This window comes from Megasphaera jansseni, from assembly GCF_047974155.1.
GTDB lineage: Bacteria > Bacillota > Negativicutes > Veillonellales > Megasphaeraceae > Megasphaera.
Window position 1 is genome coordinate 1 of record NZ_JBHYRR010000011.1, and the last position, 57,671, is coordinate 57,671.

At 48.9% G+C, this 57,671-nt stretch carries 55 protein-coding genes and 2 tRNA genes (1 of these 57 running past the window's edge); 34 read left to right on the top strand and 23 right to left on the bottom strand.

Features of this window, described 5'->3' with window-relative positions:
• Window positions 1–166: 166 nt before the first annotated feature.
• The 9 genes from ACE418_RS05660 to guaA all read left to right on the top strand — a co-directional run bounded on the left by ACE418_RS05660 (window position 167) and on the right by guaA (window position 8,152).
• Entirely contained in the window at window positions 167–1,345 is a 1,179-nt protein-coding gene (locus ACE418_RS05660; protein ID WP_416449694.1) for an MFS transporter, read from the top strand.
• A gap of 74 nt (window positions 1,346–1,419) precedes the next feature.
• Window positions 1,420–1,495 (top strand) — tRNA-Asn (locus ACE418_RS05665).
• Between the two features lies 1 nt (window position 1,496).
• A tRNA-Glu gene (locus tag ACE418_RS05670) sits at window positions 1,497–1,572 on the top strand.
• Window positions 1,573–2,150: 578 nt separating this feature from the next.
• A complete protein-coding gene (ilvA, locus tag ACE418_RS05675) occupies window positions 2,151–3,371 on the top strand; it encodes a threonine ammonia-lyase (protein WP_416449695.1) in 1,221 nt (406 codons plus the stop codon).
• A 13-nt stretch (window positions 3,372–3,384) separates the two neighbouring features.
• A complete protein-coding gene (locus ACE418_RS05680; protein ID WP_416449696.1) occupies window positions 3,385–4,818 on the top strand; it encodes an amino acid permease in 1,434 nt (477 codons plus the stop codon).
• Between the two features lie 82 nt (window positions 4,819–4,900).
• Window positions 4,901–5,287: a RidA family protein gene (locus tag ACE418_RS05685; RefSeq protein WP_416449697.1), complete on the top strand. Its 387-nt coding sequence runs from the start codon at window positions 4,901–4,903 to the stop codon at window positions 5,285–5,287.
• A gap of 215 nt (window positions 5,288–5,502) precedes the next feature.
• Window positions 5,503–5,973, top strand: coding sequence for a CBS domain-containing protein (locus tag ACE418_RS05690; protein ID WP_416449698.1), 471 nt, complete (start codon window positions 5,503–5,505; stop codon window positions 5,971–5,973).
• Window positions 5,974–5,992: 19 nt separating this feature from the next.
• Window positions 5,993–6,511 carry a CBS domain-containing protein gene (locus tag ACE418_RS05695; RefSeq protein ID WP_416449699.1) on the top strand — a complete coding sequence of 173 codons (519 nt, stop codon included), beginning with the start codon at window positions 5,993–5,995 and terminating at the stop codon, window positions 6,509–6,511.
• Window positions 6,512–6,616: 105 nt separating this feature from the next.
• Window positions 6,617–8,152: a glutamine-hydrolyzing GMP synthase gene (gene guaA / locus ACE418_RS05700; RefSeq protein ID WP_292262566.1), complete on the top strand. Its 1,536-nt coding sequence runs from the start codon at window positions 6,617–6,619 to the stop codon at window positions 8,150–8,152.
• Window positions 8,153–8,519: 367 nt separating this feature from the next.
• Here the strand turns inward: guaA and ACE418_RS05705 are convergent, their stop codons facing one another.
• The 5 genes from ACE418_RS05705 to ACE418_RS05725 all read right to left on the bottom strand — a co-directional run bounded on the left by ACE418_RS05705 (window position 8,520) and on the right by ACE418_RS05725 (window position 11,365).
• A complete protein-coding gene (locus tag ACE418_RS05705; protein ID WP_416449700.1) occupies window positions 8,520–9,647 on the bottom strand; it encodes a site-specific integrase in 1,128 nt (375 codons plus the stop codon).
• Between the two features lie 14 nt (window positions 9,648–9,661).
• Window positions 9,662–10,102 carry a hypothetical protein gene (locus ACE418_RS05710; RefSeq protein WP_416449701.1) on the bottom strand — a complete coding sequence of 147 codons (441 nt, stop codon included), beginning with the start codon at window positions 10,100–10,102 and terminating at the stop codon, window positions 9,662–9,664.
• A 1-nt stretch (window position 10,103) separates the two neighbouring features.
• A complete protein-coding gene (locus tag ACE418_RS05715) occupies window positions 10,104–10,421 on the bottom strand; it encodes a hypothetical protein (RefSeq protein WP_416449702.1) in 318 nt (105 codons plus the stop codon).
• Window positions 10,422–10,461: 40 nt separating this feature from the next.
• Window positions 10,462–11,040 carry a phage replisome organizer N-terminal domain-containing protein gene (locus ACE418_RS05720; RefSeq protein WP_416449703.1) on the bottom strand — a complete coding sequence of 193 codons (579 nt, stop codon included), beginning with the start codon at window positions 11,038–11,040 and terminating at the stop codon, window positions 10,462–10,464.
• Window positions 11,041–11,185: 145 nt separating this feature from the next.
• On the bottom strand, window positions 11,186–11,365 hold the full coding sequence (locus tag ACE418_RS05725) for a DNA-binding protein (protein ID WP_298676648.1): 180 nt from the start codon (window positions 11,363–11,365) through the stop codon (window positions 11,186–11,188).
• A 93-nt stretch (window positions 11,366–11,458) separates the two neighbouring features.
• On the opposite strand from ACE418_RS05725, the gene ACE418_RS05730 reads away from it, so the two are divergent.
• The 6 genes from ACE418_RS05730 (at window position 11,459) to pglZ (ending at window position 23,469) form a co-directional block, all read left to right on the top strand.
• Complete coding sequence (locus tag ACE418_RS05730; protein ID WP_416449704.1) at window positions 11,459–12,145, top strand: helix-turn-helix domain-containing protein; 687 nt, start codon at window positions 11,459–11,461, stop codon at window positions 12,143–12,145.
• Between the two features lie 161 nt (window positions 12,146–12,306).
• The gene (locus ACE418_RS05735; RefSeq protein ID WP_416449705.1) at window positions 12,307–12,924 is read left to right on the top strand and encodes a DUF1819 family protein; all 618 of its coding nucleotides are present in this window, start codon (window positions 12,307–12,309) and stop codon (window positions 12,922–12,924) included.
• 1 nt (window position 12,925) lies between these two features.
• On the top strand, window positions 12,926–13,522 hold the full coding sequence (locus ACE418_RS05740) for a DUF1788 domain-containing protein (protein ID WP_416449706.1): 597 nt from the start codon (window positions 12,926–12,928) through the stop codon (window positions 13,520–13,522).
• A gap of 16 nt (window positions 13,523–13,538) precedes the next feature.
• Window positions 13,539–17,207: a BREX system P-loop protein BrxC gene (gene brxC / locus ACE418_RS05745; RefSeq protein WP_416449707.1), complete on the top strand. Its 3,669-nt coding sequence runs from the start codon at window positions 13,539–13,541 to the stop codon at window positions 17,205–17,207.
• A 10-nt stretch (window positions 17,208–17,217) separates the two neighbouring features.
• On the top strand, window positions 17,218–20,871 hold the full coding sequence (gene pglX, locus ACE418_RS05750; protein ID WP_416449708.1) for a BREX-1 system adenine-specific DNA-methyltransferase PglX: 3,654 nt from the start codon (window positions 17,218–17,220) through the stop codon (window positions 20,869–20,871).
• Window positions 20,872–20,889: 18 nt separating this feature from the next.
• A complete protein-coding gene (pglZ, locus tag ACE418_RS05755) occupies window positions 20,890–23,469 on the top strand; it encodes a BREX-1 system phosphatase PglZ type A (protein WP_416449709.1) in 2,580 nt (859 codons plus the stop codon).
• Here pglZ and ACE418_RS05760 read toward each other — a convergent pair.
• The 6 genes from ACE418_RS05760 to ACE418_RS05785 all read right to left on the bottom strand — a co-directional run bounded on the left by ACE418_RS05760 (window position 23,464) and on the right by ACE418_RS05785 (window position 29,056).
• On the bottom strand, window positions 23,464–25,545 hold the full coding sequence (locus ACE418_RS05760) for a MobA/MobL family protein (protein ID WP_416449710.1): 2,082 nt from the start codon (window positions 25,543–25,545) through the stop codon (window positions 23,464–23,466). The two genes, pglZ and ACE418_RS05760, sit on opposite strands and share 6 nt — an antisense overlap.
• A gap of 364 nt (window positions 25,546–25,909) precedes the next feature.
• Window positions 25,910–26,716: a recombinase family protein gene (locus tag ACE418_RS05765; RefSeq protein ID WP_416449711.1), complete on the bottom strand. Its 807-nt coding sequence runs from the start codon at window positions 26,714–26,716 to the stop codon at window positions 25,910–25,912.
• Between the two features lie 171 nt (window positions 26,717–26,887).
• Complete coding sequence (locus tag ACE418_RS05770) at window positions 26,888–27,973, bottom strand: zinc ribbon domain-containing protein (protein WP_416449712.1); 1,086 nt, start codon at window positions 27,971–27,973, stop codon at window positions 26,888–26,890.
• Window positions 27,974–28,223: 250 nt separating this feature from the next.
• On the bottom strand, window positions 28,224–28,430 hold the full coding sequence (locus ACE418_RS05775; protein ID WP_416449713.1) for a hypothetical protein: 207 nt from the start codon (window positions 28,428–28,430) through the stop codon (window positions 28,224–28,226).
• Window positions 28,431–28,458: 28 nt separating this feature from the next.
• Entirely contained in the window at window positions 28,459–28,677 is a 219-nt protein-coding gene (locus ACE418_RS05780) for a hypothetical protein (RefSeq protein ID WP_416449714.1), read from the bottom strand.
• Window positions 28,678–28,837: 160 nt separating this feature from the next.
• Entirely contained in the window at window positions 28,838–29,056 is a 219-nt protein-coding gene (locus ACE418_RS05785) for a FliH/SctL family protein (RefSeq protein WP_416449715.1), read from the bottom strand.
• A gap of 371 nt (window positions 29,057–29,427) precedes the next feature.
• Between ACE418_RS05785 and ACE418_RS05790 the strand changes: the two genes are divergently transcribed.
• Window positions 29,428–29,601: a hypothetical protein gene (locus ACE418_RS05790; protein ID WP_416449716.1), complete on the top strand. Its 174-nt coding sequence runs from the start codon at window positions 29,428–29,430 to the stop codon at window positions 29,599–29,601.
• A 27-nt stretch (window positions 29,602–29,628) separates the two neighbouring features.
• A complete protein-coding gene (locus ACE418_RS05795; RefSeq protein WP_416449717.1) occupies window positions 29,629–29,907 on the top strand; it encodes a type II toxin-antitoxin system HicB family antitoxin in 279 nt (92 codons plus the stop codon).
• A 79-nt stretch (window positions 29,908–29,986) separates the two neighbouring features.
• On the opposite strand, the gene ACE418_RS05800 is transcribed toward ACE418_RS05795, so the two are convergent.
• Window positions 29,987–30,952, bottom strand: a complete 966-nt coding sequence (locus ACE418_RS05800; protein ID WP_416449718.1) for a DUF6557 family protein — start codon at window positions 30,950–30,952, stop codon at window positions 29,987–29,989.
• Window positions 30,953–30,972: 20 nt separating this feature from the next.
• Window positions 30,973–31,674: a metallophosphoesterase family protein gene (locus ACE418_RS05805; protein ID WP_416449719.1), complete on the bottom strand. Its 702-nt coding sequence runs from the start codon at window positions 31,672–31,674 to the stop codon at window positions 30,973–30,975.
• A gap of 337 nt (window positions 31,675–32,011) precedes the next feature.
• On the opposite strand from ACE418_RS05805, the gene ACE418_RS05810 reads away from it, so the two are divergent.
• The 8 genes from ACE418_RS05810 to ACE418_RS05845 all read left to right on the top strand — a co-directional run bounded on the left by ACE418_RS05810 (window position 32,012) and on the right by ACE418_RS05845 (window position 40,048).
• Complete coding sequence (locus ACE418_RS05810) at window positions 32,012–32,227, top strand: DUF3791 domain-containing protein (protein ID WP_353803453.1); 216 nt, start codon at window positions 32,012–32,014, stop codon at window positions 32,225–32,227.
• Window positions 32,224–32,703: a DUF3990 domain-containing protein gene (locus ACE418_RS05815; RefSeq protein WP_416449720.1), complete on the top strand. Its 480-nt coding sequence runs from the start codon at window positions 32,224–32,226 to the stop codon at window positions 32,701–32,703. Before ACE418_RS05810 ends, ACE418_RS05815 begins: the two co-directional genes overlap by 4 nt.
• A 2-nt stretch (window positions 32,704–32,705) precedes the next feature.
• The gene (locus ACE418_RS05820; RefSeq protein WP_416449721.1) at window positions 32,706–32,936 is read left to right on the top strand and encodes a hypothetical protein; all 231 of its coding nucleotides are present in this window, start codon (window positions 32,706–32,708) and stop codon (window positions 32,934–32,936) included.
• A 326-nt stretch (window positions 32,937–33,262) separates the two neighbouring features.
• Complete coding sequence (locus tag ACE418_RS05825) at window positions 33,263–34,282, top strand: AAA family ATPase (RefSeq protein WP_416449722.1); 1,020 nt, start codon at window positions 33,263–33,265, stop codon at window positions 34,280–34,282.
• Window positions 34,283–34,284: 2 nt separating this feature from the next.
• Window positions 34,285–34,803 (top strand): hypothetical protein, encoded by a 519-nt coding sequence (locus ACE418_RS05830; protein WP_416449723.1) that lies wholly within the window; start codon window positions 34,285–34,287, stop codon window positions 34,801–34,803.
• Window positions 34,804–35,594: 791 nt separating this feature from the next.
• Window positions 35,595–36,932 (top strand): ATP-binding protein, encoded by a 1,338-nt coding sequence (locus ACE418_RS05835; protein ID WP_416449724.1) that lies wholly within the window; start codon window positions 35,595–35,597, stop codon window positions 36,930–36,932.
• Window positions 36,932–37,198 carry a hypothetical protein gene (locus ACE418_RS05840; protein ID WP_416449772.1) on the top strand — a complete coding sequence of 89 codons (267 nt, stop codon included), beginning with the start codon at window positions 36,932–36,934 and terminating at the stop codon, window positions 37,196–37,198. The genes ACE418_RS05835 and ACE418_RS05840 overlap by 1 nt, the downstream gene beginning before the upstream one ends.
• A 2,400-nt stretch (window positions 37,199–39,598) precedes the next feature.
• Window positions 39,599–40,048 carry a PPC domain-containing DNA-binding protein gene (locus ACE418_RS05845; protein ID WP_416449725.1) on the top strand — a complete coding sequence of 150 codons (450 nt, stop codon included), beginning with the start codon at window positions 39,599–39,601 and terminating at the stop codon, window positions 40,046–40,048.
• 72 nt (window positions 40,049–40,120) lie between these two features.
• Here the strand turns inward: ACE418_RS05845 and ACE418_RS05850 are convergent, their stop codons facing one another.
• Window positions 40,121–40,474 (bottom strand): helix-turn-helix domain-containing protein, encoded by a 354-nt coding sequence (locus ACE418_RS05850; RefSeq protein WP_416449726.1) that lies wholly within the window; start codon window positions 40,472–40,474, stop codon window positions 40,121–40,123.
• Window positions 40,475–40,620: 146 nt separating this feature from the next.
• Between ACE418_RS05850 and ACE418_RS05855 the strand changes: the two genes are divergently transcribed.
• The 3 genes from ACE418_RS05855 to ACE418_RS05865 are packed head-to-tail and all read left to right on the top strand — an operon-like array spanning window position 40,621 to window position 42,080.
• On the top strand, window positions 40,621–40,833 hold the full coding sequence (locus ACE418_RS05855; RefSeq protein ID WP_416449727.1) for a DUF739 family protein: 213 nt from the start codon (window positions 40,621–40,623) through the stop codon (window positions 40,831–40,833).
• A 31-nt stretch (window positions 40,834–40,864) separates the two neighbouring features.
• Window positions 40,865–41,593 (top strand): hypothetical protein, encoded by a 729-nt coding sequence (locus ACE418_RS05860; RefSeq protein ID WP_416449728.1) that lies wholly within the window; start codon window positions 40,865–40,867, stop codon window positions 41,591–41,593.
• Window positions 41,594–41,612: 19 nt separating this feature from the next.
• Complete coding sequence (locus ACE418_RS05865) at window positions 41,613–42,080, top strand: hypothetical protein (RefSeq protein WP_416449729.1); 468 nt, start codon at window positions 41,613–41,615, stop codon at window positions 42,078–42,080.
• Window positions 42,081–42,121: 41 nt separating this feature from the next.
• On the opposite strand, the gene ACE418_RS05870 is transcribed toward ACE418_RS05865, so the two are convergent.
• Together ACE418_RS05870 and ACE418_RS05875 are read right to left on the bottom strand one after the other, a co-directional pair.
• Window positions 42,122–42,361 carry a DUF739 family protein gene (locus ACE418_RS05870; protein WP_416449730.1) on the bottom strand — a complete coding sequence of 80 codons (240 nt, stop codon included), beginning with the start codon at window positions 42,359–42,361 and terminating at the stop codon, window positions 42,122–42,124.
• A gap of 506 nt (window positions 42,362–42,867) precedes the next feature.
• Window positions 42,868–44,334 (bottom strand): HAD family hydrolase, encoded by a 1,467-nt coding sequence (locus ACE418_RS05875; protein ID WP_416449731.1) that lies wholly within the window; start codon window positions 44,332–44,334, stop codon window positions 42,868–42,870.
• A 198-nt stretch (window positions 44,335–44,532) separates the two neighbouring features.
• Here ACE418_RS05875 and ACE418_RS05880 point away from each other — a divergent pair, with 198 nt between their 5' ends.
• Window positions 44,533–45,486, top strand: coding sequence for a lactate/malate family dehydrogenase (locus ACE418_RS05880; protein ID WP_416449732.1), 954 nt, complete (start codon window positions 44,533–44,535; stop codon window positions 45,484–45,486).
• 187 nt (window positions 45,487–45,673) lie between these two features.
• Here ACE418_RS05880 and ACE418_RS05885 read toward each other — a convergent pair whose 3' ends face one another.
• Window positions 45,674–46,321 (bottom strand): class I SAM-dependent methyltransferase, encoded by a 648-nt coding sequence (locus tag ACE418_RS05885; protein ID WP_416449733.1) that lies wholly within the window; start codon window positions 46,319–46,321, stop codon window positions 45,674–45,676.
• A gap of 161 nt (window positions 46,322–46,482) precedes the next feature.
• Between ACE418_RS05885 and ACE418_RS05890 the strand changes: the two genes are divergently transcribed.
• Window positions 46,483–47,298, top strand: coding sequence for a carbon-nitrogen hydrolase family protein (locus ACE418_RS05890; RefSeq protein ID WP_416449734.1), 816 nt, complete (start codon window positions 46,483–46,485; stop codon window positions 47,296–47,298).
• Between the two features lie 27 nt (window positions 47,299–47,325).
• Here ACE418_RS05890 and ACE418_RS05895 read toward each other — a convergent pair whose 3' ends face one another.
• From ACE418_RS05895 to ACE418_RS05905, 3 genes are read right to left on the bottom strand one after another with little or no spacing between them, the layout of a single operon-like run.
• The gene (locus ACE418_RS05895) at window positions 47,326–48,549 is read right to left on the bottom strand and encodes an MFS transporter (RefSeq protein ID WP_416449735.1); all 1,224 of its coding nucleotides are present in this window, start codon (window positions 48,547–48,549) and stop codon (window positions 47,326–47,328) included.
• Window positions 48,546–49,061, bottom strand: a complete 516-nt coding sequence (locus ACE418_RS05900) for a GNAT family N-acetyltransferase (protein WP_416449736.1) — start codon at window positions 49,059–49,061, stop codon at window positions 48,546–48,548. Before ACE418_RS05900 ends, ACE418_RS05895 begins: the two co-directional genes overlap by 4 nt.
• Before the next feature lie 21 nt (window positions 49,062–49,082).
• The gene (locus ACE418_RS05905; protein ID WP_416449737.1) at window positions 49,083–49,526 is read right to left on the bottom strand and encodes a MarR family winged helix-turn-helix transcriptional regulator; all 444 of its coding nucleotides are present in this window, start codon (window positions 49,524–49,526) and stop codon (window positions 49,083–49,085) included.
• A gap of 157 nt (window positions 49,527–49,683) precedes the next feature.
• On the opposite strand from ACE418_RS05905, the gene ACE418_RS05910 reads away from it, so the two are divergent.
• The 3 genes from ACE418_RS05910 (at window position 49,684) to ACE418_RS05920 (ending at window position 52,799) form a co-directional block, all read left to right on the top strand.
• Window positions 49,684–50,256: a flavodoxin family protein gene (locus ACE418_RS05910; RefSeq protein ID WP_416449738.1), complete on the top strand. Its 573-nt coding sequence runs from the start codon at window positions 49,684–49,686 to the stop codon at window positions 50,254–50,256.
• Window positions 50,257–50,433: 177 nt separating this feature from the next.
• The gene (locus ACE418_RS05915; RefSeq protein ID WP_416449739.1) at window positions 50,434–52,533 is read left to right on the top strand and encodes a transporter substrate-binding domain-containing diguanylate cyclase; all 2,100 of its coding nucleotides are present in this window, start codon (window positions 50,434–50,436) and stop codon (window positions 52,531–52,533) included.
• Window positions 52,530–52,799, top strand: a complete 270-nt coding sequence (locus ACE418_RS05920; RefSeq protein WP_416449774.1) for an arsenate reductase/protein-tyrosine-phosphatase family protein — start codon at window positions 52,530–52,532, stop codon at window positions 52,797–52,799. The genes ACE418_RS05915 and ACE418_RS05920 overlap by 4 nt, the downstream gene beginning before the upstream one ends.
• Before the next feature lie 47 nt (window positions 52,800–52,846).
• Here the strand turns inward: ACE418_RS05920 and ACE418_RS05925 are convergent, their stop codons facing one another.
• The 3 genes from ACE418_RS05925 to ACE418_RS05935 all read right to left on the bottom strand — a co-directional run bounded on the left by ACE418_RS05925 (window position 52,847) and on the right by ACE418_RS05935 (window position 56,397).
• A complete protein-coding gene (locus tag ACE418_RS05925; RefSeq protein WP_416449740.1) occupies window positions 52,847–53,509 on the bottom strand; it encodes a DNA-3-methyladenine glycosylase family protein in 663 nt (220 codons plus the stop codon).
• Window positions 53,506–54,579 carry a bifunctional transcriptional activator/DNA repair enzyme AdaA gene (locus ACE418_RS05930; RefSeq protein ID WP_416449741.1) on the bottom strand — a complete coding sequence of 358 codons (1,074 nt, stop codon included), beginning with the start codon at window positions 54,577–54,579 and terminating at the stop codon, window positions 53,506–53,508. The genes ACE418_RS05925 and ACE418_RS05930 overlap by 4 nt, the downstream gene beginning before the upstream one ends.
• Before the next feature lie 645 nt (window positions 54,580–55,224).
• Entirely contained in the window at window positions 55,225–56,397 is a 1,173-nt protein-coding gene (locus tag ACE418_RS05935) for an iron-containing alcohol dehydrogenase (RefSeq protein ID WP_416449742.1), read from the bottom strand.
• A 200-nt stretch (window positions 56,398–56,597) separates the two neighbouring features.
• Between ACE418_RS05935 and ACE418_RS05940 the strand changes: the two genes are divergently transcribed.
• Window positions 56,598–57,671: the 5' portion of an Ada metal-binding domain-containing protein gene (locus ACE418_RS05940; RefSeq protein WP_416449743.1), read on the top strand. It continues 171 nt past the right edge of the window; the window shows 1,074 of its 1,245 coding nt (coding positions 1–1,074); it begins with the start codon at window positions 56,598–56,600; its stop codon lies off the right edge, out of view.

Sequence of the window (57,671 nt, forward strand, 5' to 3'; positions counted from 1 at the left end):
ATCCCATACGACAAACGATGAACGACCTACGATCAACGTAAAAAGAGGCTGTCTTAATGCGACAGCCTCTTTTTTTGCCCTCTTGACTTTTCGCCAGTGACAGCGTACCATGAAATCATTCTAAATTTATGCAAAGGAAGAATGAATCATGTTCCACTCTATTCCCTTGAAATATGTATTGCCCCTCCTGGGCTTGACCGTGTCGGCATTCATCTTCAACACGTCGGAATTCATGCCCATTGGCCTGCTCATGGATATTTCTCAGTCCTTTGGTATGACGGAAGCGCAGACAGGCATCATGATTACCGTTTACGCCTGGGTCGTGGCCTTACTGTCCCTGCCGCTCATGCTCCTCGTCTGCCGGATGGAGATGCGGCGCCTGCTGCTGGGTACGATGGGGCTCTTCTGTCTGGGACAGCTCTTATCGGGGCTGGCTTTGAACTTTCCCATGCTGATGGCAGCCCGTATCGGCGTGGCCTGTGCCCATTCTATTTTCTGGTCTATTGCGGCGCCGATGGCGACGCGCCTGGTTACGCGGACCCATCGGCCCCTGGCCCTGAGCATGATCGTCACGGGATCGGCTGTTGCCATGATATTCGGTCTGCCCCTGGGGCGGGTCATCGGCTTGTATGCCGGCTGGCGCATGACTTTCCTGGTCATTACTGCGGCATCCCTGGCCGTCTTGACGTATTTGTTCTTTGTCTTTCCTAAACTGGCCAGCGATGCGTCTTTTTCCCGCGACGATTTACCGAAACTGCTGAAGAATCCCGTTGTCGTCAGCGTCTATGTCTTGTCTGTCCTTTTTGCGACGGCCTATTTTACGGCATACAGCTATATCGAACCGTTCCTCAAGACCGTGGCTGCCTTTAGTGATCAGGGGATTACGTCGACGCTCATGCTCCTCGGCGTCAGCGGCCTCATAGGGAGCTTCCTCTTCAGTCATTTCTATAACCACTTCCGCTACGGCGTCATCCGGGCCGGGCTATTGGGGCTGGTCGTACCGCTCCTCTTGTGGCGGGCGGCTGCCAATGGGGGCGGCACGATGGTGGTTGCCTGTCTGGTGGTCGGCTGTGCGTCAACGCTGTTCAACGTCACGTTCCAGGCAGAACTCATCCGCCATGTCTCGATGGGGGCCGCACCGGTGGCCATGTCCATTTTTTCGGGTATTTTCAACGTCGGCATCGGCGGTGGGACCTGGATTGGCGGGCAAGTCACGGCCCATGGATTGCTGCCGTATATCGGCTATGCCGGTGCCACTATCGGCTTGATGGCCATGGGGTACTGCTTTACGGCTTATTTCCATTTCCTGCACAGGGCTTCTGAAAATCTTCAAAAAAATTCGTAAAAAAAGCTTGCATTTTTCTATCCCTTCAAGTATAATACTAATTGTTCCGATTCGGAACGAGCTTGAAGTGATATTCCTCAATAGCTCAGTTGGTAGAGCAATCGGCTGTTAACCGATTTGTCGTAGGTTCGAGTCCTACTTGAGGAGCCATGGCCCCTTGGTCAAGCGGTCTAAGACATCGCCCTTTCACGGCGAGAACATGGGTTCAAATCCCGTAGGGGTCACCATATGAAAAAGAGGCTGTCGCATTAAGACAGCCTCTTTTTACGTTGATCGTAGGTCGTTCATCGTTTGTCGTATGGGATTAAAAATATCAATCCATCGCGATGAACGATGAACTACGAACGAAAAACTTTTAAGTTGAAGGGGCCTCGCATGATGGCAAAAACCTTCGTGCGACAAGCCCTTTTTCAGTTGTTAGGGGTTAGCAGATGGCTTTAAATTTAAAGGTCTTCTCTGCAAACCATAAATTCTGTACTACAAACTATGAAGCAACGGGACTCCGCATGATGGCATAAGCCTTCGTGTGACAGTCCCTTTTATTATTTGTAGTTAGTAAAGCGTTTACGAGCCACTAAGGAACTGCCTTATACGGCAGTTTCTTCCTTTCGCATCGTTCAATGCCTATTTATGCAAAATAAGCAATGATGATTTCTTGTTCAGGAAACACGAGTCTATTGTAAAAAGACAAAATAGCAAATGCTCTATTGACAATGGACAAGCAAAGGCGTATAGTAAAGGCATAAGCAAATCGTATTTATTCTAACTAACGAAGGAGGGACGCTGCCATTTGGCAGCACATACCATGACTGAAGAAAAAGTAACCTTACAAATGATTAAAGATGCCCAGGAACGTTTGAAGGGCGTCGCTCAGAAGACAGGCTTGTCGTACAGCAATTCCGTCAGTGATCTGGCTGGCTGTGAAGTCTATTTGAAACTGGAAAATCTCCAGCGGACGGGCTCCTTTAAACTGCGCGGTGCCTATAACAAAGTAGCATCCTTGACGCCGGAAGAACGGGAAAAAGGCGTCATCGCCGCTTCGGCCGGCAACCATGCCCAGGGCGTGGCCCTGGCTGCCAGCGAATACGGCTGCCAGTCCGTCATCTGCATGCCGAAACATGCGCCGCTGAGCAAGATTACGGCAACCCGTGGTTACGGGGCCAACGTCGTCCTCTACGGGGATTTCTTCGACGAAGCCGCTGCCAAAGCCGTTGAATTGACGACGGAACACGGCTATACCTTCGTCCATCCCTTCAACGACCCGCAAGTCATCGCCGGCCAGGGGACGATTGCTCTGGAAATTATCGAACAGCTGCCTGAAGTCGATGCCATCGTCGCACCGATTGGCGGCGGCGGCCTCATTTCCGGCCTGGCCGTAGCAGCCAAGAGCGTCAATCCGAAAATCAAGGTCATCGGCGTCCAGACGGAAAACATGCCGTCCATGAAGGAATCCATCGAAAAGGGACAGGTCATCACTTATAATGGCAAAGCCACCCTGGCCGATGGCATCGCCGTCAAGACACCGGGCGATTTGACCTTTGACATCTGCAAGAAATACGTCGATGAAATCGTTACCGTCGATGAATCGGAAATCGCCAGTGCCATCCTGCTCCTCCTCGAACGGGGCAAGACCGTTGCTGAAGGCGCCGGGGCCGTTCCGGTCGCAGCCCTCATAAGCGGCAAGATTTCCGGTATCCGCAACAAGAAAGTCGCAGCCCTTGTCAGCGGCGGCAACATCGACGTCAACAATATGACCCGCGTCATCAACCAGGGCCTGATCAAGTCCCAGCGCAAGATTTTCTTCCAGACCGTCATCCCCGACGTACCGGGCGAACTGGTCAAGCTCCTGACCCTCATTGCCGGCACCAATGCCAACGTCCTTTCCATTACGCATGAACGCAGCCAGCACGGCATCGATATGGGTATGACCGCCGTCTCGCTGGAACTGGAAACGGCTAACGAAAAGCACGTTGAAAAATTGATGACCATGCTCAAAGACCATCATTATTTTGTTACCTTGAAGTAGTGGAGGATAGAACATGGAACAGCAGAAAATGGAACGCGGCCTGAAACCGCGTCACGTAGAGATGATCGCTCTTGGGGGGACGATTGGTGTCGGCTTGTTCATGGGGTCGGCCAACACCATTCAGATGGCGGGACCGTCGGTATTGCTCTGTTATGCTGTGACGGGCGTCGTCATGTTTTTCATCATGCGCATCATGGGGGAAATGCTTTATCAGGAACCGGTTACGGGCTCCTTCGCCACGTACGGACACAAATACATCAGTCCTTTCGTCGGCTACCTCACTGCCTGCTCCTATTGGTTCCTCTGGGTCGTCGTCGGCCTGTCGGAAATCACGGCTGTCGGCATCTATGTCCATTACTGGTTCCCATTGCTGCCGCAATGGATATCGGCCCTGGCCGGCATGGCCATCGTCGCTGCGGCGAATATGGCGGCCGTTAAATATTACGGTGAATTTGAATTCTGGTTCGCCCTGATCAAAGTTGTCACCATCATCGTCATGCTCATCGTCGGCGCTGCAGTCATCCTCTTTGGATTCGGCAACGGCGGCGTCCCTGTCGGCATCAGCAACCTCTGGGTTAACGGTGGTTTCATGCCTAATGGCTGGGGTGGTATGCTGGCAGCCATGTGCGTCGTCGCCGCGTCCTTCCAGGGCGTTGAACTCATCGGTATCACGGCTGGCGAAGCCCAGGACCCGAAACACACGTTGAAGAAGGCCGTCAACAACATCGTCTGGCGTATCCTTATCTTCTACATCGGCTCGATTTTTGTCATCCTCTGCATCTATCCCTGGAATGAAGTCAGCTACATCGGCAGTCCCTTCGTCATGACCTTTGCTAAAGTCGGCATCTCGGCAGCAGCAGGCATCATCAACTTTGTCGTCCTCACGGCGGCCCTGTCCGGCTGCAACAGCGGCATGTACAGCTCAGGCCGTATGCTCTATACCCTGGCTCAGAACGGCCAGGCACCGAAGATTTTCGCCAAATTATCGCCAACTGGCGTGCCGCGCAACAGTATTGCCGTCACCATCGTCGTCCTGGCCATCGGCGTTATCCTCAACTATCTCATCCCGGACTCGAAACTGTTCCTCTATTTGTACAGTGCCTCCGTTTTTCCGGGCATGGTCGCCTGGTTCGTCCTAGCCTATGCCCAGAAAAATTTCCGCAAAGCCTGGGGACCGGAAGTCATGGCGAAACATCCTTTCAAATCGCCGCTCTATCCCTATTCCAATTACTTCTGCATCATCTTCCTGATTCTCGTCACTATCGGCATGATTTACAACCCGGATACGCGCATGTCCATCTTCTCATCGTGGGTCTTCATCGCTGCCGTCATCATCGCCTGGTTCGCCTGTGGCCTGAACAAGAAACAGTACGATAAAGAAGGGCACCTCATCGAAGGCGCGGAAGAAGGCACGACGAATGTCGTCAAAGCCGAATCGGAATCGTGATTATCTGTCGCAGGTCTATGGCCTTCCCTGGGCTTGCGATGTATAATATAGTTATCACTTATGATTAAGGAGATGCATACTCATGGCAGTTAATGTTATCAGCACGACCAAAGCTCCGGGCGCAGTAGGCCCGTATTCCCAGGCTATCAAAGCCGGTGATTTCCTCTTCGCATCCGGCCAGATCGCCATCAATCCGGAAAAAGGCAAGATCGTTTCCGGTGGTGTCGTCGCACAGGCTGAACAGTGCATGAAGAACGTCGGCGCCATCCTCGAAGAAGCCGGCCTTACTTATGATGACGTCGTCAAGACGACAGTTTACCTGACGGACATCAACTTCTTCGGTGCTGTCAACGAAGTCTATGGCAAATACTTCCAGAAGAACCTGCCGGCCCGTTCGTGCGTCGAAATCAGCCGCCTCCCGAAAGACGTCTTCGTCGAAGTCGAAGTCATTGCCTATTGCGGGAAATAAGCTGGATTTATAGTGGTTCGTGATTCGTGGCTCGTTGTCCGTAGGGCGGCCCGCTGTATCTTAAATTTAAAACCATCCGCTAACGGCTAACAGCTAGCCGCTGACTGCTAAAAAAAGCGCTGTCTTCATGCGACAGCGCTTTTTTTTACCTTCCAGGCAGGAAATCGGGGGCCTCGTGTCTAATACTTATATTATAAGGAAAAGGAGTGATACTTATGTCTAAACGTACGGCATCGGATATTATGGAAAAGAATTTCGTTACGGCAGCGCCGGAAACGTCGGTTTTCGATTTGGTCAATATGTTCGTCAAGAACCACATTACGGCCATTCCCATCATCAATGAAAAAGAGGAGCTCGTCGGCATCGTCACCGATGCGGATTTGCTCTACAAGAAAGTCAAACCCCATGTCCCTCACTATGTCAATCTGTTAGGAGCCAGCATTTATTATAATGGCATCAGTGAATACGACAAGGGATTCAAGAAACTCATGGCCTGCACGGCCAAAGATATGATGACCAAAGATGTCATCATCGCCGCGCCGGATGCGGAAGTCGAACAGATTGCCGGCGTCATGGTGGCCGAACATTTGAAGGTCATCCCTATTGTCAAGGAAAAACATATCGTCGGCATCGTCACCCGCGGCAACATCCTCGATGAATTGTACCGTGAATACGGCGACGACTAAGGAAAAGGGGGGATAGACAATGGCTGAACATATCAATAAAGGTCCGGAACCGGGCGAAGAAAAGGAAGCGGAACGCCCTGTCGTCCGCGTCAAAGATGTCATGGAAAAAGTTTTCGTTTCCGTGACGCCGGATATTCCCATCCGCGACGTCTTCCGAATCTTCATCAAGCACCGCCTGCTGGCTGTGCCCGTCGTCGATGAAGAAGACCACCTCATCGGCCTCATTTCCAGCGCCGACCTCATGTACCGCAGCTCTAAGCCGCATATCCCGCGCCTGCCCTTCATCGGCACCAAGATTTATACCAGCCGCGTCGGGAAATACGCTAAGGAATTCAAGAATCTCCTGGACCAGCCCTGCGAAAAATTAATGACCAAGAATGTCATGATTGCTACGCCCAAGGCCGATGTAGAACAGGTCGCAGCCGTCATGATCCTGGAACATTTGAAAGTACTTCCTGTCGTGGACAATAAGCGCGTTGTCGGCATGATCACCCGGGCCTGCATCCTCAAAGATTTGTATCGAGAATGGAAGTATTAGCCTTTTTGTGACTAGTCACTCTCTGCCTCGTGTGCTATAATATTATAATCGAATGATTTAGGCAGCCGCCGCTGTCAAAGAAAGTATTTCACGAGGAGGCACTTAATGGATACCAAAGAACTCGTCATCGTTGTCGATTTTGGTGGTCAGTATAACCAGCTCATTGCACGGCGCGTCCGTGAAAACCACGTATACTGTGAAGTATACCCGTATCACAAAGCAGTTGCAAAGATTAAAGAACTTCAGCCCCAGGGCATCATCTTTACCGGTGGTCCTGGCAGCGTTTATGAAGATAATGCGCCGAAGATTGAAGAAGAAGTCTTCCATCTCGGCATCCCCGTCCTCGGTCTCTGCTATGGCATGCAGTTCATGGCCCAGACCTTAGGCGGCGAAGTCAAACACGCAGATATGCGCGAATTCGGCAAGACCGAAATCGACGTCAATACGGCTTCGCCTTTATTCAAGGGCCTGCAGGAAAAAGAAATCGTCTGGATGAGCCATCAGGACTATGTCGCTTCCATTCCGGAAGGTTTTGAAATCGTGGCCCATACGGCTAACTGCCCGGTTGCTGCCATGCAGAACCCAGCCAAGAAGCTCTATGCCATGCAGTATCATCCGGAAGTGCTCCACACCGAACACGGCAAGGAAATGCTCCATAACTTCCTCTTTGAAGTCTGCGGCTGCACGGGATCGTGGACCATGGCCAATTACGCCAAGACGGCCATTGCCAATATCAAAGAAACGGTCGGCGACGGCAAAGTCGTCCTGGCCCTTTCGGGCGGCGTCGATAGTTCCGTAGCGGCAGCCCTTATCTCTAAGGCCGTCGGCAGCCAGCTGACCTGTATTTTTGTCGACCACGGCCTGCTCCGTAAGAACGAAGGCGATGAAGTCGAAGCGGCCTTCAAGGACAGCGGCATGAACTTCATCCGCGTCGATGCCTCGGAACGTTTCCTGAAGAAACTCGAAGGCGTCAGCGACCCCGAACGGAAACGGAAAATCATCGGTGAAGAATTCATCCGCGTTTTTGAAGATGAAGGCCGTAAAATCGGTTCCGTCGATTTCCTGGCACAGGGTACGATTTACCCGGATGTTATCGAATCCGGTGCCGGCGATGCTGCCGTCATCAAGAGCCATCACAACGTAGGCGGCCTTCCGGCTGTCGTCGACTTTAAAGGCCTTATCGAACCGCTTCGCAACCTCTTTAAAGACGAAGTCCGCGAACTCGGCGCTGAACTGGGTCTGCCGGAATACCTCGTATGGCGCCAGCCCTTCCCGGGACCGGGCTTGGCTATCCGCGTCATGGGCGAAATCACTAAGGAAAAATTGGCCATCCTCCGCGATGCCGATGCCATCTTCCGTGAAGAAATCGCCAATGCCGGTATGCAGCGCGACATCAACCAGTACTTCGCCGTCCTGACCAATAACCGCTCCGTCGGCGTCATGGGTGACTTCCGTACTTATGACTACACCCTGGCCCTGCGCGGCGTCACGACGACCGACTTCATGACGGCTGACTGGGCACGTATCCCGTACGACGTCCTCGATAAGATTTCCAGCCGCATCGTAAACGAAGTCGACCACATCAACCGCATCGTCTACGACATCACCAGTAAACCACCCGCAACGATTGAATGGGAATAGTTGCAAATCGCCTCACAAATCGCTTAACCAAGCCGTTTGTGAGGCTTTCTTTTTTTCAAAAGTTCCAAAAGTGTACCAAAAAATTTAAAAAAACTTTTTTTAGGGCCTGTTTTTGCCAAATTTCTTGAACAAAAAATGTGCATTTTTATACATATGGAACAGACTTGGTTACAAAGGACACGTAGATTTGAAATGTGAACATATACACGGCCAACGGCCTTGTGCGTAGGGGCCGGCCCGGACAGGGAGGCCCGCTGTAAGATTCAACCATAGCCTGTTCTGATATAATGGTAGGCCTTTACGAATTTGAAATGGACAAAGCAACCAGGCGCTGTCTTCGTGTGACAGCGCCTGGTTTTGAATTTCCTTAAGCTGTGGTTTTGTCGTCATCTTTGGGGATGGACTTTTCACCGAATTTTTCCATGGCCGCTAGCAATTTCCGTTGCTGTGATGGGTAGAGGTGGGTGTAGGTACCCAGGGTGGTTTCGATGTTTTCGTGTCCCAGGCGTTCTTTGATGACTAGGGGTGAGAAGCCCAGGTCGATGAGGAAGGACGCGTGGGAATGGCGAAGGTCGTGGACCCTGATTTTTTTCACGCCGGCTTTTTTACTGCCTGTGTGAAGATGATTCAGGATAGCGTACTTCGTCGTGGGAAAGAGCCGGTCATGGTTGCGGAGTCCGTAGATGGCGTTTATGTAATTCTGGACGATGGTGCAGAGAAAGGGCGGGATAGTGATGGTCCGGATGCTCTTCGACGTTTTGGGCTTTTGAATCAGATCTTGGCCGTCCAGACGGGAATAGCTATTGGTGATGCTGACTGTTTGCTCTTCCAGGTCGAAATCTGCTGCGGTCAGCGCTAAGAGTTCGCCTTCGCGCATACCGGTCCAGAAGAGGAGCATGAAAATCGTGTAATACAGGATGTCGTCTTTGTACACCGTAATGAACTGGCGGAATTCGTCAAGCGTCCAGAAGCTGATACGGTCGGACCGTTTTTTCCCCATGGAACCACAGAGACGGACCGGGTTTTGCGGAAGGTGATAGTACTTCACGGCAAAGTTGAAGATGGCCGATACTTGATTATTGATCGTCTTCAAGTAGGTTTGCGTGTAAGGCTGGGCGGTCTTCTGTTTGCCAAAGGGTGTGTACGTCGCACTCAGCATCTGGTTCTGCCACTTCCGGATAGTCGCCGGCGTAATCGAAGAGATGGGAAGGTCCTTGAAAAAGGGCAGGACCTTCAGTTTGATGACAAACTCCTTATTCCGGTATGTCGTCGGCTTTAAACGGACCCTGGCGTCTTCCATGTAGAGTTCGTAGAGTTCACCGAATGTCATCGTAGTGGCCCCGGCGGCCTTGGACTTGAAATTTTCCTCGAAGGCCAAGGCTTCCCGACGGGTTTTGAAACCAACTTTCTTTTTCCGCCTGCGCTGTCCCGTCCAATCGGTATAATAAAAGGACGCACTCCAGGTATTGTTTGAGGTATCTTTAAAAGCAGGCAATCCAGTCACCTCCTCTAAAACCAAGTTCCCTTGTCGATATCGTAATGCCACCAGCGGCCGGATTCATACTGGATGCAACAATAGTCATCCTTAAAGAATGGTTTGACGGGTAATCCGTCCGACCAGGTTCCGGAATGCATGTGTTGAATCATCAGATCAACCAATTGGAGATTCTTAAACAAAATAGCCGCTTTACGCTGAGTTTCGTTTTCATCGACTAAAGCTTCGATGACCTTATCGGGAATTTTGATGGCCGTCACGTGTTGAAAATCCAGCATGTACCAGTTCCCGGATTCAAAAAGGGCATAAGCCGCTTTATCATCGCTGCCTTCATATATCGCTTCTGGACGGCCTTCATGCCAGTTAGGGTCTTTTGCAAGCTCGTGAAGAACATAGTTGCTGCACGCATATAAACCGTTCAAAGTTAAGTTTCCTTTCTTCATAGTATATCTCATTTTATTTACCTCCTTGTTGATAATGCTCCCAGCAATCGCAAGACAACATTAATTCTTCTTTATAGTCTGGAGTAGATATTGAGGCTTTATATTTGCCCGTACCATGACAATGTGGACAATTCGGATCATAGATTTTCTGCTTTTTCGGCACGCTTATCTCATTCGGCAGCTTGAGCGATTCGTCTTCAAGCAGCGTTTTAAAATAAGCGGCTGGATTAGTTGTAGCATTTTTGTCCGCGTAAGCCTTGATTTCCTTTAACCGATTTAACGTCATGTTTTGCACATGAGTCTGTTTGGCTAATCGAATCGCTACGTGCATACTGATTCCAGATTCAACTAGATACTGGCGTTTGGCGATTTCATCTCCCCCCCTGTGTATGATGTTGTTCGTTATTAAATAAGACATCAACATCATGATGTTCTTGGATATTTTTTATCCCTACTTTATCAAGTATATTTGATATTCTAGACATACCGGATTTAGTAGGGATATCTTTTATCCCATTTTGGGGATATTTTTTATCCGGGGGTTCTGGGAGAGTAGCAGGATGAGGCCGTTCTTTTGAACGCAAGCGAGCGCGTTCTTTGCGACGAGTTATGCCACGCTCGCTACGAGTCAGGAGAGGCGCTTGCTGGAACACATATTTCTGGTCTTGAACAAGAATATAGCCCTTTGAGATGAAGTAATTCAGAGCCGCAGTTATTTGTTCCGGGGTAATGCCTTTTAATTCATATGACAGTTGTTTTGGGAAAGAGCTGAAAGTTCCGCTGTCTATCAACATGCCTCCCGTTTTTCCCGCCAGAATCATTAGCTCCAGGTAAGTGTAGATGACTTCCATACCGCCGGGAGTCGTCTTCAAAAGGATGATATTTAGATCCTCCGTGAAGCGCTCGTCCACCTTGATAAAATAATATACTTTATTGTCATTGAAAGCCATTTTTATCCCCCTTTTCTGGAAAAAAGAGGGCCTTTATGGTATCATTAATATGATGCAATGACCAACAGGAAAATGGCATCAGGTCGAGCTGGATGGTGGAGCATCTGGCTTGACTTTTTTTTAGAACCATAAGGATTCTCTCCTTTCAAATATTAATTTTGGATTCGAAATATTGACGATTGACCCGCCCACGAAGGACGAGCTTGCCTTGCGCTTTGAGCTCGGCGTTGAGTTGCCGGATAATGGCGTAGGCCCTAGAGCGTTTGATGTCCAGTAGCTCGGCAACGTCGTCAGCGGTCAACATGACTTTACTTTCACTTATCATACCAAAACCTCCTTTCGAAAACTCAAATGATTTTTACTACATATATATAATAACTCGAATGAATTTTAAAATCAAGGGGAATGAGGTGTTTTTTTGGAAAATCTTCAAATTTTATCTTATCGTCTAAAACTGTTGCGATATGCTGGAAGTTTACGGCTAGTTGATATCAATAATTTATCGAAACTGTATGAAGAGGTTAGCCCTAATGCATACCGGCAATGGGAAAATCAGTTGCGTGTTCCTAATGTTCAATCTTTGATTACCATTTCAAACATTTTTGCTGTTTCATTAGATTGGCTGGTAGGCCGGGTGGATGATCCTTATGATGAAAAAGTAATTGAACGTTTAGAAAAAGAACTATATCCGGTAACGTTTTCGGTAGAAAATCAAATGGTTCAATGTATTCCGGGATTTTGGCAGGTTTCAGAAAAATATGATGACATAAAATTGAGGAGAGAAAACTATTCTTTAGATGTTCGTAGTAACATACTCTATCTTTTTCAGCAGTTGCGTTTAATGAAGGAGTCTCCTAATGCTTTTATCCGAAGAGGCGATGGGAAAATATACTTTAATACGGATGTCGTTTCAGATGAATTCAAAAGAAATTTACACGAATTGCTAGATGCGCCGCAAGAATGTTTCAATCCCGTGTTGGTGCTTGATATAAAAGAGGCAGATAAAAAACTTTCAAAAGAAATAGAACAAGACAACCAGCCCAAGCGTATTAGAAAATCAAATACAGGATTTATGGTGCGCCATCAATTGACATCAAAGGGATGAAATTGTTTTGTATGAACGAACCTGCCATATTAGAAATATGGCAGGAATTGTAGCTATTTCGGGCATATTTTGCTATAATTAAGGTGTTATTTTACGATGAGGAGGCTATCGGCTTTTTGCCAGGTAGCCTTTTGTTTTTTCCACGACCAAGGAGGCGTTACATGATGGCTTTAGCTGTGCTTACACAGCCTTATCCGGCCCGGGTGAAGGAGCAGTTCTGGTTCCGTGAGCTTCGCCAGGCGGTGGCTGTTTTGGCGGAAGGGAAGTCTTTTGCTGATTTGAAGCGCATGAGTGAAGAAGAGAACTTTTTCAATGCCAGTTCGGCCAGCCGGGCCAATGAGATACGCCAGGTTCTGGAACGGCGCCTCAAGGCGGCCGGGCCTTCTTTTTATGCCTTTTTTCAGCAGTCTCCTTTGGCGACGCAGAAGCTCTTGGCCCTGTGCCTGCTGCTGTTGACGGACCATACCTTTTATCGTTTCATGGATGACTGCTTCCGTGAGAAGCTCTTCACTGGCGACCTGGAGCTTTATGACCGTGATTTCCTGCGGGTATTCCGGGCCATTCAGAATGAAGAGCCCCGGGCGGCCAAGTGGACCGATATGACCTTGAAGAAGGTGCGGGCCAATTACAAGGCTTATCTCCGGGAAGCCGGCCTGCTGGCGGGGGAGAAGTCGCCTTATCAGATACAGCGGCCTTTGCTGAGTCGGGAGTTGCAGTACTACCTTCAACAGGCCGGCTTGGCGGCGATTGAAAAAATATTGACAGGAGAACGGGCATGACATGAAAAGTATTATAGAACGCTTAGACCTCATGGAGCAGCGCCTCCGCGATGAAAACTTCCGGCACAGCCGGGGCCTCAGTGGGGAAGTCAGCTACTATGTCTTCGATTATGACCCAAAAGCCGAGCTCATCGTGCGCAAACGGGTCCAGGAACTCCAGGCGACGGATACAGAATATAAATTCGGCTACCGCCTGTCCGTCTACGACTTGTACGAAGTGATGCTGCATCTCCTCGATGAAGAGGAAGTCCTGGACGATTTGAAAGAGCTCGAAGAAGAAGAGGGGACGGACTACGTCTTCACGACGATTGGCGACGTCCTGCGCTTTGAAGAAGACGATAACCAGATTATCCAGTATATCGTTGACCATACGCCGCAGGAGCCGGACCGGGTCGTCTTCTTGACGGGTGTCGGCAAATGCTATCCTGTCATCCGTTCGCACAAGATATTGAACAACCTGCACCAGGTCATGGACTTCTGCCCGGTCATACTTTTCTTTCCAGGCCAGTACACAGGCAGTTCCCTGAACCTTTTTGGCGAAGTGGCTGGCGACGCGAATGCTAACTACTATCGGGCATTCCCCTTAGTCGAACATTAATGAAGGATGGTGGCATATGCAGATCAAAGATTTATTCCTGAAACCCATCGACCGACGGATCAACGGCGTCATCAAGGTCGGGCAGAATCAGGAAGAAGATAAAAAACAGGAACTGGAAGAATACGTCGTCACGGCGGAACTGAAAAAGCATTTCCAGCGTTTCTTTGCCAATTACGTGCAGAGCCTGAATCATCCCGTCGATGAAATGGGCGTCTGGATTTCCGGCTTCTTTGGCAGTGGTAAATCACACTTCCTGAAAATCCTTTCGTATATCCTCGACGAACCGGAAGTCGACGGCAAGAAGGCCATGGCCTATTTGACGGCCAAAGACGCCATCGCCTCGGATCCGGAACTGGTCGAAAATATGAAACGCGCTGCCGAAGCGCCGACACTGACCGTCCTTTTCAACGTCGACTCCAAGAGTACATCGACGGCAAAGAGCGACAGCAATGCCATCGTCACCGTCTTCAACCGGGTCTTCAATGAACGCCTGGGCTATGAAGGGGCTATCCCCATGCTGGCCGAACTGGAACGGACTCTGGATGAAGAGGGGAAGTACCAGCTCTTTAAAGATACATATGCCGAAATCAATGGCAAGGACTGGCTCGAAGACCGGCACAAGTTCCGTGTACACCGCGGCTGGGTCGAAAAGGCCCTCGTTGCCATGGGCTATATGGACGCCGATACGGCCAAGAATTGGACGAAGGAAGCCAGCACCAAGAACGCACAACTGGCTATTTCCGACTTTGCTGACCAGGTCCGCCGCTATATCGACCGGACGGGGAAACGGGTCGTCTTTTTAGTTGACGAAATCGGCCAGTTCATCAGCACCGATTCTCATTTGATGCTCAACTTACAGACTTTGACAGAAGAATTGGGAACGAAGTGCCACGGCAAGGCCTGGGTCATCGTCACGGCCCAGGAAGCCATCGACGCCATGACAGCCAACATCGACAACGCCCAGGAACGGAAGGACGATTTTTCCAAGATCCAGGGCCGGTTCCATACCCGTCTGTCCTTGTCGTCAGTCAATGCCGATGAGGTCATCCGCGAACGTATCCTGAAAAAGACCCAGGCTGGCACAGACTCGCTCCTGGCCCTGTACCAGGCCGAAGAAACGACCATCCAGAACGTCGTCGATTTCCGGGATACGCCCCATGAAATGAAGAAATATCGCGATGCCGATGACTTCGCAGCCGTCTATCCCTTCCTGCCATATCAGTTCTATCTGCTGGCCGACATCCTGACGTCAATCCGCAAGAACAGCGCGTCCGGCCGCAGCTTGTCTTCAGGGGAACGGTCTATCCTCGGCGCCTTCCAGGCCGCTGCCATCCGGGTCAGCCAGGCTGAAGAAGAGGCCCTGGTGCCGCTCTATGCCTTCTATGACAATATCGACCAGGTCATCGACCATACCCATAAAATCGTCATTGAACGGGCCTTGCAGAACCCCAAGGTCAATCCCGACGCCGACCCGGACTGCTTTGCCGTCAATGTCCTCAAAGTGCTCTTCCTGTTGAAGTACGTCGACGGTGTCCCTCTGACAGAAAGCAATCTGGTCAACTTCATGGTCACCCAGATCCACGAAGACAAGGCCGAACTGCGCCGTCACGTCGGCCAGGCCTTGCAGCTGCTCATCCGCAATCTCTACGTCGCCCAGAAGCAGGATACGTATACCTTCCTGACTGATGACGAACAGGATATGGACCGGGCCATCCGCAGCCGGAATATTTCCCTGGCCGATACGATTACCGAATTGAGCAACCTCGTCTATAACGACATCTACCCCGTCAGCCGCTACAAGGCCAACAAAGGGAAGGGCCAGTATACCTTTGGCTTCAACAAGGCCATGGACAACCGGCCTTTCGGCGGTCATCAGAACAACGCCATGGGTCTCCGTATCCTGACGCCGTATTATGACGACAGCAATCCGTCGGACCCCTTGTCCATCAGTATGCTCAGTAGCCGTAATCAGGAAGCCGTCCTGGTTCTTCCGTCGAATCGCAATGACTATTACCTGGAAATGCAGCAGGCCCTGCAAATCGAAGACTACCTGCGCAAAGTCGCCGACCCGCAGCAGGGCAAGTCGACGCTCCTGCGCGGTGTCAAACAGACCGAAGCGACACAGCGCCGGGAAGCTGCCAAGCAGGAACTGATGGAAGCCATCGGCCAGGCCGAAGTCTACGTCAACGGCTCCATCGTGGCGACCATCCGGACCCACGACCCGAAGCTCCGTATCCAGGCCGCCCTGGAATCCCTGCTGGAAACGCTGTATTACCATTTGAAGGACATTACGGCGCCGAGAGAGGAACAGGATTTGAAGGAACTCTTTGCCCATCAGGGGAAGGGGATGGAACTGTTCCCGCTCAAAGAAGACAGCCACATGGCCAATCAGAATGCGCTGCGCGAAGTCAAGATGAAAATCGAGGAACGGACGCGGAATTACGAAACGATTTCCCTGAAGAGCCTGCTCGACCTGTTCACGGCACCGCCTTATGGCTACAGCGAAGCCGATACGAAATGGCTCGTCGCCATGCTGTTCCTCAAGGGCGAGTTGGCGGCGTCTATCGACAAAGAGCCAGTGAACCGCTTTCATACGTCGCCGGAAGAGCTGACCAGTTACTTTACAGGCAAGCGCAATGAAGAACGACTCCTCTTCCGCGTCAAGGCGACTATCGACCCCAAGGCCTTGCGGAAATCCAATGAAATTATGAGGGAATTCTTCCATCATAGCGAATCGTCGGACGACCCGGACCGGGTCATGGCTAAAATGAAGGACTATGCGGCCAACCTCCTGCATCAGCTGGCCGGCAAGGCACCCATGTATCAGCTGCATCCCCAGTTCCCGGGCAAAGGTGTCCTGGAATCGGTGAAACGCCAGTGGGACTACTTCATGGGCATCAAGCGGACCGATGTCTTCTTCAAGGAGCTTTTGAAGAAATCAGATGACCTTCTCGACTTGGCCGAAGACTTGCAGCCCGTCTACACCTTCCTGGACAATCAGAGTCAGCAGCAGATTTTCCTCGATAAGGGCGTGAAGCCGCTCAAGCTCTACGACAACAATAAGGAATACCTGCTGGATACGCCGGAATTGGCCGACCTGGCCGAACGCATCCGGACCATCGTGCGCAATCCGTCGCCGTACAAACGAATCAAGGATTTGCCGGCCCTGAACGACGCCTTCCTCCAGGCCTATCTGGTCATCCTCGACCGGATCGGAAAGGAAGTCCAGGACGCTATCGGACTGGATGAACAGGACGTGACCAAGGCCTTGCAGGGCAAACCCTATGAAAAGAACTACCTGCCCCAGGTCCACAAGGCCTATCAGGACTTGAAGGATAAGGCCGGTCAGGAAAATAATATTTCCCACATCTTGGGCTATAAAGATAAATCGGCCAGCCAGAGCCAGTACTATTTAGCTCTCTTTGACCGCAAGGACGAAGAAGAAGTACGGCGCCAGGCCGAAGCCGCTCGCAAGGCACAGAGCGAAGCCAAAAAGCCCGGTCAGCCCGAGGCGGCGCCGCCACAGCCGGCTAAGAAATTCTGTACCATCCGGGCTCGTGAACTCGACCCGCGCAGTACCGTCGTCATCCGCAGCCAGGCCGATATTGACGACTATGTAGAACGCCTCCGCCAGAAACTAGAAGCAGCCCTGGCGGACGTCGATGAAATCCGCCTGCTTGATTAAGGAGTATGTCATGAATAAAACAGCCATCCGTAACTTTGCCACTTGGGCCCGTGTTACCTTACAAGAAAATATGCGCCAGCGTGCCGGCCTTTTGGGCATCACGCCGACGGCCATCCTGGAACCCCTGCCGGCGTCGACGTCGGAAATCCAGTATTTTGACATGGGTACAGCCACGCCGCTCACTGTCGAAGGGACGGCTGTCCGCACCCGGAAAAAGCTGACTGAACGCCTGCTCCAGGACCGGGAACGCGACTATGGGACGGCCTATCAGAACTTGATTGAAACCATGGCTTCGACGTGGTTCAACCGCCTCATTGCTATCCGTTATATGGAAGTCAACGACTATTTCCCGGATCACATGCGCGTCTTGTCGTCCGATGTACCGGACAAGGTAGACCCGGACCTGGTCTCGACGCCTTTTGAATCGGACCTGGAATTCACGCCAGACGAAGAACAGCAGATACTCGACTGGAAGGACCATAATCAGAACGATGTCCTGTTCAACTTCCTGTTGCGGAAGCGCTGTCACGAAATCGGCCGGTGGATGCCCGACTTCTTTGAAGGCGACGACGATGTGAGCGATTATTTCCTGCAATTCAGCTACATCGACCCGAACGGCGTCGTCTCGCACTTGATCCACGATATCCCGGAAGAGGACTTCCAGGACCAGGTGCAGATCATCGGCTGGCTCTATCAGTATTACAACTCCGAATGGAAAGACGAAGTCTTTGCCAAATTGAAGAAAAACGTCAAAGTCTCGAAAGAGAATATCCCCGCAGCGACCCAGCTGTTCACGCCGGACTGGATCGTCCGCTACATGGTGGAAAACTCCCTGGGCCGTCTCTGGCTGGCCGGTCATCCTGATGACGAGTTACAGGCCAAGTGGAAATACTACGTCCCCGAAGCACAGCAGGAACCGGATGTCGCCCAGGAACTGACGGCACTGCGGGCCGATTATGCCCGTCTCCAGCCGGAAGACCTGACCGTGCTGGATCCCTGCTCCGGCAGTGGCCATATCCTGGTCTATGCCTTTGACGTCCTTATGGATATTTACCAATCCCAGGGCTATACGGAACGGGAAGCTGCCCAGAGCATCCTGGCCCATAACCTCTACGGCCTGGACATCGACGACCGGGCCTATCAGCTGACGTATTTCTCGTTGATGATGAAAGCCCGCCAGTACGACCGGCGCCTCTTTTCACGGGAACTGCGGCCCCAGGTCTGCGCCATCGAAGAAAGCAACGGCCTGACCAAGTGGAGCGATATGCGGGGCCAGGTCGAAGCTGAACAGATGAGTTTGGAAGACCAGTTTGTCAACCTCGCCGATGAACTCATCGATACCTTCCGGGACGCCAAGAACTACGGCAGCCTCTTGCAGGTCGAACCGGGCAACTACGACGGCCTCCTCGACTATATGCAGCAGCTCCTCGACGAAGGCTGTAATAACCTCTTCCTCAGCGGTTGGCTACAGGAAGTAGCCGAACGGATGCCAAAACTGGTCCGTCAGGCCAAACTGCTCAGACAGAAATACTGGGTTTGCGTCACCAATCCGCCGTATCTCGGATTGAGAAGCTTTAATATGAATATGAACCAGTTTGCTAAGAAAAAATTCCCTGACAGCAAATCTGATTTGTTTGCCATGTTCATGGAACGAGGCAACGCCTTTGTTAAGCCAAACGGTTTCCAGGCCATGATTACTCAGCACGCCTGGATGTTCCTCTCCAGTTATGAAAAGTTACGGGAAAAAGTGCTACAAAAGACCATCATCAATATGGCCCATTTAGGACCACGTGCATTTGATGAAATCGGTGGAGAAAGGGTTCAGACAGTTGCTTTTAATATTTGCAAACGAAAAATTGATCAGTATTACGGAGTATTTATAAAATTAATAGAATATCATGGCGAAAAAGAAAAGGAAAAAGGGTTTTTTGATGAAAGAAATAGGTGTTGCGAATCAGATTATACATTTTATGAAGTTCCAGACAATATGATTGTTTTTGGTCATTCAGAAAAATTTATATCCAACTTTAAAAATAAATTGGTTAATGAAGCGATAAATTCTAGGGTTGGTCTAGATACAGGCAATAATGATAAATATATAAGGCTCTGGCATGAAGTTTATTTTAATAGAATTCAATTCATGGCTAAAGGCGCAGAAGATGTAAAAGGAATTTGTAAATGGGTTCCACACACGAAAGGCGGTCAATTTCGTAAATGGTATGGTAATATTGAAAATATAATAGCATTTGATTTTCAGAGTTATAATGAATTACTTAATTCAGGAAATCATTTGCCATCAAAGCAGTTCTATTTTTTAGAAGGCATTACTTGGTCGAGGATAAGTACATCAAACTTTGCTGTTCGGTATTCACCGCCTGGTATGGTATTTAATTCTGCGTGTCCAACTGCATTTGCAGAACATAAGAAGCTCTTGTACGCTTTAGGTTTGATGAATTCTAAAATTGTATATTCTTATGTTATGGCATTGAGCCCAACAATGAATTTTCAAGTAGGATATATAGAAAAAGTACCATATATATTAAATCAAGATTTTGAACCCAGCGTACTCGATTTGGTGCAGGATTCTATTAATTTATCCAAAGCCGACTGGGATTCCTTTGAAACGTCGTGGGACTTCCAGACCCATCCGCTATTGGCTCCATCTGCTTTGGATATGGCCGGCCTGATTACGGCGAAACAGCCAACGCTGGCCGAACGGTATGAACAGTTCAAAGCCGTCTGTGAAGATCGTTTTGACATCCTCCAGGAAAACGAAGAAGAGTTGAACCGCATTTTCATCGACATCTACGGCTTAAAGGACGAATTGACACCGGATGTGGCCCCTAAAGACGTGACGGTCCATCAGATTTTTGACAGCAAAGACGACGTTCCCGACGACCTTCAGGGCAGCAATTACGTCTTGACCAAGGAAGACGTCATGAAGTCCCTCTTGTCCTATGCCGTAGGCTGCCTCTTCGGCCGCTACTCCCTGGACACGCCGGGCCTGGCCTATGCTGGCGGCGAATGGGATTCCGGCAAATACCAGACCTTCATTCCCGACGATGACAACGTCGTGCCCATTACAGACGAAGAATACTTTGACGACGACTTGCCGTCCTTCATCTGCGCCTGGCTGAAAAAGGCCTTTGGCCGGGAAAACTTCGAGGCTAACCTGGAATTCCTCACGGATGCCCTGGGGACACGCGGCGCGACGCCTAAGGAAAAACTCCGCAACTATTTCCTCAAGAACTTCTACAAGGACCACTGCAAGACCTATCAGAAACGGCCGATTTACTGGCTTTTTGACAGCGGCAAGGAAAACGGCTTCAAGGCCTTCGTCTACATCCATCGCTGGACCAAGGATACGGAAGGCCGGGTTCTGCTCTACCTGCACAAGGTCCAGAGCAAGTATGAAACGGAATTGCGGGCCATTGACATGAATCTGGAAAACTTATCGGATAAGCGCCGGGCAGCGCGGCTGGAAAAACGAAAAGACCACCTGCAAAAGCAGCTGGCCGAAATCAAGGACTATGATGAAATTTTAGACCACATGGCCAACGAAAAGCTGACCATGGACCTCGACGACGGCGTCAAAGTCAACTATGAAAAGATGCAGACCGACCGCGAAGGCGTGACCTATCCGATTTTGGCCAAGCTCAAATAAACGCATGAAAGGAACGACATGGAAGCATTAACCCTTAGGGACATCAAAGAGAAATTACACAGCCTTTTTGGCGAAGATAACCGCCTGGTCTTCTGGTATGACGGGGAAGGGGACTTTGAAGACATGGTAGACACGCTGGTCCCGGACGATGTCACCGTCCTCCGTCTGACTGGCTGCAATGCCTTTCGGGCCAAGCTGCGCCTGGAACACGAAGACCCGGACGGACGGTACTTGATCTATGCGCCCTTTACCAAGCCCGACGTGCGCCAGAACGTGCTGGAAGACACGCTGCTTTATTCCAAGGAGTTTTACGCCGACCAGTTGTCTTACTTCATGGCCGACGCCCATATCCCGTCGCGCCTGCGCTCGGCTATGGAACGGCTGAAACCCTTCTTCTTCGGTCCTGGCGGCCGCTCGTCGGCGAAAGTACGGGCCGAAGCTGCCCGGCGCCGGGAGGACTTCCTCGAACGGTCGCGGGAATTCGATTGGTACACGGCGGAAGAAAAGACGCTCTGCCGCGTTGCTATCTGCACCCTCGTCCAGGCCCGTAATACCACGGTGGACGACCTCTTTTACGGTCTCTTTGCCGACAGTGATTCGGCTATGATGGCCCATTGGCAGCAGATTCAGGACTTCGGCCTGGCAACGCCTTTCTGGGACCTGTGCAAAGAACGGTTTGGCTATGAAGCGCCGGAACCGGACCTGGACTCGCTCATCCTGGCCCTTTTCGCCGTGACGACCTTCCGCGATGACCTAGACAAACTGCCCAAACCTTGGCAGCTTTATGCCCAGGACAGCGTCCAGAGCCGTGTCAACAATTGCAACGTCCTTCTCGACAACATGATGAACCACGTGCTCTACCAGGACCGCTACGACGCTTTATCGGCTAAGGCCGCCAGCCAGCTCGACGCCAAGAACGTCTTGAGCAAGCTGCCGCTGGAACTATTCCTCCATACGTCGTCCTTTGCCTGCATCGATGAGCTCTTCATCCAATGGGTCAATGACCGCCTCGTCGGCCTGGACCCGAATGGGGAAGTCGGTGGCCTGTCCCTGGAAGCTCTGTGTGATTTACGGCTGAAACTTCATTTCGGCCAGCATTTCCGGTCGGAATACTCGCTGCTCCTGGCGGCGCAGAAGCTCTTGGCCCGGCAGGATTACGAACCGCGGACGACCTTGAAAGAATTGACCGAAACGTACTGCCAGAGCGATTACCAAATCGATACGGAGTACCGCCATTTCTTCACGGCCTATGACGCCCTGGATGGCGAAAATCCGGGTCAGTTCGACACTTTGCGGGCCCTGGTCCAGAACTTCTACCAGAATGCCTTCTTAGAGCCGCTGCTGTTGCAGTGGAACGAAGCCTATGGCAGCGATTACCTTCAGGAAATCGTGCCGCGCCAGCGCTATTTCTATCAAGATGAAGTCCGGCCTGTCAAAGAGAAAGTGGCCGTCCTCATTTCCGATGCCTTTCGCCTGGAAGCCGCCAAAGAGCTGGCTGTCCGGTTCCGGGACGATGAAAATTGCTCAGTCGAGGAGAAAGTCCGCATGGCGCCGCTGCCGTCTATTACCCTGTTGGGGATGGCCGAGCTGCTGCCTCACGATACGCTGGAACTGACCCGGGATGATACGCCCAAGGTTCTGCTCGACGGCAAGCCTTGTGTATCGACAGCGCAGCGGGAAAAACTGTTGCAGCAAGGGAATCCTCGTTCGGCAGCAATTCTTTATGATGAACTGACTGCCATGAAAGTATCGGAACTGAAAAGCTTTTCTGCTGGGAAAGAAGTCATCTACGTCTACCATAACCGAATCGATGCGACAGGCGAAGCCTCGAAAACGGAGAACTCCGTCTTTCAGGCGGCAGATCAGACGATTGACGAACTCTTCAGACTGGTCAAACGCCTGTCCAAGAGCGGCAATATCTATCGCTTCCTGATTACGGCCGATCACGGCTTCCTGTACACCCGCAAGGCCCTCGACCCGACGGATAAACTGGACACGGTCGAAGCCGGGAAGACCTGGATGACTGATCGCCGGTTCCTGTTGACGGACCAGCCGGTGGACCGAGAAGGAATTTACTCTATTCCCTTAGGGAAGAGCCTGGGCAATGAAGACACGCGTTCTATCGTCCTGGCCAAGGGCATGAGCGTCTTTAAATGCCATGGCGGCATGAACTATGTACACGGCGGCTCATCCCCGCAGGAACTGCTGGTACCGTGCCTTTTCATCAGCACGCGGAAAGGTCTCGTCGATACGGAAGACGTCGGCCTGGCCCTCATCAACGATATTCGGAAAATCACGGCTTTCCACGTCAAATTCAGCTTCTACCAGGAACAAGCCATCAGTGACGTCGTCAAGCCCGTCACTTATCGGATACGCTTTGAAACGGGCAGTGGTGAAATCATTTCCAACGAAGTCCTGTACCGGGCGGAAAGTAAGGCTGCCGCTCCCGGTGACCGTATCGTCGTCTTGTCCTTTGATTTGCAGAAGAAGAATTATGACCTCAACGACCGCTACTACCTGAAGGTCATCAATGAAAAAACGGGTCAGGAAACCCTGGCCCGCGAAGTCGTCATGGATCTGCCCGACGTAGAATTATAATGACCATCCCTTGTAAAGTTCTTCTTCTGTCTTTTCCATAGCTGTTTTCTTGGTGTAATGGCGTTGGTCGTCCTGCCAATGGATGGCGATGCGTCCTGTTTCACTTTTTATGGCTTCGTCCATGAGGTCGTTTAATTTCTGGACAGCCGCCTTGGCAATGGGCCGCGGTGGTGTCGGAGAAGCCCCTTTGAAAGGCTTTTCAAGGCCTTGAGAATTGTGGGCTTTGGCACGGAAATTTCCGCTTTGGCAGCGTGGCTGATCTTGATGGAGTTCCTTATACATGGCAATCCGTTCCTTCGTCGGTTTTACTTCAAAAATGGTAACGTCCTGATCCGGCCCTTCTTCATGCAATCGCACTTTATACAGCGGAGCTTTGCCCTGATCCATGTCGTCGCCGGTACGAATTGCCAAGGCTCGCCATTCCCGTTTTTCGGGATCGAAATTGACTTCTCCCGTCAAATAATACTCTTTCCCCTGGTATGGTCCGTGCATCAAGTCCTTCAAGGGCTGGCGGCCGAGGACCTTGCAGTAGGGCTGGACTTTTCGGGCCAATTTTTCGGCGAACAGGATTTGATTCAGTGCGTAATTCCTTTCCAATTGGAGCCGTTTGTCGTGGAAGGCGCGGAGCTGTTTTTCCTTGCCCTTCAAGTCGCTGTAGGCTCGGTTGGCGGCTTTCCGGTTGGCATCATTTTTTGCTTTTAAAGATGCATGGATCGCGTCGATGTCACTTTGTTTTTCAGCTTGGAGTTTGTCCCATTGGGCCATCTTTTTTCGGCAGTTGTCATAGGCTGTCGTGACCCGGCGGTTCCTCCTGAGGAAGGCCTTTTCTTCTTCCGGGGTCCGCTTGTCGTTCAAGTGTTTCCGGATGGCTTTCAGCGTTCCCTGGAGACCTAGGAGACGCTGTTTTTCTTTGCGCCAATCTTCGCCCAGGACGCTGGCAATGGCTTCGTCCTGTAGTGGTTTTTCTTCCCACACTTCACAACGGGCCTGGCGGTATGTTTCCCTGGCATCGTCGACAATCTGTTGCAGCCGGAGCTCTTCGTCTCGCATACGTAGATCCAAATCGCCGGCAGTGATAATGAGGGGATCGCCTTGTACTTTTCCTTGCTGTTGTTGGGCTTCTTTTACTTTGTATTGCTTAAGCCGGACCAGCTGGAGGGCCCTTGCCAGGCGGCGGATTTGCAGGTCGTTTACGAAAAGCATCAGCATCTGTTCCTGCTTTGATTTTTCGGTGAAGGCCTTTACCCGTTCTTCCGTTTCGGCCTGCTCGGCTTCGTCAGAGGTATCGGGGTCTACGTCGTTGAGGGCGAAGTTATCGCGTTTCATTTCCTCGTCTTCCATATCCCGCAGTTTTTCCATAATGGCGTCGTTCCGGTAGGCTCTTCCGAGGTGGGGAGCAGCCGTCCGATTCACCAGTTCGGCTTCGTCAAAACGCCCCTGCTCGACGAGTTCGTCGTAGCGGTCGGCGTTATTTTTTTCCGTGATTTCGGCGTCGATGCCGCGCTCCCGGAACATCTCGTTGACCCGTTCGGCCCAGCGCTTGCGCATAGTACGAAGCACCGATTTTGGTTTGAATTCCCGACTGCTCAGATAGCCGCCAGTCTTCTCGCCGCTAGCCGTTTCACGGTAACGCTGGAAGAATTTATCCGGCCCCAGCGGCCGGTCAGCTTCCTGGATTTTTTCGCAGAACATGAGGTGCGCGTGGATGTTGGTATGCCCCTGTTCCAGCGACGAATCCTTACTGTGAATGGCAAAGGTGTAGGCGTAGTTGTCGATATGGAATTCTGTCATGAACCCTTTTAACAAGGCCATGTTATCCTCGAGGGAGAGTTCTTCCTGGAGCCCTATTTCGATTTCCCGGTAAGCTGTTCCGCTCGGGCTGCGATGGTCCTCGGCCTCTTTCCAAAACGTGCCGGCATTGTCGTGAGCCCAGGCCGGAAGATTGCCACTTTCCGCAAGGACAAAGTCTTCCTGACGTCCCTTCAGATGGGCATACTTATCTTGGCGGGCGATGTAGTCGAAATGTAATTTGGCGGATAATTTCCTGCCATCTTTTTGGCGTGGCTGGACCTTCATCGAAAGATGGAAATGGGCCATGAGGATAACTCCTTTCCGTTTGTACGGGCCTTTAGGGCCCAAGCCGTAAGGCTTCCGCGAAAAGTCGCGGCACCCCTTTCGCCGGGTGGAAGCGCACACCATTCCGAACGAATGGGTAAGTGCGCATTTGTCTGTCTTGGAACGCCCTATAGCAAAGTCGATATATTGATTGTTGGCCGAATTTTGACTGGAAGGCCCACTGTTTTTGGAGCCCACTATAGTCTGATCGTACGATCGTTTTGGAGGGGATGTCAAGTAAAAAAGGACTTTGCATGATGGCATATGCCTTCTTGCAACAGTCCCTTTCCGGTTATTTACGCCTTCTTCATTTTTATGATATTTGTCAGACTGATGCCTCGTCACATTGGCTTTCCATATAGATCGTTTCTGGAGATACATCAATGGTTCCGTCAGCCCAAGTAATGATGCCGTGAAAAATGGCAGGCTTCTCGAATACGGCCTTATCTTTCAATGGGGCAAAGGCGGGGCCTTTCAGTTTCTTGGTGTCGAACCAGCGCGTTTCTCCGTTCGAGAATGTGACTTTTAGAATCTGATTTGGGCGGGGCATTACGGCGGTGACCCGGAGTTCATATCTTTGCTTGTACCTGGCCAATGTAGCCCGGCTTATGCCCGTAATTTCCACGACTTCTTTGTAGGTATGAGTCTTCAAGAGCTCCATGGCATTATCGATGACTGCTTTTTTATAAGGCGGCCGTCCTTCTCGATATCCGGCCTTGGTTTTTGCTATCGCCTTCCCGGCAGCAGTCCGTTTCAGAATCATGGATCGTTCAAATTCGGCGAAGGCCAACATGAGGGTCAGCGTCAGTTTTCCGACGGCTGAATTGTCGATTCGGCCGATATTCAAAATGTTGACGACGATGCCTCTATCGGAGAGCTGGCGGACCGTCCGCAAGCCGTCTTCCACGTTCCTGGCGAACCGGTCGAGCTTACAGCATACCAGCTCGTCACCTGGCGCCAGTTTCCGAAGTAAGGCTTCAAATTTAGGTCGGGTTGTCGTCTTCCCGGAGTATTGTTCACAGATGATATTTTCTTTAGCGACGCCGGCATGAATCAATTCTTGCTGTTGCTCTTCTAGCGAATTTCCTTTCAGCTGAATCAATGCTGAGACACGAGCATAGCCGTATTTCATGGGTAGGACCTCATTTCCAAGTCATCGTTATGAGTAAGAGTTATGATACTCGATGGATGTCATTATTATATCATATTTTGGGTTATCTCAAAACCTAAGACTTTTGATAAAAGCGTAGCTCATGCTACACATGTGCATGTGTAGCATGGTTCAACTCATTCTTAACCTTACTCAGAAATTATCTTTTAAAAGTTCTTTTCGGCCGCGAAGGTAAATGTTTTCGGCCGCATTTTCATCATCATTGACGACTTCTTTTTCGCCGTAACCACAACTATGACAGATGAATCGGTGTTCATCGCGATCGCGTTTTGTATTCGTGACTTCGCCACATTTGGGACAGGTCCGGCTGGTGTTGCGCGGGTCGCAGAAGAATACGCATTGATGGCGTAAGGCCGCAAGGTAGATGAACGCGTCACTGAAATTACGATAGGACCATCCTTTTCGCAATTTATTGAAATGCAGATCTTCTAAAACGAATATCGTATCGGGAGATTCTCTCTCTACGATTTCCTTTGCGACAATGACATCTTTTGCAAAAAGATTCTTGTGGTAATCGTCTTTCGTGACACCCTCACAAGGGATAGAGTAATCCTCTGCGCTATACCGTTTGGCTCCTTTGTCCAATGAGTAAGTCGTGGCAATATTGATTTCCCCGCGGTCGATACCAACGATGTTGGTATCCGGGTTGACGTCCATGTTAGCTGTCGGATTTGGGAACATCAATGTCAAGTACCAGGTTCCGTAGATTGGCTGCAAGTAAACTTCGATGGCTTCCCAGGACGCGGGCGGTTCCGGTATTCCTTCAGGGATAGTAAAGGCTATATGTTGGAAACCGTCTACCAAATCTAAGCAGCATATTTTCTTGGTGAAATCTATGTTGAAAGTTGGTTTGCGCAAGTATGGAATGGTAAGATGTTTTACATTCTTTTCGTCATACTCACCGAAGACAATCAACGCTAATTTTTTATCAGACTCTTGACGTCTATAGGCCATTTTCACGGTGTGTTTGATGCTAATTTCGTAAACACCATGAAGCAATCTTTGAGCTAATGCGCGGGCTGATTTCAGGTATTCCTTTTTGCAGGCAGAAACATCCATATGCTTTTCTCTTGCCAGTTTCCAATACTTGGTCCGTGAAAAAGTATTGCAGGCTTCTTTGTAGTTGTTCCAGGTCGTTTGCAACGCTTCGCGTTCTTTCTCGGTCGGCAGTAACTGTAACGTTAAGTAAGTGTATTTTGCGCGTTCATTGGTTTTCATGGTCATTCGCTCCTTTGGGTGAAATCTTTTCCAGAACCACTTGGTTCTTGCTTTTACGCGCAACAAAAAACATGGGGCTGGGATGTAGGCAAGGGCAGCTCGCTGTACACTTTACCCTTGCCGGAGTCCCGGCCCCATGTTATATTTTTGCGCCAAAAGCAACCCCTAAAAGTTAGGTCTGTTTTTTCTCCGTTAGGACTCTTTTGGCAAAAAAACAAAAGCCCCGCGCGTTCTGCACGGGGCCTTCCGGTCATTCGATGCCGTATTCTTTATATAATTTTTCTCTGAGGGCCTCATCGTCGAGGGCGTCATAGAAGTCCTGCAAGCGGCCGTCGGCTTTCATCCGTTTCCACAAGGTCGCTACTCGGTTTTCGCCTTCCTCCAGTCCTTCCTTGAATCCTTCCTTGAATCCTTCTCTTCGCTCCTCCATCATCCATTGTTCTAATTCCGAACTCATGGCGAACACCTCCTCGCTATTGTATTATTTATTCTCCCAGTCCTTTCTCTAAACCACTTTCCAGGTACAGGTGGCGATGCTTTGAAGGACGGTCTTTCCGATTCCTTGGGTCTTTCAGCCATTCCTGGAAGTCTTTCTGGATTTCCGGATCATTTGCCGCCCGGATAATCATGTCGAGGAAAGGGTTCAATTCGGAATCAGGTCTTTCCTCAAAGGGTTCCGGGGTCCAGTTTTCCAGTTCTTTCATATCGCTCATCGCCTTTTCCTAGCCTCCTTTTTGCGCTATCCCTGGCGAATCGTCAGGGGGGGATTGACTACGAACATTTGCTTCTGCTTCTGTTTCTGGCACGTGGTACACAGCCGAGGCCATTGCCTTAAGATGAGCTGCTCTTCACGCTGGTTTTCAGTCATTCGATACCGTATTCTTTATATAATTTTTCTCTGAGGGTCTCATCGTCAAGGGCGTCAGAGAAGTCCTGCAAGCGGCCGTCGGCTTTCATCCGTTTAAACAAGGCTGCCACTCGGTTTTCGCCTTCCTCCAGTCCTTTCTTGTATTCTTCCTTGAAACCTTCCTTGAAACCTTCTCTTCGTTCCTCCAGCAGCCACTGTTCCAATTCCGAACTCATAGCAAACACCTCCGCATCGTTCTATTTGAACGATAGCACAATCGCTATTGAAAGACAAGAGTGGAAAGACGGCGTAGACAGGGGCACAACTACACATACACATGTACACATACACATGTGTATGTGTAGTGCTATTAAAATCCTCTCTTACAAAAGATACCCAGTCGGAGCCTTGTGTGCATGGGCTTTCACGTGTCTTTTCAGCCCGTCAGATCGTGACCGCAAGGAAAGGCAAGACGGCTGCCGAAACGGACCGCCGTGGAGAAAAGGACTCTTTTCTTCTCAGAAAAAAGGGAAATGGCTATACCGTGACGAAATATAGCATTAGGACCATTATTGATGGATAACCGTTGATGAGGCAGGTGGAGAATATGGACGAAGACGCAAAGGCCAGGGCATTAAAAGCCTTAGAAGAACTACAGGAGCAAATGAGAGGCGAAGCTGAAAAAGCCGGTCTCCGGACAGAAGAAGACGTCATTCGATTGGTAAAAGAAATACGGCATGAAGATGATTCAAAACCGGAAGCAAATGACGAAAATCAATGACTGTGCGGCTCATAAAGGAGGCATGAGGTGATGAAGGTAAGCTATCCCGCTATTTTCTATGAAGAAAAAGAGGGCAATTACACCGTATTCTTTCCTGATTTCCAGCAGGTCACTTGCGGTGATGATTTAGCGGATGCCGAGTTCATGGCAAAGGATTGTTTGTCCCTGTCTATCACCATCGAAAAAGAAGATCGGCACAAAATACCGAAGCCGACGCCCATCGAAGACCTGGACATACACTGCATCGATTCCGAAGATTGGGAATATGTGCGGTCTTTTGTCAAAATGATAGAAGTCGACATATAGCACACTATTTTTCCGCGGCGCAAACTACGAATAAAGCGCTCCAGACATTCAGCATCTGGAGCGCTTTATAGTATACGCGTCATGATTCGTAAATGATATAGATTGCTTCATCGTCCTTTAGCTGTTCCCGTTCCTTGCATAGGCTCACCGGGGTTGCCGGCGGAAGGGACAGCTTATCCTGCCTCATTCCCGACAGATGCAGGGTCAGCGCTGTCCGGGCGGCTTCGATGGCCTGGGGGACGTCCCGGCCCCAGGTTATGCATCCCGGCAAATCGGGGAATGTCACATGGATTCCGTCTGGTCCCTTCGTGAAGATGGCCGGATAATGCGCTTTCGTAAAGATTCGCTGGAACATCTTATACGTCTGCTGAATGGCAAGAATCGTGTTGATGATGTCTTCGCGTTTTTCCGTTACAGCCTGTTTGGGTAGGGCGTCCCAGCCCATTTCACGACGGAATTCGTCGAACGGATAAGTTTGTGCGTTCTTCACAGCTTGCCATTCGGCTTCCATTTCTGCCAGGGCACGGTGATGCTCTTCCAAGGTAACGCCGCAAAAAGATATTTCGTATAACACGGCGGCTAAAAATTGCAACTTTTCATCCTCTGAAAAATCGCACGGCCAGCAAATATCAACAGCCAGCATATTTTCCCAAGGTTCAAACGTATAGGCATAACTATCCGGCTGATGCTGTTGCTGGGTTTGGCGGATGGCTTTGAGTTCAGCCGTCGAAAAGTGCTGTAATTCCGCTTTCGTATAGCACCTTTCCAGCTGCCATTGGACCAGAGCGGTCCGCACATCACTATACAAATATAATGCAGCGGTCATGAAAGGCCTCTCGTTATCCGGCAGCAAGCATTGCTCGTCTTCCTTTTTGGGAGATAATGTCAGCAGTCGTTGGATGAAATCATAATAGGCTTTCGTAACCCCATGACATCGCCTTTCATCATACACGGTCGGACCCGAATCAGCAGCGCGATGATATTCATACGTCGCCGCCGCCAATTTCTGTGTATCAGCCTGCCGCAAGGCTTCCTGTAAAATCATAAAATCACCTCCCTCAGTGCTCATCGTTTTTTCTCAATCGGTACGACGTCCTGATACATCCAGGCGGCCACGGAGTCATTCCGGATGTAGTCGACATGGAAATGGCCGAAGTACCATTTCTTGTAGGTCATCAGCTCTTCCAGGCCGCTCAGAAGTTGAGAGGTCTTGCAGCCTTCGATCCACTGGGCCATGTCCGCGACCTGGTCGACAAAGCGGGCCGGCGCCGTATGGGTGATGACGTAATCGACGGTGAAATCGTGGGCCGTCAGGTTCTTGGCGGCATTGTCGAAGTTTTCGGCCGATGCCTCTTCCTGGGGCCACCAGGATACGCCAGGCCAGCGCTGTGCCTTGTCCGTCGACTTGGCCCCGCCGAAGGTGAAGAAGGTCTGGCCTTCGAGGGTGAAGACTTCGCCACGCAGCAGGTGATAGAGATTGGGCCGCAGTTCATGAATCCGGCCGCCGGACCAGCTTTTCACCGGATAGCGGCAGAGCTGGTCAAAGTTCTCATGGTTCCCGTCGACGAACAGGACCGTATACGGCAGCTGAGCCAGCCATTCCAGCCACTTATGATCTGTTTCATCCGATTCCCCGACCCAGGGAATCCCGAAATCACCGCAAACGATGACATAATCTTCCGGATTCATATGAATCCCGCGCTGGGCTAAGGCATCCATACCCAGTCTTTCCGGATTGGCATGAATGTCACCGGTAACATAAATCATTCAATCACCTCCGTTTGTCTTTATTATACTGGATTGCCTCAAAACAAGAAATAGGCGGGCGTTTTGAAAGAAAAACTATTCGTCGTTCGTTGGGGGAGTATGATGTTTTTTTGCTGTACATTTGTTCGGTGTTATGATATAATGCATATATAGAAAATATGTTCGCATAACAAATCTTCAAAGATGTTTTACCAGCAGAAACTATGGAACGTATTCTAAGGCATGCCAGAGAATGAATATGGTATAATATAAACAACAGTTTTTCTGACAGCTTTAGAAATCAGCTTATTATGATTGTTGAATCAACCCGTGACTTAGGTAGAATGGGGGTGGAATGATGAGTCAAGATTGCTTCTCTTTCATCATTTATATAATCCATGCATGTGCGAATCAATGGAAGACGTCTCCGTCTAAAGTGTACCATGCATTAAAACAAAGTGGCTGTTTGGATAATTACCTAATTCCTTATTATGATATACTACACACGCAGAGCACAGACTATATTGTAGCAGATGTGGCAACATATCTAAAAGAAAGAGAGGTTGCTGTATGATTGTCTATCATGGGTCAAATTGCGTTGTTGACCATCCTGATATTTACCATTCTTTTCACAATTTAGACTTTGGTAAGGGCTTTTATGTTACAAGTAATCGCCAACAAGCCGAACGATGGGCTAGACGAAAATCTAATTTAAAAAGATCCTCAAAGGCAATTGTTAATATTTACAATATGAATGATTCTATGAAAGAATTAAAAGTATTGAATTTCAGTGAAAATTTATATGAATGGATTGACTTTGTATGCCAGTGCCGAGATGGCGAAACAGGGTATCAGCAATATGATATTATTATTGGTAAAGTTGCTAATGATAAGGTATTTCGAGTGGTAGATATGTACCATTCTGGCATCTGGGATAAAGATAGGGCACTGAAAGAAATTAAAGTTTATCCGACATATGACCAGATTGCTTTTATTACTCAAAAAGCAATTTTGTCAAGTCTTCAGTTTCAAAAATATGAAGAGGTATAATTATGGATGGGGAAGTGCTGGAAAGATATTATCAAGAAAATCTTGAAGAAAAAATCATTGCCTATTTAGCGAAAGTTAAACACATTACTTTACAGCAGGCAATGGACATCTACTACCATAGTCAGTTGGCCGATAAAATACATCAGGGAAAAGAAGGAATCCAATATTTAGATTATAAAGTATTGGCAGAGATTTTATGCGAAACAGAGCCGGAACTTTTTTGTAAAAAATGACCAATGCTTAAGCTATCTGAATTTTTATTTTGTTTTTGGCCGTATTTTGGTGAGGCGAGATGAAGTGTACCAAAATTGTACCCCAATATAGTGGAAATCACGAATATAGGCCTGTTTTTACACAGTATCTTCGATAGAGGCTGTACGCGGCAGAAATCGAACTGCGCTCCGTTATAGGAGGATGGATTCGGCGGAAATATGACCCGGAAACGGGAATTGGCTTTGGGATTTCGGGTCAGAAACGGATTAAGCTGGAAAGCGGCATTGTATTATTTCTTGGAATTCGGTATGATGGTACTAAAGTTATCAAGAAAGAGGCGAGGCCAGTGCTTCAGAAGATACATCTGGAAAATTTTTGTCAGCATGAAAATTTGCAATGGACATCATTACAGAATATAAATTTAATTATTGGTGAAAATAGTAGTGGCAAGACGATTTTATTGAAAGCGCTTTACGCTGCTTTACGCACTTTGGAGCAGTATGGTAAAGGGAATGATAAGCGTGAATTGGCAGATATTTTAGCCGAAAAATTGTACTGGACTTTTCAAGTAGAAGCTCTGGGGGACTTGGTTGAGAAAGGGAAAAATGCGTTGAATTTTTCTATGGTTGAGGACTCGGCCGAGTTTTGTTTTACTTTCGGAAAAGATACGAATATGAAAATCGGCAAAATTCAAAATACCTTTGACACACCGCGTCAGAATAAATCTGTTTTTATTCCTGCTAAGGAAGTCTTATCGCTGTTTAACATCATCTTGAAATCGCGAGATCAAGATTCGCTCTTTGGATTTGACGATACGTATCTTGATTTGGTTAAGGCCCTGCAAATTGCTCCACAGCGGGGGCGGAATTTTGATGCTTTTGCTGATGGACGGAAAAAATTGGAACAGGTCATCAAAGGGAAAATAGAATACGATGATCAAAAGAATGAGTGGTACTATAAACGAGGAAATGCGCGCTTTACGATTGGGATGACCTCAGAAGGGGTAAAAAAGATTGCTATTTTCAATCGATTGCTCTCTAATCGTTATTTGGATAACCACGCAGTTATCTTTATTGATGAACTGGAATCGGCGCTTCACCCGAAGGCCATTTCCGATTATTTAGATATGATTTTTGAATTGTCTCAAGCGGGTATTCAGTTCTTTATTGCGACTCATTCATATTTCGTCGTAAAAAAATTGTATCTTTTAGCTAAAATGCATAGCCTGTCCATTCCGGTATTGTCTTTAACAGCCGATGGGAAGCCATCTTATGACGATATGGAAGACGGGATGCCCGATAATTCTATTATTGATGAATCCATCCGATTATACCAGCAAGAAGTGGATTGGTCGTTGGGAGGATAGGTATGCTTACTTTTGAAGAATCTGGCATGAAATTTTCTTTTGAGGAAGATAGATCCTTTTATATAGAGAAAAGTGAGCTGTATGCATCGTTGAGAGGTAAGGGGATTTCTGTCGTAGAATGTCTTACTCTCAAAGCACTAAGGCGGGGTGTATATGTTCTGTTTATCGAGGCTAAAACATCTGCACCAAACCCTAAAAGTCACGAAGGGATGGCTTTCAACCAGTTCATTGGTGAAATTGCCAAAAAATTTCTTGATTCCTTGTTGATTTGTAGTGCCATTCATAGTGAGGTACAAAGTGTGAGTGGCAGTATTGTATTAGGGAAAGAGCTTCAACGACATTTATATTCTCAACCTAAAATCCAATTCCTCTTAATCATCAAAAATCATCAGAAAGAATGGTGTAATTCAGTACAAGAGACTTTACAGAAACGATTACACGCTCTATTGAAAATATGGAAAGCAGAAGTTTTAGTTTTAAACGAAGAACAGGCAAGGATATTTCACTTATGTCAATCGTAAAGTAGTGATGACTAAGGGGCGAACTGTCTGAATTTTTATTTTGTTTTTGGCTGTGTTCTGATAAGGAGATTTTTCAGAGATGAAGTGTACCAAAATTGTACCAAGATTTAGTACAAAACACGAATATAGGCCTGCTTTTACGAAATGGATGAACCAGGAATGCGATAATTAAGCCATTTTAGTTTGGCAAAATTCAGTAGAGCATAGAATGGGAATAGTTGCAAATTGCCTCGCAAATCGCTCAACCAAGCCGTTTGTGAGGCTTTCTTTTTTTCAAAAGTTCCAAAAGTGTACCAAAAAAATTAAAAAAACTTTTTTTGGGGCCTATTTTTGCCAAATTTCTCGAACAAAAAATATGCATTTTTATACGTATGAAATAAAAATGGTTACAAAGGACACGTAGGTTTGAAATGTGAACATATACACGGCCAACGGCCTTGTGCGTAGGGGACTTGCGTCCCCTGTTAAAACCCTTTTTGGGCCTAGCAGGAATCGACCGTAGGGAGATGCAAGCTGGTTGCCCAAACGGAGAGCTGTGTTGGAGGGGACCACAAAGTGGTGGAGGGGTTCTTCATGGGCGGCCCGCTGCGCGCTGAAGTTATCCCGAAATGTCGTTGGTGATTTGAATTTGTTGCCGCGCAACGACACCTGCGTTCGATTCATATTATGGAAAAATGTGTTTTTTTATATTTAAAATACTTGGAAAAATGTGATAATTTGAGTATAATAGTACTGGAAATATGTGCGATTTTATAATAAAAACTACTGGAAAAATGTGATGGAGGGATGATATGTTCCTAAAGAGAAAGATTGCATCATGGCTTGTTGATTGGAAAAAAAATCCTGAACGGTTGCCATTAATTGTCAAAGGGGCCCGTCAAATTGGAAAAACGGAATCAATTCGTCATTTTGGTAAGACACAGTACAAAAATTATATTGAGATAAATTTTATTTTACAAAAGCAGTATCAGAGTATTTTCGATGATGGATTTGATGTGGATCAAATCATCAAAAACATTACGTTTATCAATCCATCTATCCGCGTTACGCCTCATGAAACACTGATTTTTTTTGATGAAATTCAAGCTTGTATCAATGGGGCTACGAGTCTAAAGGCTTTTAAATTAGACGGTCGATATGATGTAATATGTTCGGGTTCTTTGATGGGCATCAACTATCAGGAAATCGAGTCGAATAGTGTTGGCTACAAGCAAGACTATGTAATGCATTCACTGGATTTTGAAGAATTTCTGTGGGCCAAGGGGTATCAGGAATGCCAGATTGAAGATATATATCAGCATATGCAGGAAATCCAGCCTTTATCGGCGTCACAGATGCAGGCTCTGCGTGCTGTATTCGGTGAATATATGGTAGTCGGCGGGATGCCAGCAATCGTGTCACGATTTATACGTCAAAATGATTATTCTGGTATTTTGCAGATGCAGCAGCAAATTCTGATTGACTATGAAGAAGATATTACGAAATATGCAGGGGGACTCGACAAAACGAAAATTCTCAATGTCTATCGGGCTATTCCTGTGTTTTTGGGGAAATCAAATAAAAAGTTCCAGATTTCTAAAGTGGCTCATGGAGCACGGAATCGGAGTTATATTGGTGTTGTCGAGTGGCTGGAGAATGCAGGCATCGTTAATATTTGCTATAATTTGGAAATGCCCGAATTACCGTTGAAGGGAAATTATAATCCTACTGATTACAAACTGTATTTTGGTGATCCAGGCCTTTTGATTGGCTCTTTAGATGAAGAAGCGCAACAGGATTTGCGGAATAACCGAAACTTCAATATTTACAAAGGAGCTATTTATGAGAATGTGGTCAGTGATATGCTGAAAAAACAAGGATATCCTTTGTTTTTCTATAAGAATACAAAAGCAACGGTTGAAATGGATTTCATGGTGCGAGATATGCACTCTTTAATACCGATTGAAGTCAAAGCGAAGAATGGGTCAACGATTTCGCTTCATAAAATGATTACGAAAGATTCATATGCGGATATTCATTACGGTATCAAATTAGGAAATTTAAATATTGGATTCAATGGGGAGTTTTACACATTTCCTTATTTTTTGACTTTCTTGTTGAAGCGTTTTCTGTCTGAACGAATGATGTGATGTTTAAATCGTCAAAGAACGCCAGCGAAAAGATTACGGCCTTGCATAATGATTTTGGAATTGATTTGACACAAGAAGGAGAGGGGGATTTGAAAATCATGTGCAATTTAGGAGAGGGATTGTATGAAGATGGCCTGATGAAGGGAAAATTAGAGTCAGCTTTGGAAATGCTCAAGGATGGTGTGGAGCTAGACAAAGTCGTAAAGTATACCAAACTATCACTTTCCATCATCAAGGAACTTGCTGAACAAAATAAATTGATTTAGAAGCAATTACAAAATACCGCCACGGGGGAAGAAACCATTGGCGGTATTTTTATCGAAATTTTCTCCTATTTTTTCGGACTCATATGCGGCTTCGCCGCGACAAACTCACGATTGTATTATGGCCATGTGCCATTCATCATAAATTCCGGCTATGCACAGAATTCACGCGGGCTCGCCACGTGCGAGCCCCTACGATGCGGCTTCGCCGCGACAAACTCACGATTGTATATGATCATGTGCCATTCATCATAAATTCCGGCTATGTACAAAATTCAGGCGGCCTTTTTGGCCCGTCAGGCGCCGACCATAAGAAGGCGCAGGACGGTTGCCAAAACGGACAGCTGTGGCTGTCCGCCTTTATCAGGATGACCTCTACAGAATCGCAGCCAGGCGATAAATGGAAACAACGTTCACCGGATACAAAATATACACGGCCAACGGCCTTGTGCGTAGGGGCCGGCCCGGACAGGGCGGCCCGCTGTAAGATTCAACCATAGCCTGTTCTGATATAATGGCAGGCCTTTACGAATTTGAAATGGACGAAGCAAACAGGCGCTGTCTTCGCGTGACAGCGCCTGTTTTACTAGGTTTTTGATGATTGAATTTTTCAAGTAGACGGCAATGTCTACCTGTGATATACTGAATCCGAGGTTCTGCCTAAAACGGTAGGCGGTTGGTCCCTTGCTTTTCCAGGAGGGACTTTGTGTGCCCCTCCAATCCAAATGGAAAGGAGGGGAGGACAATGACTTTAACGGTGGATTTGTTTATCAGTATACTATCTTTCGGTATGGCCGCATTTGCCATCGGTTATGCCCTAGGTCAGAGTTCAAATAAAACGCAAAAATAGCCGCCAGAGACCCCCATCTTAAGCGACTATTTTTGTTGACTTATCGGGGCCAACCGTCTATCGGCAGGACCTCTTTTCATGTCTATTATAACGTCATTTATTCATCTTCGTCAAGCGGATACTATGCGATGCTTCAGACAGTTAGCCTTTACTGTAAAGTGGTGGAGTCGGACTCATATGCGGCTTCGCCGCGAGATACTCACAATCGTATTATGACCACGTGTCACTCGTCATAAATTCCGTCTACGCACAGGATTCACGCGGCCTTTTTGGCCCGTCAGGCGCCGACCATAAGAAGGCGCAGGTCGGTTGCCAAAACGGACAGCTGTGGCTGTCCGCCTTTATCAGGACGGCCCCTACAGAATCTCAGCCAGGCGATGAAAAAGGAACACCGGTCACCGATTACAAAAAATATACACGGCCTATGGCCTTGTGCGTAGGGGCCGCCCTGTCCGGGCGGCCCGCTGTGAGATTCAACCATAGCCTGTTCTGATATAATGATAGACCTTTACGAATCACGAATCACACGACGTGTCTTAATTCTGAATTTACAAACTTTCTTTGCAGGATTTTATCGCATTTTTGCCAGAAGACTCCTTCCTCTTAGGTTGGAGATGAATGGCGAGTCTGTGGTATAATATCAATAGCAGTTAGACTTCTGCGTGAACAAAAAAGTATTTTTCAATCAACGGCCTTTGAGCCGTTTTCGGAGGAGCACTCCCCCTTGCCGCAGCACGACGCCATAGGCGAATCGCGACGGGTAGAAAAGAAGTGCAAAATGTATCTACCAAAGTAAGCAGAACTTCGATTTCGAGGGACTGTGTAAGGGGCTTTTGGACAGCCCTTTGAGAATAAGGCTATCCTGATTGTAGGAGGAAACTTAAACAGCAACCTTCTCAAGAATCTCCCACTTCTATCAGTGGGAGAGGTTCAAAAGTTCTTTGTAGAATCTACATAACATAGCATTTTACAACTTTTACGCCGCCTCGGAAGTTGACGAAGCTAGTTTACACAAGGCCTGAACTAAGTCCGTTGGATTTTTGGCAGTTTGAGCCTTAGAGGGCAAACTGCCAAAAAATATTTCACGCTGTATTTGCCAGCTTATATGGCTTCACAGCTCTTGCGGACTGGCGTTTTGGTGCTTTGCAAAATGCTCGTCCAGATACGGTAGCATTTTCAGGCTGCTGTGAACGAGGTTTGCCAGATTCACCATGTGTTCAATGCCATTTTGGCGGCGAATCCGGTAGGCATTCAGCGACCAGAAGCTCTTCTGTTCATAGTAGTGGTCTCATTATACTTCAAAGTGTGGTTACGCGATATTTATTTGTTCAAAAAGCTGTAAATTGCTGCTTGTTTTAAATTCTCAACCTAAAATCCAATTCATCTTAATCATCAAAAAGCATCAGAAAGAATGGTGCAATTCAGTACAAGGGGCTTTACAGAAACGATTACACGCTCTATTGAAAATATGGAAAGCAGAAGTTTTAGTTTTAAACGAAGTACAGGCAAGGATATTTCACTTATGTCAATCGTAGTTACAGGAGGCATGGCATATGGATTATCGCAAATTTGGTGAAACTTATTATATCCGGATGGACAAGGGAGATGAAATCATCAGCACGATTCTGGGAATCTGTCAGGAAGAACAGATTGCATCGGCCATTTTTTCGGGCATCGGCGGATGCCGTTCGGCAGAAATACAGACATTCATCCCGGAAACGGGCAGTTTTGAAGTCCAAGCGCTGAAGGGGATGCTGGAGCTGGTTTCGCTGACAGGGAATATCGTCAGCGATGATGACGGAACTTATTTCCATCACACTCACGCTGCTTTTTCTTATAAAAAAGATGGGGAACATCATATTGCGGCAGGGCACATCAAATCGATAGAGGTACTGTACACGGCAGAAATCGAACTGCGTCCTGTTATAGGAGGACGGATTCGGAGGAAATATGACCCGGAAACGGGGACCGGTTTTTGGGATTTCGGGCTAAAAACGGAGTGAATTGGGGAAAGGTGACTCTGTAGATAGACTCTTGCATGATTGGCGCTGTCTTCGTGCAAGAGTCTTTTTCATTTATTTTTCGTTGTCAAGATTTTTGAAGCGGACGAAGTCGAGGACGGCTTTTTTATTCGCTTCGTCCAGTGTGCGATAAAGTGACAGCAGCTGGGCTTCGTCGGAGGAGAGCGTGCTGTTTAGGGAATTTGTATCCGGTTCCATGCGTACGTCGTACCCCATGAGCCACGATTCGGAAACATGGAGGGCACGGGCTATGAGCATGACGTTCGTTTGTTTTGCTTTCCAACGTCCGTTTATATAGGAACTGATGATACCGCGGGTCAGACCCGTTTTGCGGGCCAGGTCCACGGCACGCATTTGGCGGTATTCGAGAGCTTGTTTCAGGCGTTTTCCAAAAATATTATTTTCCATAGGGCAACCTCCTTTTCTTTCCCAAGTATACAATAAACGTTTAGAAATCTCAACATTTTGTGTGAGAAGCCTTGACGATGGGCTGTTTTTATAGTAGTATTTTTGGTAAAGAAAAGTACAGATTTCGAATCAAAAGGAGGACCGCTATGACGTATGATTATTCTAAACTCTACGGTCGCATGGCAGAACTGGGTATTACCCGTGAAGAATTGGCAAGACAGTTGCAAATAAGCCGCTCCACGCTGTATTCTAAGCTGAATTCACGGACTGAGTTCACGCAGGATGAAATCCGTAGATGTGTAGAAATTTTACGTCTGGATGTACGCAATTTATCGCTGTATTTTTTTAGGACTAAATAGTTTCGATAACAAATCAATAGGAGGAAAAACGATGCTGAAAAAATGGATTTCAATCGGTGTATTTCTATGGTGTCTGCTGTGCAGCCCGGTAGGTTTTGCCTATGTCGATGATGCCGGTGTCATGAATCAGTTCGACTATGACAATGCGACGCCCCTTTGGGATTACATCAATGCCAATGGCTACCGTTTCTATGGACATGACCAGATGAATGACCAGTACATCAAGACAGATAACAGTATGTTCATCACCATCAGCCGCGGCGGCTTTTTAGGCGATTTTTACAGTTATCCCGCAGGGACGCTGACACAGCTGATTTTTTTGAAGCCGGGGCCAATGACCGATAAGGGCATCCAGGTAGGCGACAAGGCGGAAAAAGTCATCAAAGTGTATGGCCAGTCCTATCCTGCTGATCGGAAAGACGTGTACAGTCATGACCCCAATACGGGGTTCTGGGTCCAGGGAACGAGGAACTACAAGACCAATTATGGCGACCAGCAGAAATTCCACTACATGGTCCTTACCTATTACGACCGCCAAGGCCATCACCTGCATTTTCTGGCCGACAAACATTCGGAACGCATCAAAGCCATCATTTACTGGAAAGGCTGGCCTAATTTGGGGGAATCAACATATGCGCAAGGTATCATGTATGAACTGTCGAACTTAGGACTGACGCGGTTCGTTTTAGAGAGTGAAATGAAAGAACATCCGCTGAAATCAGGATGGCGTGCTATTACCGATGCTTGGCACGGGATTTAAGATAAGGAGGCAGATTGTTATGAAATGTTATAATCATCCGGATCGGGATGCTGTAGGGACCTGTGTGGATTGTGGAAAAGGGTTGTGTCAGGAATGTATGGACCTCTGGACCATTCCTGTCTGCACCGATTGTAATTTGAAACGCTGGCAGGCCACGAAGCATAATGTATTCAAGGAATTTGCTATTACGGCAGTGTTTGCCATCATCGGCCTTGTCTTTGCTTTCCAGGGATATAATGGGCTGTTCAATGCCATCGCAGTTGTTTGGATGATGGCCGGAGTTTATCCTGGTTGGAAGATGCTGACCCGGATTACTCCGAATGTTTTCTTGATATTGCCGCTTATCGGCTGGGTCTTATACTTTTTCGTTAAGTTCTTCATCGCCATGCTGATTGGCTGGATTTGTTTGCCTGTCCGGCTGTTCCAGAATATACGGACCTTGAAAGAGGCTAAAAAGATAGAAGTGGCGGTTGCTTCATTGAAATGAGTGTGTGTAGCGCAGGGGACTGTTGCATGAACGTTTTTTGTCTATTGTTCATCGTGATGGATTGTGAAGAAGTAGCGGGCTAGTTCTTCTGGCGGAATGTGGAGTATGGATACGATTTTTCGGATTTCGTCTTGTGTGAATTCGTTCTGGGAATGTAACTTCTTGGTAAGTGATCCGGGACTGATGGGAATTTTTCTAGCCAGTTCCGGAACGGTTAGTGACTGTTGGTTCATGAGGTCTTGTAAAGCGCTATAATTGTAAGTGATGTTTTTTCGTTTCATGGGAAAGACTCTCCTTCCGTTTTTTCTTTTTTTTTTGCGCCTTATAAGAAAACCACCTTCAACCAGGGGACAAGGGCGGCGTAGCCGTACTATTTACCCTTGGCCCCTGGCTGAAGGTGGTTAGGCTCTTAAGCAAAAAAAAATTCCGTTAGGTCTTTTTATTTTTTCGTTAGGACTCTTTTCGGCCGGCGCACGTTAGTGCGTCCGGCCGCGATTTTTTGGCATTGTTAACCTTGCTTTGATGAGATTATGGTCATGAATCATTTGTTATCGCATATAGGCGATGGAAAAGAACGCAGGCCGCAGGTGGCAAATCGCAAAAAAAATGCATGGGACTGTCGCACGAAGGTTTCTGTCATCATGCGAGATTCCTTTTGCTTTATAGTTTGTAGCATGGAGTTTGTAAAAAATTGCTTTAAATTTAAAAGCCTTCACTAAAAACTGCAAACTTAATACTCAAAAAGAGGCTGTCTTAATGTGACAGCCTCTTTTTGAGTGGCCGGATTTTACCGCGTCTTGTATCCCTGATATTTATCTTTTAATTTCGTGTTGTCTTTTAAGACTTGGGAAATAGTCTTTCCTTGTTCGAGTTCTGTTTCGGCTTTAGTACCCTTATCAGACAAGTAGGATGCGTCTTTTTTGCCTAAGAGGAGCGTTTTATCATCGTTCCAGAATTCGCCTTTGTTTTCGTTGCGGCCCTGGATCAGGAACAGGCTGTCCCCGTTTTTATTAGCGGCTGCGAGGTCGATGCCGTGTTTTTTCTGGTAGGCTGCGATGCCGGCACAGAGGGCGGCATCATCGGTCCGCGTCCGGTTGATGACCAGGACTTCTTTGGTATCTTTGAATTCCGTGCAGAAGTTGAAATCGCCCTGGGAATCCATAGCCGTGAAGCTGGGGCCGTGTCCCTTATATTTCGGGACCAGGATTTTGGACAAGGTTTCGGCTTTGCCGACGCCCTGGGTCTGCGGATGGAGGTCGTAGTCATATTGGTTGAGGTAGCGGCCGTTGGCATCGACTTTGTTGGTCATAGCCAGGACGGCTTTTACGCCGGGGATTTTAAAATAGGATACGGCTGCCCGGATGGCGTCGATCGGCGAAGCCGAGCAGATGTAGCAGTCGATGCCATTGCGACTCAGGGCGCTATAGAGTTCGCGCATTTCCGGCGTTACCGTAATGCCGACTTTGTAACCGACGCTGATGTTGCCGGCTTCTGAAGGATAGTTGGCCGGGCTGGTATATTTCCCTTTGGTCCAGGTCTGGCCTTTCAGGGGATTGCCATAGTAGGCGTCGCACTGGTAGGCCATATCATAGACCTGCTGCGGCGTCATGCCCGTATACCAGTACGTGCTCCACGGGTACGATACGGATACGTCCATGGTTTCGCCAATGGCGTCATAGAGCCAGCGCATTTTGGCTTTGAATTCCAGGTAATCAGGGTCGTTCTGGGCTTTTGCGGACAAGGTGCTGCCCGTCGGCTTGACGAGGCCTTTTTTGTAGAGCGAAGCATAGGCTTTGGCGGCATCGTCGATGACGCTGCGGATTGTGACCTGGCGGCCTTCGCCGTCGTCAGCACCATAGGTGGCGTCCAATTTATCTGCCGGGATTCCCGTCATGAGGACGTCCTTCATCTGTGTCGGCGGGACGGCGAACTGCAGGTGGTCGAGCTGCCAGATTTCCAACTGTTCGCCTACGTCGAGGATGGATGTCGTATTATCGAAATCGAAGACGGCATAGGGATGATTGTTTTTATCATAGTTCGGCGAATCTTTGCCGTAGGCAGCGATGAAATCGTTGATACCCTGTTTGACCGTAGCGTCCCAGCGGGGGCTTTGAACGGCTTGCGCTTGTGTAGTTTCGGCCGCCGAAACGGTCGGCAGCATAGAGGGGAGACAAGGCGTTCCTAACAGGGCACCGACGACCAATAAAGCAGCGGTGGCTTTACGCCATTTTCCAAAACGATGATTACTTTTCATGATTCCCAATCCCTTCCGGTACATATTTTGAATTTTTACATGTCCGATTATATGCCGGGATTTTTGGGAATCCGTATAAACTATGTGATAAATAGGTAAATTTTTTGTTGTAATTACAACAGACAAGAAGCCCACTTTTTTGATATAATATAAAAATAAACTTTTTCTATATGTTGCTATGAACAGGAGGCGTTTTTTATGACTTTTAAGAAACGTGTAGTAGGTGTCATCGGTTTAGGCCATGTCGGGGCTCATGTAGCTTTCGATTTAGGGGTCCTGGGGATTGCCGACGAAGTCAAGTTATGCGACGTAAAGTCGGAAAAATTGGTCAGTGAACGGCAGGATATGATGGATGCCGTCATGTTCATGCCCCATCGCGTCAACTATACGATTGCCAGTTATGAAGAATTAGCGGATTGCGATGTCATCGTCAATGCCATCGGTGACATTACACTCTGTGCGTCGGGGAACCGCGACGACGAAATGCATTTCACTGTGCCTCAGGTCGCTGACTATATCCCCAAGGTCATGGCTGGCGGCTTCCAGGGGATTTTCATCAACATCACCAACCCCTGTGACGTCATTACAGACCTTATTGCCAAGAAGAGCGGCCTTCCGAAAGGCCATGTTTTTGGTACCGGCACCGGGCTGGACAGCTCGCGCCTGGTCAGTGCCATTTCCCAGCAGACCGGCCTGGACCATCATTCCTTCTCGGCCTACATGATGGGGGAACACGGCAATTCTCAGATTGTTCCCTGGTCGCTCATCAAATTCGGCGGTAAATCGCTGGCAGAACTGGAACAGAATCCGGCTTATGTCTTCGATAAAGCCCGTGTCCAGGACGAAACCATCAAAGCTGGTTGGGTCACCTATTCGGGCAAACACTGCACGGAATACGGTGTCAGCATGACGGCGGCTACCATGGTCCGGGCCGTCCTGCGGGATGAACGGAAAATCATGGCGGCCAGTGCGCCCTTGGATGGCGAATACGGCGAAACGGGCATCTTCTGCGGTGTACCTTCGGTCATCGGCGCCAATGGCATCGAAGAAGTCATGGAATACAACCTGCCGGAACAGGAACTGAAAGACTTCAAGGCATGCTGCGCTACGATTCGCGCCAACATTGCCAAAGCGGAAGCATTTTGGAAATAACGTGAATAAAAAAGAGGCTGTCGCATTAAGACAGCCTCTTTTTACGTTGATCGTAGGTCGTTCATCGTTTGTCGTATGGGATTAAAAATATCAATCCATCGCGATGAACGATGAACTACGAACGAAAAACTTTTAAGTTGAAGGGGCCTCGCATGATGGCAAAAACCTTCGTGCGACAGCCCCTTTTTTACCGCCCTTCGACGCAGATCCAGCGGCGATCTTTTTCGATATGGATCTGAGTGGATGAGAACCCGGCATTGCGGAAAATGGTTTCGAAGGTTTCCGGTGTCGGATTGTACAGATGGTAGTGTTCGATGTTTTCACGGACTTCGGCGCTGAGGCCGTCATGGCCGTAGATTTCAGCGATGAGCAGGAAGGTGCCGCCTGGTTTCAAGACGCGGCGGACTTCTTTCAGATTTTCCGGCGGATTGGGCCAGAAGTAGAAGCTTTCGACGGTCGTAATCTTGTCGAAGGTGTCATCGGCAAAGGGCAGGGCTTCGACAGAGCCTTCACAGAGGGTCATTTTCCCGGCAGCTATGTCGGCGGCGTTCGTCTGGCGCGAGGTCTGGACTGACGTCGGTGAGTAATCCACGCCGGTCAGATGGCCCGTCGTGATGTGGGTGCTCATGCGATGGAGATTGGCTCCGCCGCCGCAGCCGATGTCCAGGACGGCTTCATCGCCGTGCCACTGGAAATGGGACAGCCCCCAGGCGGTAAGGGCGGCATGACTTTCGTTCATGCGTTCCAGCATCTGGGTGCCTGCTTCCCCCGTCGGTTTGGCCGGATTGCCGGCCGTCGTAATCGCTTTTTGCCGTTCTTTTTCGATATGGGTCATTATGATAACTCCTTTCGTAATCTGTCTAGGAAAATCATACCACGATGTTCCCTTCCTGGCTAGAGGAAAGGCTGGATGGCCGTCATTGGAAAAATGTGTGGAACTTTGCTAGAATAAGGTAAAATATGATTCACTATATGTCATGGAAAGGGGAGAGGTCGATGCGGATTGCGATGATGCAGATGGCGATGACCCAGGATATGGAACAAAATTTACAGGTAAGTTATGCGGCGGTGAAGGAAGCGGCCGGGGCCGACCTGCTCTTTTTCCCGGAAGTGCAGCACATGCCCTTTTTGCCCCAGTACACGGCAGCGGAACTGCCGGAAAAGATGGGCCGACGGCGGCAGGATTATCTGCTGGACCCGGCTGATCCGCGGGTGACGGCTTTTTATGACTTGGCACGGCAGGCTCATTGTATGGTGTCGCCCAATCTCTATTTACAGTACCAGGGACAGGCTTACGATACGTCCCTGTTCATTGATGAAACGGGCAGGCTCCTGGGGAAATCAGCTATGGTCCATGTCACCAGTGCCCCGAATTTCTATGAACTCGATTATTACACGCCGTCCCCGGATGGCTTCCGCGTCTATGATACTTCTTTTGGGAAAATCGGCGTCGTCATCTGCTTCGACCGCCATTTACCAGAGAGCATCCGCACTTGTGCGGCTATGGGCGCCGAACTGGTCCTGATTCCGACGGCCAATTTGACGACAGAGCCATTGGACCTTTTTGAATGGGAAATCCGGGTCCAGGCCTATCAGAACAATGTCTTCGTCGCTATGTGCAACCGCGTCGGCCGCGAAGGTGATGTGACCTTTGCCGGCCAGTCCCTGGTCGTCGACAGTGACGGACAGACGCTGTTCAAGGCGGGCGGGGAAGCCGGACTGGTATATTGCGATATCGACCTGGAAAAATGCAAAGCAAGCCGCCGGGCACGGCCATATATCACCCTGCGGCGGCTTGAGCTCTATCGCTGAGAGAGGAGCCGTAACGGATAGTCAACGTCAGACGGTAACTCCTTTTCTCTGGATGCATCCGCTGACGATGCTGGCGAAAAGGCACAGGGCGATGTCGATGAGCCAGATGGTGACGTACCCGCCAGTAGCGGCTAAGAGGACGCCGCCGAACCAGGCGCTGAAAAAGGCTCCGACCTGATGGGCCAGGAAGAGGACCCCCATGAGGGTGGCGACCTGGCGCAGGGTGAAGTTTTCACTGACCAGCCCTGCCGTCGGCGATACCGTAGCATCGCCGGTCATGCCCAGGCCGGTGGCAAAGACGACGGCCGTGAGGAAGGTCTTGGGCATGATGAAGAGGTAGAGGGCGACCCAGACGGCGCGGAAGCCGTAGAGAAAGGCCAGGATTTTTCCTTTGGACAGGGTATTGCACAGGACGCCGGACAGGAGGGCGCCGCAGATGGTCGCGATACCGTAGACGGAGAAGGCCCAGCTGGCCGCTTCCGGTTCGATTCCGTAATGAACGAACTGTGAAAAGAGGTGGGATTCGATGATGACCATATGGAAGCCGCACGTCGAGAAGCCGCCCAGGAGTAGCAGGAAGGTCCGGTTATGAAAGGCCTTGCCCAGCGATGCCAGCGATAAATCCTTTTCGCCTCCGTCTGCCTGGATGTCACGCCGTTTCGGATCCCGGGAAGTGACGATGAGCGCGGCCGGGATGAGCAGGACGACGGGCACTATCAGAGAAAGCAGCGCTGATACGGCGCCGCCGCGGCCGATGAAAAATTGCAGCAGCGGCGATAAGAAGAATCCGACCATACCGGCAGAGGCATTGAGCATCCCCGAAATAATCATGGCATAATGCTGTCCGACAAAATACGTAGCCGACGTGAGGATGAGGCCGAAAGCCAGGGCCCCGGCCCCGCAGCCGAAGAAGATGCCTAGGGACAGAAGGAGCATCGCAAAGGATTGGGCCAGCATCATGCCGGCCAGGCTGAGGAGCATCATGGTGACGCCCAGCCCGAGGACGAAGCGGTTCGAGCGCCTGCCGGCGATAATGCCGAAAACCGGCTGCATCAGGCCAAAGACGAGCTGCATGACGGCGATACAGAAGCTGACGTCTTCATAAGACACGCCGCTGTGCTGGCTGAGCGGTACCAGCAGGATGCCGATATCGGCCCGTAAGCCGGCACCGACACCATAAAGTAGGCAAGCCAGCAGCCCAAATGCGATGACACGGCCTAATGTCATTTTTGTTTCTTTACCGGTATTCATCGTATTTCCACCTGGCCCAGATATTTTTGAAAAGCGATTTTATCGCTGTTGGCAAAGGTGATATGGCCGCAATAGGTGTAGCCGGCTTTTTCAATGATATGGCGCATGATATGATTGGCTTCATCCGTATCTACCCGTACATTTTCGACGCCTTTCTTTAGGGCCATCGTTTCTACCATGCGGAATACTTTTTGCGCCAGTCCTTTTCCTTTTACCGTATTGTCGACAGCCATCCGGTGAATTACGACATAGGCTGCTTCATTCAGCCAGTGCCCCTGCAACGAGCGGTATGCCGGTTCTCCGCGGAAGTCGATGGCCGTGTAGGCTAGTATCCGTCCGTCTTCCTTACAGACATAACCGATGCCGCTGTTCACGTCGCGGGCTAAATCACCGGCGTCAGGATAGCCATCCTGCCATTGGTCGACGCCCTGTTTTTTCAAAAACAACTTGGCCTGGGTGATCAATGCTTCAATACGCGGTAAGTCTGTTTTTACAGCTTTTATCATTTCCATATATAGGACCTCCTGATCCATTCACTGACAATTCGAAATCCAGTCCGCTTCGACATTCTGATTGATTTTCCGCAAAACCGTTAAGAATACAGCCTGCTCTTGGGGATTCAGCCCTTGAAGGCAGACGGACAGCTCGCGGTTTTCTTCGGTCAGTATGTCTTCATACAGAGCCTTTCCTGCGGCAGTGGGAAATACATTCCACGCCCGCTTGTCTTCCGGATCGGGCTGGCGCTGGATGTATCCGGCGTCTGACAGTTTGCGCACGACTTTGGCAGTGGTCCCCTTGTCGACGCGGCAGAGGCGGGTCAAATCAATCTGACGGATTCCGGGATTTTCGCAGATACGTGTCAGAAAGACGAATTGGCCCCGCTGCAGCCGATGCTGACGGAAGCGGATTTCCATGAGCGACTGTATGCTGCGGCAGAGGGTTCCCAATTCCCTTAACAAAGGACTTTTCAATTTCATGGTACAGCCTCCTTATTTAGTTGAATATTCAACTAAACGTATTGTAGCACACTCCTATACCCGTGACAAGACATGGCACTAGAAAAATAAGTTGCCGGCATGGTATACTAAAAGAAATACACGACTCGATAATGATTTCGATTAGGAGGCTGATAGCATGAAAATTTCTGTCCTGATGGGAAGCCCCCGCAAAAAAGGAAATACCGCCCAATGCCTGGAGCCGTTCTGTGATGAATTGAAAAAGCTGGGCCATGAATACACGGTCCATTGGCTCTATGACAAAAAAATCGACCCGTGTTTTGCCTGCCGGGCCTGTCAAAAAGACTGGACGACGTTTTCCTGTGTCCGCAAAGATGATTTGAAGCCTATTGCCGACGATGTATTTGCCAGTGACCTCATCGTCCTGGCCACGCCGATTTATTCCTGGTACTGTCCGGGACCGATGAAGAACGTCCTCGACCGCTTTGTCTACGGCTTCAATAAATATTACGGCGAGGAACTGGGCCCATCCATCTGGGCTGGCAAAAAAGTGGCCCTGTTCGTGACCTGCGGCTACAAACCGGAAAAAGGTGCGGATTTGTTTGAAGAGGGCATCCGCCGCTACTGTAAACACTCCAAGCTTACCTATCTCAGCATGTTTGCCGAACGGCATTTAGGATACAAAACCGTCTTCATGGATGAAAAAAAAGCGCAGCACGCCCGGGAATTTGCCCGGAAAATTACAGAATAATAGCCAACAGCAAAAGGTGCTGTCTTAATGCGACAGCGCCTTTTGCTGTTTTGCCAGTGGCAGACAGCTTTTCTGCTCACGTTATCTCTATTTACATCTGCCATGAATTACATTATAATTATACACATTATATATAATGTAATTCATTCTGCTTGTTTTTTTACAGAGGGATGACATATGGTGCAAAAATTTCTGATTCGCTTTTTTACTCTTCTTCTTATTCTTGTCGAGTGTTTTTGCCCTGTCTTTCAGGGGCGGGCGGAGCTTCCTCCGGAGAAGGTTGTACGTACGGGATATACGGTGCCGGACGCGTACATGACACATCCGGAGGATATGGTCAAGACGGGGTATACCTATGATTATCTCCAGATGATTGCTTCTTACAACAACTGGCAGTATGAATATGTATATGGTTCCTGGTCGGAACAGCTGAAGAAACTGGAGACCGGGGAAATCGATGTTCTGTCCAATGTGTCCAAAACACCAGAGCGGGCAAAGAAGTATCTATTTCCTGATTATCCTCTTCGCATTGAAATCTATTATATTTATGCGCCCAAGGAAAAGGCATCCCTGTATGATAAAATCGGAGATCTCCGGGGCCGGACAGTGGCGGTGGGAAAGGGTACCATCACCAGCCGGATGCTGAAGGAGTTCGATGAGGCACACCATCTGGGACTCCATATGGTGGAATACGGCAGCCTGGATGCCCGGTTGGATGCCATGAGACGGGGAGAGGTGGACGTTTCTCTGGAATTCACTTCCCGGGCGGATGTGCAGGAGGGCTTCGTTCCTCTGTTCTTTGTGGGAAGCGACAGTTCCTATGTGGCTGTTGCCAAAGGCCGGGAGGATTTGCTGAAGGATCTGAACCATGCCCTGATCGAAATCCAAACCTACAATCCCACCTTTGTGAACGATCTGCGGATAAAGTATTTCACCTACGACAAAGGGTCTGTTTTTCTGCCTCTGGATAACAAGGACTGGTTCAGGAAGCACGGAACTGTCCGCATGGGCTATATGGCCCACATGGGACCCTACATCTGGAAAGATTCTGACGGAAAAGCCCGGGGGACCTTCCGGGACCTTCTGGACGCCGGATTTCAGGCTTTTGGTATTTCCGGAGGCATAGAGTACATTCCCTACGAAAACATGCAGACCATGCGGGAGGATGTTGCGGCGGGGAAAATCGATGGCGCCATGCCGGTGTATGACAGGCCCTTCCAGAGTGAGAAGGAAGGCCTTCTACAGACGAACAACCTTCTTCCTGTAAAAATGTATAAAGTAAGCAGGGAAAATGGGCCTATTACGGATGAAACGGTATTTGCAGTGGCAGACACTTTTCCGCCCCAGGAAAAGTATGTGAAGGATTTCTATCCCCATAACAAAATCCTCCGTTATCCGGATCCGGAGGCTGTACTCCAGGCCATTCGCAATCATGAAGCTGATGCCGCCATTATGAATCCCTACCTGATTTCCATTTACCTTCACAATGAAAAAAGTTGGAAGCAGGAAGAACTTCCCCATCGGGAGGGGCTGACCATTGTGGTGAACCGGGACAATTATCCTCTTTTTCTGGCCATCAACCGCATGGAGAACCTATGGGGTGAAAGCGAAATGCATGAATCGCTCCTGAAATATGCGGATGAATTGTATCAGCCGAGTTTTATGGATTATGTGGAACGGAATTACGGTAAAGTCTTTTTGGTCATTTTCGTCGGCACCCTGGCAGTGACCCTCCTGGTGTCCCTGATTATCTTCCGGGGCCGGCAGAAAAGAGCTGCAGATGTGCTGGCCAGGGTGGACCTTCTCACCGGTCTGCCCAACCGGCGGGCCTATGAAGAAAAGCTGAGGGAAATCCAACAGAATCCGCCAACACATCTAATGGCAGTGGCACTAGATCTGAATGGCCTGAAAAAAGCCAACGACACCAGAGGCCACCAGGCCGGCGACGAACTGCTCCGGGCCGTGGGAGACTGCTTCCGGAAGACCTGCGGCGAGGCAGCATATCAAGAGTACACCTGCCTGGGCTACCGGGTAGGTGGCGATGAATTCGTCTGTCTGCTCTATATGGATGAGAAGACATTTGAGAGCTTCAGCGATTCCTTCCAAAAGAATGTATCCCAGTGGAAAGGAAAGAGAAACGACTGTCTCTCCATAGCCCAGGGTTATGCAGGCTGGTACGAATTTCCTGGTGTCCCCGTTACCGAACTGCTCCGTGTGGCAGATAACCGTATGTATGAGGATAAGGAAAGATACCACAGAGAAAGAGGGAGGCGCTGAGGCGCCCAGTCAGCGTTAAATCGGCATATTATGATTATTTCATCGGCATGGATGACGAGAACCTGCGGGATATGCAGCGGATTTTTTACGGGGCCCCTCATAAATGCTCACTCCTTATGGATTATACGGCGGCACCCCGTTCCGTGGCCGATCCGTGGTATACGCGGGATTTCCAGCGGACCTGGGACGATGTCCAGGAAGGCTGTCAGGGACTGCTGGTTTTCCTGCAGGACCGGTTGGCGGACTTTCCGGCTTCTCAGGGCTAGCGTCTGAATGATTCCTCCGGAAGCCCCTGGGACGGAATTTTTGGCAGCTATCTGTTTTTAGCTGTGCTTTTTTTCCGGACAGCCGGATCGGTAAGGCCGGGAATGACGCCGGCAGAAACACGCCACAGGTAAATGCTGGCAACGGTGCCATAAGGGGAATAGCGTTTCCGGTACCGTTCAAACTGGTCTTTGCGGATGGTTCGGTGACGGTATACCATGCGGAGTCCCCGGAGAATAGCCAGGTCGCCATAGCTCAGGACGTTGGGGCGGAGCAGGGAATGGATGAGGAGCATCTCAGCCGTCCATTTGCCGATTCCCGGCAGTTTTGTCAGCTCGGTGCAAAATTCTTCATCTGGGAGCGCAGATAGTTGCTCTATGCTGATTTCTCCACCGGCTGTCAGACGGGATATATTCTTTATATAAGTGACTTTACGGAAGGTGCTGCCACATTTTTGCATCGCTTCATCGGGAATCTCAAGAAGATGTTCCGGCGTAACGGGAGAAAAGGCTTCTTTGAACCGGTGCCATATCGTATCGGCCGCTTTGGTGGAAATCTGCTGGGATAATATGGAATTGACAATGCCTGCAAAAAGGTCCGGAATGACTGGCCGTTCTGGATGACCCAGGATATCGATGATGGCACCGAGTTTTTTATCTTTTTTCTTCAGGTATTCAATTTCTTTTTTTCCATAGGGAAAATAGTCGGTCATCGCTGTTCCCCGCCTCGGTTCCTTTTTTCCATTTCCAATAGATACTGCTTGTTTTTGAGACCGGCAGCATAACCCGTCAGGTTTCCCTGGCTGCCGATGACCCGGTGACAGGGGATGAGGATAAGGATGGGATTTTTGTGATTGGACATGCCTACGGCCCGATAGGCCTTGGGGCTTCCTACTTTTTTCGCTATTTCACCATAGGTATGAGTGCTGCCATAGGGAATTTCGCAAACGGCTTTCCAGACAGCTTGCTGGAAGGGCGTTCCTTTGGGAGCTAAGGGTATATCGAAGGTTTTCCTCGTTCCGCTGAAATATTCGTCGAGTTCTTTAGTACACTTAAGGGTCAGCTGATTTTCCCGTGGCGATGCTTGGATTTCTTGGGTCAGCGGGGATATTCCGATAATGGCTTCCTCCGTGGAGCGGATGACGAGTGTGCCGATAGGGGAGCGATAAAACGTATGGTACATGGGCGGTTCATCCTTTCTATGGCCATGATGCTGATAGTCAGCCGGAGTCAGGCCCGTTTCTTTTTTGAAAAAAGAATAAAATCCGGAAAGGCTGTTCATGCCAATCGCCCAGGCTGTGTCGGAAATGGGGACCCCTTCAGAAAGCAGTCCTTTCGCTTTCTGGATGCGGAGTCTATTTAAATATTCTTTCAGACTTTCCTGATATTGATTTTTGAATATTTTGTCCAGGTGGTTCCGGGTAATGCCGAGACGAGTCATTTTCTGTGCCAGCAGCGAGCTGTCGTTGTAGGCCCGATCCATGATTTCTTTGGCTTCCCTGGCTATATCCAGCGCCGGCGTAAAGACGAGGAGATCCGGACGGCACCGTTTGCAGGGATGAAAGCCGGCTTTCAGGGCTTCTTCGGCCGTATGGAAATATACGACGTTTTTGCGGAGCGGCGTCCGTGATGCACAGGAAGGGCGGCAGAATATGCCGGTACTCTTCACCCCGTAAAAAAATTGGCCATCGTAGCTTTTATCACAGGATACTAATGCTTTCCACATTTCATCTTCCGTCATCGTGATGATTCCTTTCTGTTTCAAATTTTTTTCTGACTTCATTATACAATACAGGTAAAAGGATTTCTTCCGAAAGGGAAGGATGTCATTTTTCGACAGCACTTTTACACAAGGCCTGAACTAAGTCCGTTGAATTTTTTGTAGTTCTGTTCATAGTAATCGGCCTCGATGGCCCAGCGCATCTTGTATAGTTTCAGCGGATAATATGTCATGCCCTCTGCCGGTGCGTCCCGTAATATTTGTCGTTCCTGCCAGGCACAGCTCATCACCGTTTCATTCCGAAGGGCCCGGTAATAGCTGTTCAAGCAGCGATGCGTCACCTGAGACAAAAAATCCCGGTGAAGAAAACGGAGAGAGGGGAACGCTTACAAGGCCAGCTGGGCTATGACCAGCCAGGTCAACAGGCATTGTGTTGGCCGTGTTGCCGTAGAAAAATATCGAGAAAAGAAACGCAACAGACTACCCATGTCGAATTTTTGAGGTATAATGAACTTATCACGTAACTCCTTTGAGATGATGTTTTTTAGCAGATTCATTATACTTCAAAGTGTGATCACACGATATTTATTTGTTCAAAAAGTTGTAAACTGCTGATAGAATAAATATCTGGAATAAAATTTAAAGATGTGTTGAAACTAAAAAGTCCCCGGAACATTCGGTTCCGGGGATAAAAAGGAAAGTAGTCAATTAAAAATTAACCGGCGTGCCATAATAGCAGCAGTTGAGCACTTTCTTCATGTTTTCCACATCCGTCTTGCGGGGATTGAACAGGGTGCAGGGATCGCCAACAGCAGCGGTAGCCAGGGTATCGAAGGTATCTTTGAACAGTTTTTCATCGACACCGGCTTCCTTATAAGAGGCAGGGATACCGACAGCCTTATTCAAGTCCTGAATAGCTGCGACGAGGGAATTCGTCAGCTGAGCATCGGTATTGCCAGGCAGTCCCAGTGCCCGTGCCAGGGTAGCGAAACGGTCTTCGCAGGCACGACGGTTGTATTGGATGACATACGGCAGCATGATGGCATTGCAGCGGCCATGCGGCAGCTTGTAAGTGACACCTACTTTATGAGCTAAGGAATGAACGATGCCAAGAATCGCATTGGAGAAGGACATGCCGGCAATATTTTGTGCCCAGTGCATCGTTTCTTTCCCTTTGGCACTGCCATTATAAGAATCTACCAGGCTTTCGTAAACCATTTGAGCAGCCTTCACAGCCAGGCAGTCCGTAAGCGGATTATGCAGGGTTGCTACATAAGCTTCAATAGCATGCGTCATAGCATCCATGCCGGTATCAGCCGTGAGGGAAGCATCCATAGACTGGGGGACATCGGTATCGACGATAGCAATATCCGGCGTGACTTCAAAGCTTACAATCGGATATTTGATGCCTGTTGCATCGTCAGTGATAACAGAGAAGGAAGTAACTTCAGTCCCGGTACCAGAAGTAGAACCGATGGCCACGAAGATAGCCTTCCGGCGGAGTTTCGGCATAGCATACGGGGTCTTTACATCATCAAATTTCAGTTCCGGATGTTCATAGAAAACCCACATAGCCTTGGCTGCATCTACGGGAGAGCCGCCACCAAGGGCTACGATGACATCCGGTTCCCATTCCTGCATTTCTTTGGCGCCACGATAGCACGTAGAAATACGCGGATTGCTTTCCACGCCTTTAAATACCTTTGTTTCCATACCATTTTCATGGAGTACCTTTTCTACCTTTGCCAAAGATCCATTCTTTGTCATGAAAGAAGTCCCAGTAACGATGTAGGCCTTTTTGTGTCCCTTCAAGACCTTGAGGTCTTCAATGGCTCCGGGACCGTAATAAACATCTCTTGGAATTGTAAAACGAATCGACATATTCATTCATCCTTTCTATGGTGCAACTCTATGTGTTCTCTTGGACGGTTCTTATCTTACACTGTATGCACGGAAAAATCTTTCAGAATTAGGACAAGCAGTTTGACTTTTATGAGACAAACTGAAGGAAAAAATCGTAGGTTTTACATAGTTGCAAAGAGAGATGGACTCTGTTGCCTGCAGAGTTAAGGAGGGTTATTATGTCAGCACCACTCTATCAATTACAAAATGAATTCGAACGTTTTCGCCCAATCTGGCTTGCTGCTGGTGCGAAGGTTCGCCACTATGCGGAAGGGGATATCATCTATCCCTTACATACGGCCTGGCAGACTGTTTCCTATATCGATGAAGGCCTTGTCCATGCTTCTATCAGGCAGGGAGAAAAAGAAAAGCTTGTCGCTGCCTATGGCCGGGGGATGCTCATGCCTTTTTCGGCACCAGAAAGTGTCCCCATTTCTCATCGTATACAATTCTCTGCCGCTACCGATGTCGTTGCCTGGGAAATATCAACAGACGCATTCCAGCGTCTGCTGAAAGATGCCGATTTTAACCAACAGATGATGACGGCCATGTGGCAGCTGATCCACCTGTTGCTGCACGAGGTACAAAGCCTTTCTTTCGATACTGGTCTGGAACGGGTGGCGTCTTTCCTGTACACCTATTTTGAAAATACAGGCCGGGACTGTCTGGAAATAGGGACAGGAGATTTGCAGGCGTATATTGGCCTCAACCGGTCTAATTTAAATAAATACCTTGCCGTATTGGTGCATGATAAGATCATTCGGAAACAACGAGGTTCTATCCGCATTCTCTCTCCAACAAAATTGCGTACCTACTGCGCACCGCGTATCATAGAGTGCAGCCTCGTTTCCATTGCGGATACACAGCTCGGCCAGCTGGACAATCAGGAAAAATGGCAGGCAATCCGGCAGCGTGATGCCAGCTACGATGGCACATTTTGGTACGGCGTACGATCGACTGGCATTTATTGTGTACCTTCCTGCCAATCTCGTCTGCCGGGAAAAGAAAACATCGTATTCTTTTCTACCCCGGAGGAGGCCGAAGCAGCCGGCTTCCGGCCTTGTAAACGCTGTCGGCCTGACATAGCGCAATATCAGCCGAACCAGCAGTTTTTACTGCATGTCAAATCACTTATTGACAATCAATTTGATGATCCTATGCTGCTGCGTGAGACACTGGGCAGTTTGCCAGTGACAGTGCGTCACCTCAATCGCCTGTTTAAATTAAAATTCCATCAGACCATACATGCCTAT

Coding starts and splice junctions, on each gene's coding strand:
- ilvA (WP_416449695.1), top strand. CDS start 2,151: ATGACTGAAGAAAAAGTAACCTTACAAATGATTAAAGATGCCCAGGAA.
- ACE418_RS05680 (WP_416449696.1), top strand. CDS start 3,385: ATGGAACAGCAGAAAATGGAACGCGGCCTGAAACCGCGTCACGTAGAG.
- ACE418_RS05685 (WP_416449697.1), top strand. CDS start 4,901: ATGGCAGTTAATGTTATCAGCACGACCAAAGCTCCGGGCGCAGTAGGC.
- ACE418_RS05690 (WP_416449698.1), top strand. CDS start 5,503: ATGTCTAAACGTACGGCATCGGATATTATGGAAAAGAATTTCGTTACG.
- ACE418_RS05695 (WP_416449699.1), top strand. CDS start 5,993: ATGGCTGAACATATCAATAAAGGTCCGGAACCGGGCGAAGAAAAGGAA.
- guaA (WP_292262566.1), top strand. CDS start 6,617: ATGGATACCAAAGAACTCGTCATCGTTGTCGATTTTGGTGGTCAGTAT.
- ACE418_RS05710 (WP_416449701.1), bottom strand. CDS start 10,102: ATGAGATATACTATGAAGAAAGGAAACTTAACTTTGAACGGTTTATAT.
- ACE418_RS05715 (WP_416449702.1), bottom strand. CDS start 10,421: ATGCACGTAGCGATTCGATTAGCCAAACAGACTCATGTGCAAAACATG.
- ACE418_RS05720 (WP_416449703.1), bottom strand. CDS start 11,040: ATGGCTTTCAATGACAATAAAGTATATTATTTTATCAAGGTGGACGAG.
- ACE418_RS05725 (WP_298676648.1), bottom strand. CDS start 11,365: ATGATAAGTGAAAGTAAAGTCATGTTGACCGCTGACGACGTTGCCGAG.
- ACE418_RS05735 (WP_416449705.1), top strand. CDS start 12,307: ATGATGGCTTTAGCTGTGCTTACACAGCCTTATCCGGCCCGGGTGAAG.
- ACE418_RS05740 (WP_416449706.1), top strand. CDS start 12,926: ATGAAAAGTATTATAGAACGCTTAGACCTCATGGAGCAGCGCCTCCGC.
- brxC (WP_416449707.1), top strand. CDS start 13,539: ATGCAGATCAAAGATTTATTCCTGAAACCCATCGACCGACGGATCAAC.
- pglX (WP_416449708.1), top strand. CDS start 17,218: ATGAATAAAACAGCCATCCGTAACTTTGCCACTTGGGCCCGTGTTACC.
- pglZ (WP_416449709.1), top strand. CDS start 20,890: ATGGAAGCATTAACCCTTAGGGACATCAAAGAGAAATTACACAGCCTT.
- ACE418_RS05760 (WP_416449710.1), bottom strand. CDS start 25,545: ATGAAGGTCCAGCCACGCCAAAAAGATGGCAGGAAATTATCCGCCAAA.
- ACE418_RS05765 (WP_416449711.1), bottom strand. CDS start 26,716: ATGAAATACGGCTATGCTCGTGTCTCAGCATTGATTCAGCTGAAAGGA.
- ACE418_RS05770 (WP_416449712.1), bottom strand. CDS start 27,973: ATGAAAACCAATGAACGCGCAAAATACACTTACTTAACGTTACAGTTA.
- ACE418_RS05775 (WP_416449713.1), bottom strand. CDS start 28,430: ATGAGTTCGGAATTAGAACAATGGATGATGGAGGAGCGAAGAGAAGGA.
- ACE418_RS05780 (WP_416449714.1), bottom strand. CDS start 28,677: ATGAAAGAACTGGAAAACTGGACCCCGGAACCCTTTGAGGAAAGACCT.
- ACE418_RS05785 (WP_416449715.1), bottom strand. CDS start 29,056: ATGAGTTCGGAATTGGAACAGTGGCTGCTGGAGGAACGAAGAGAAGGT.
- ACE418_RS05790 (WP_416449716.1), top strand. CDS start 29,428: ATGGACGAAGACGCAAAGGCCAGGGCATTAAAAGCCTTAGAAGAACTA.
- ACE418_RS05800 (WP_416449718.1), bottom strand. CDS start 30,952: ATGATTTTACAGGAAGCCTTGCGGCAGGCTGATACACAGAAATTGGCG.
- ACE418_RS05805 (WP_416449719.1), bottom strand. CDS start 31,674: ATGATTTATGTTACCGGTGACATTCATGCCAATCCGGAAAGACTGGGT.
- ACE418_RS05810 (WP_353803453.1), top strand. CDS start 32,012: ATGAGTCAAGATTGCTTCTCTTTCATCATTTATATAATCCATGCATGT.
- ACE418_RS05815 (WP_416449720.1), top strand. CDS start 32,224: ATGATTGTCTATCATGGGTCAAATTGCGTTGTTGACCATCCTGATATT.
- ACE418_RS05820 (WP_416449721.1), top strand. CDS start 32,706: ATGGATGGGGAAGTGCTGGAAAGATATTATCAAGAAAATCTTGAAGAA.
- ACE418_RS05830 (WP_416449723.1), top strand. CDS start 34,285: ATGCTTACTTTTGAAGAATCTGGCATGAAATTTTCTTTTGAGGAAGAT.
- ACE418_RS05835 (WP_416449724.1), top strand. CDS start 35,595: ATGTTCCTAAAGAGAAAGATTGCATCATGGCTTGTTGATTGGAAAAAA.
- ACE418_RS05840 (WP_416449772.1), top strand. CDS start 36,932: ATGTTTAAATCGTCAAAGAACGCCAGCGAAAAGATTACGGCCTTGCAT.
- ACE418_RS05845 (WP_416449725.1), top strand. CDS start 39,599: ATGGATTATCGCAAATTTGGTGAAACTTATTATATCCGGATGGACAAG.
- ACE418_RS05850 (WP_416449726.1), bottom strand. CDS start 40,474: ATGGAAAATAATATTTTTGGAAAACGCCTGAAACAAGCTCTCGAATAC.
- ACE418_RS05855 (WP_416449727.1), top strand. CDS start 40,621: ATGACGTATGATTATTCTAAACTCTACGGTCGCATGGCAGAACTGGGT.
- ACE418_RS05860 (WP_416449728.1), top strand. CDS start 40,865: ATGCTGAAAAAATGGATTTCAATCGGTGTATTTCTATGGTGTCTGCTG.
- ACE418_RS05865 (WP_416449729.1), top strand. CDS start 41,613: ATGAAATGTTATAATCATCCGGATCGGGATGCTGTAGGGACCTGTGTG.
- ACE418_RS05870 (WP_416449730.1), bottom strand. CDS start 42,361: ATGAAACGAAAAAACATCACTTACAATTATAGCGCTTTACAAGACCTC.
- ACE418_RS05875 (WP_416449731.1), bottom strand. CDS start 44,334: ATGAAAAGTAATCATCGTTTTGGAAAATGGCGTAAAGCCACCGCTGCT.
- ACE418_RS05880 (WP_416449732.1), top strand. CDS start 44,533: ATGACTTTTAAGAAACGTGTAGTAGGTGTCATCGGTTTAGGCCATGTC.
- ACE418_RS05885 (WP_416449733.1), bottom strand. CDS start 46,321: ATGACCCATATCGAAAAAGAACGGCAAAAAGCGATTACGACGGCCGGC.
- ACE418_RS05890 (WP_416449734.1), top strand. CDS start 46,483: ATGCGGATTGCGATGATGCAGATGGCGATGACCCAGGATATGGAACAA.
- ACE418_RS05895 (WP_416449735.1), bottom strand. CDS start 48,549: ATGAATACCGGTAAAGAAACAAAAATGACATTAGGCCGTGTCATCGCA.
- ACE418_RS05900 (WP_416449736.1), bottom strand. CDS start 49,061: ATGGAAATGATAAAAGCTGTAAAAACAGACTTACCGCGTATTGAAGCA.
- ACE418_RS05905 (WP_416449737.1), bottom strand. CDS start 49,526: ATGAAATTGAAAAGTCCTTTGTTAAGGGAATTGGGAACCCTCTGCCGC.
- ACE418_RS05910 (WP_416449738.1), top strand. CDS start 49,684: ATGAAAATTTCTGTCCTGATGGGAAGCCCCCGCAAAAAAGGAAATACC.
- ACE418_RS05915 (WP_416449739.1), top strand. CDS start 50,434: ATGGTGCAAAAATTTCTGATTCGCTTTTTTACTCTTCTTCTTATTCTT.
- ACE418_RS05925 (WP_416449740.1), bottom strand. CDS start 53,509: ATGACCGACTATTTTCCCTATGGAAAAAAAGAAATTGAATACCTGAAG.
- ACE418_RS05930 (WP_416449741.1), bottom strand. CDS start 54,579: ATGAAGTCAGAAAAAAATTTGAAACAGAAAGGAATCATCACGATGACG.
- ACE418_RS05935 (WP_416449742.1), bottom strand. CDS start 56,397: ATGTCGATTCGTTTTACAATTCCAAGAGATGTTTATTACGGTCCCGGA.